Source organism: Burkholderia sp. 10_S31 (assembly GCF_056930375.1).
The window spans coordinates 2825613-2881995 of the sequence record NZ_JBXOWK010000003.1; the positions used below are offsets into that span (position 1 = coordinate 2825613).

Consider the following 56383-nt stretch of genomic DNA (forward strand, 5'->3'; position numbering starts at 1 on the left):
GGCGACCCGGCCCCGCATGGGCGGCAGCGCCGCTCCGCCCGGCAGCCCCTTCTCACTCCAGTTCGCTCAGGCCGCCTTCGCGCGCTGCGCGCGGGCCCGCCGGTTCGATGCGGCCACCGAATCGCGCTTCGGCATCGCCGCGCCGCCGAGTCCCGCGATCCAGGCATCGGTCGACATCACGGCCGCGAAATTCGACTGGAACACCACCGTGTACGCGCGGTGAATCTCTTCGGCACTCGCCGCACCCGCTTCGTTCTCGTACGGCAACGCGCCCGTCGCGTCCGCCAGGTACTCGACGGCGAGCCCCGCATGCGCCGCGTGATAGACCGTCGACGCATTGCAGTTGTGCGTCATGTAGCCGGCGACCGCGAGCGTGTCGATGCCGTGCGCATCGAGCCACGCGGCGAGATCGGTGCCGGCGAACGCGCTGGCCTGCGCCTTCACGATCAGGTGCGCATGGGGCCGGTCGGCGACGACCGGATGCAGCGCGACGCCGTCCGTGCCGGGCGCGAAGATCGGTGCACCAGCCGGCGCGACGTGCTGGACGACGATCACGGGCACGCCGGCCGCATGCGCGGCATCGATCGCGCGGCCGATGTTCGCGAGCGACGCGTCGACGCTCGGATACTCGATCGGCAGGTTGCCCGTCACGTATTCGTTCTGGACATCGATCACGATCAGGGCACGGCGGGCAGCGGCAGGCGATGCGGGGTTGGACATGGCAGGCTCCGGGTTCGGGTGCCGCCCCGCTCCGGAACGGGGCGGTCAGCAGCACGATGCGATGCATTGTCGGATCGCATCGCACCGGTGGACAGTGGCCCGATTGCCATTCTTCGATAGAATCGGGCCATCACCATTCCGGAGCCCGCCATGCGTGCCGCTGCGTCGTCCGTTGCCGTTGCCCCGACCGTCGTCGCCGTGATCGCGTACGACGGCATCAGCCCGTTCCACCTGTCGGTGCCGTCCGCCGTGTTCGGCAAGGAGCGCGATGCGGCCGCGACGCCCGCGTTCGATTTCCGCGTCTGTTCGGCCGAGCGCGGCCCGCTGTCGACCACCGGTGGCTTCGCGATCACCGCGCCGTACGGGCTCGACGCGCTCGACGACGCGGACATCGTCATCGTGCCGGCGTGGCGCGATCCCGACGAAACACCACCGGACGCGCTGGTCGACGCGGTACGCACGGCCGCCGCGCGCGGCGCGCAGGTCGTCGGCCTGTGCCTCGGCGCGTACGTGCTCGCCACGGCCGGGCTGCTCGACGGGCGTCCGGCCACGACGCACTGGGCGTGGGCCGACGACTTCGCGCGGCGTTTTCCGCGCGTGAAGCTCGACCCCGACGTGCTGTACGTCGACGACGGCAACCTGATGACGTCGGCCGGCACGGCCGCTGGGCTCGACTGCTGCCTGCACGTCGTGCGGCGCCGCTTCGGCTCGGAGGCCGCGAACCGGATCGCGCGCCGTCTCGTAATCCCGCCGCACCGCCAGGGCGGACAGGCGCAATACGTGCCGCAGCCGGTCGCCGCGCATCCGCGCGACGCACGGCTCGCGGGCCTGCTCGACTGGGTGCGCACGCATCTCGACGTCGCGCACAGTGTGGACTCTCTCGCCGAGCGCGTGCTGATGAGCCGGCGCACGTTCACGCGTCATTTCCGCCAGGCGACGGGCACGACCGTGACCGCGTGGCTGCAGGCCGAGCGGCTCACGCGCGCGCAGCATCTGCTGGAAACCACCGGACAATCGATCGACGCGATCGCGCAGGCGGCGGGCTACGGCTCGAGCGTGTCGCTGCGCCAGCATTTCGCGGGCGCGCTCGGCACGTCGCCGTCGGCGTATCGAAGGGAATTTCGCGGCGCCGGGCCCGACCCGCGGCGCCAGTGACCACCACGCCGCCGCAGGCGGTCGGCCGGGCAACGCGTTGGCGGACGCAGGCGCTCAGGCGCCGTTGATCCAGCGCGCCGCATACAGCAGCAGCGCGACGAACACGATGATCGCCGCCCACGCCCAGACGGGCAGCGGGCCGGATTCGCGATGATGGACGGCGCTCGCGGCGCGGCCGCTCAGCGCGCCGCCCAGGTGCGGCGGCAGCGGACGCTTCGCGGCAGCCATCAGCGACGCGGGCCGCAGGAACACATGCTGGCGACGCTGCGGATTCGAGCGCGCGCGGTTCGGCACGAGACCGTGCTTCGCCTGCACGACCGCGCAGAATTCGCGGAAGAAATCGTCGGTCCACTCGCGCAGCGCATTCTCGATCTGCCGCGCCGGCAGTTCGGCGAGCGGCCCGCTTGCCGTCGCCCACACCAGGTATTCGATGCGCGTCGCGGCTGCGTCGTCATCGTCCGGCAGCAGCACGAGGTCGACCTGCCCGCGCAGCGCGCCGAGGCCGTCGGCCCGCGCCTTGAAGCTGAGCACGCGGCGCGGCTGCCCTTCCGCGTCGCCCTGCTCGCTCGCCGAGTGCGCACGCACGTCGTAGCGCGCACGCAGCGGGCCGAGCGGGACCGTGATCGTCAGCGCGAACTCGCCGTGCGCGAGCTTCACGAACGATTCGCAGTGCTCGAAGCTCGCCCGCAGCAACGCGAGATCCTCGAATGCCTCCCGCACGACAGCCGGCGCGAGCGGTACGCGCAACGTGTCGTTCAGTTCCATGATGCCTCCCCGATGAACACGCGCCGCATCAGGACGTCTCGACGAGACTGTCGACCCGTGCGACATCGAAGGCGACGTAGTGCGCAAGCGCGGACGCGGTCTCCCCCGGTTCTTCGTAACTCCACGCGGCGTTCTCGATCACGCCGTCTTCGGTCTGCAAATCGAAATACACGGCCTGGCCCCGCAGCGGGCAGACCGTCGTGACGCTCGACTTCACGAGCCGGTGCATGTTGACGTCGCCGCGCGGCAGGTAATGGATGTCCGGCTGGCCCGTTTCGCGCACGGTCAGTGCGCCGTGCGAATCGGCATACGTGATGCCGCGATGGATCACGCGCACGCGATGGCGGTTCGGCACGATCTCGAGGCGAAGGTCGGCGGGATCGGACATCGTTTCTCCTCCGGGCGGCGGCCCCGGCAGGCAAGCCGGGCGCAGGAAACGAAAAAGCCACGGCACAGGTGCCGTGGCTTTCATTATGGGCGAAACTTCATCCGATTGCGCGCCCCGGGCAGGGCCCGCGCGATGCGCTACTGCGCACTCCACTGGAACGCGGCCTTCGTGCCGCCCTTCGCCCCGACCGTGACCGCGCGCGATTCATCACTGCCCTGGTACGACGCGTGGACAGTGTAGCGCCCCGGCGGCAGCTTCACGAGCATGTACGGCCCGCGTGCGTCCGTCTTCAGCAGCTCGGTGCCCTTGCCGTCAACGATCCGCACATGGACGTCGGCCAGGTATTCGCCGCCCTTGCCGGTGAAGCGCAGCGCCAGCGGCCACGCCGCTTCGTTTTGCTCGAATGCCGTCGATTGATCCTTGCCGATGCCGCCTGACACGTAGCTGACATCGCCCTGCTGGCTCGCCGCGGGCAAGCCGTCCGATTGCGCGTACGCGCCGGGCACGGCGGCCGCAAAGCCGGCGGCCAGCGCCGCGGCGACGGCAAATCGGGACACGTTGCGTAGATATTGCATGGCTCTCTCCTTTCGGGTCGGAACACAACACCACGAGGCCGAACGCCGGCGGCGCCCGCCAGGGCCGGCAAGGCCGGCCCGCAACGGCCGCCGGTCAGCTCAGGTCGACCGGCACGAAGATCTGTGCATTATCGCGCTGGATCAGTAGAGCAAGACTGTTGCCCGCTCCCTTGACCGCATCGCGCAACTGCTCGGGGCTCGTGACCGGGCGGCCGTTGACCGCGAGGATCACGTCGCCCGGCTGGATGCCCGCGCTCGCTGCCGGGCCGCCGGCCTGCTGCACGATCAGCCCGTGCGACAGGCTGGTCGCGCTGCGCTCCTGCGGCGTGAGCGGACGCACCGCGACGCCGAGGCGCCCCTGCTCGACGGGGCTGCCGTCGTTCGACGCCAGCTTCGCGTCGGCCATCGCGCCGAGCGTCACGCTGATCGACTTCTTCGACTTGTCGCGCCACACCTGCAGGTCAGCCTTCGAGCCCGGCTTCAGGTTCGCGATCTGCGCGGGCAGCGACGTGGAGTCGGCCACCGGCGAGCCGTTGACCGCCAGGATCACGTCGCCCGGCTGCAGGCCCGCCTTCGCGGCCGGGCCGTTCGGGTCGACCGAGCTGACGAGCGCGCCGTCCGGTTTCTGCAGACCGAACGAGCTCGCGAGCGTCTGGTTCAGCCCCTGCACGGCGACGCCGAGGCGGCCGCGGCTCACGTGGCCCGTCTTCACGAGCTCGTCCTTGACCTTGATCGCCTCGTTGATCGGGATCGCGAACGACAGGCCCTGGAAGCCGCCCGTCTGCGAGTAGATCATCGAGTTGATGCCGATCACCTCGCCCTGCAGGTTGAACAGCGGGCCGCCCGAGTTGCCGGGGTTCACCGGCACGTCGGTCTGGATGAACGGCGTGTAGTTCTCGTCGGGCAGCGCGCGCGATTTCGCGCTGATGATGCCGGACGTGACCGTGTTGTCGAAGCCGTACGGCGAGCCGATCGCGACGACCCACTGGCCGACCTTGCTCTGGCCCGGGTCGCCGATCTTCACGGTCGGCAGGCCGCTCGCGTCGATCTTCAGCACCGCGACGTCGGACTGCTTGTCGGAGCCGACGACCTTCGCCTTGTACTCGCGCTTGTCGGTCAGTTTGACCGTGACGACGTTCGCGCCGTCGATCACGTGTGCATTGGTGAGGATGTACCCGTCGGCGCTGACGATGAATCCCGAACCGAGGCTCGCGCTCGGCTGGTCGTCCGGCTGCGCGTCGCCGCCCATGCCCGGCACCTGGCCGTAGAAGTGCTTGAAGAACTGGTAGAACGGGTCGCTCGGATCCATCGGCAGCTGCGGCTGCTGCACCCGCCGCGACACCTGCTTCACGACGTGCTTCGCGCTGATGTTCACGACCGCCGGGCCGTAGGTTTCGACCAGCCCGGAGAAATCGGGAATGCCGGTCTTTGCCGCGGCCTCGGCCGGCATCAGCGCGGCGGCCTGCGCGGGCGTGATGATCTGCGGATCGGCGCGGCGGGTGCCCGCGACATAGCCGGCGGACAGGGCAGCTGCCACGGCGACCGCGACGGCGCCGCGCGCAAGGAATCGGGTGTTCATCGTAGGACCTCCTCTTTGTTAGGACGCAGCGTAACGACCCTGACTTAAAGGAGGCTTAATCGACCTTAAGCGGGGCTTAGGCCGCCGCCACGCCCGCTCGGGCGCCGTTCGTCATACGGATTCGGAGGCCTGCGGCGCCGGCGCCGGCATCTCGGCGTCGCGGAACACGACGCTCACGAGCAGGCCGCCCGCGGCCGCGTCGCCGAGCGTCACCGTCGCGCCCTGCTGCGCCGCCACGCGCTTGACGATCGCGAGGCCGAGCCCGCTGCCCGACACGTCGGCGCGCGAGCGCGCAGAGCTGTCGCGGTAGAAGCGGTCGAACACGCGCTCGCGCTCGTCGGCCGGGATGCCGGGCCCGCTGTCGCCGATCTGCACGCATGTGCGGCCAGCCGCGTCGCGCATCAGCGACACGTCGATGCGGCCGCCGTCGGGCGTGTACTTCACCGCGTTGTCGAGCAGGTTGCCGAACATCACGCGCAGCGCGCCGACGTCCGCGACGACGCTCGCCGCGCGCGTCTCCTCGAAGCCGAGATCGATGTGGTGCCGTTGCGCGAGCGGCGCATGCGCGGCCACGCATTCGACAAGCAGCGCCTGCAGGTCGACCGGCTCGCGCATCGTCGCGCCATCCGGTTCGGCGCGTGCAAGCGCGAGCAGTTGCTCCGTGAGACGCGTCGCACGCGACACGCCATCCTGGAGATCCGCGACCGCCTCGCGGCGCGATGCGTCGTCCTTCGCGCGGGCGACGAGCTGCGCCTGGATCTGCACGGCCGCGAGCGGCGTGCGCAGTTCGTGCGCGGCGTCGGCCACGAACGCCTTCTGCGTGTCGAGCGCGGCCGACAGCCGCGCGAGCAGCCCGTTCAGCGCGCGCACGAGCGGCTGCACCTCGAGCGGCAGGCGCGCATCGGGCAGCGGATCGAGCGCTTCCGGCCGGCGCGCCTCGACCGCGCGCGTCACGCGGCCGAGCGGTGCGAGCCCACGCCCGACGATCACCCACACGGCCGCGCCGAGGAACGGCAACAGCACGATCAGCGGCCACAGCGTGCGCAGCGCGACGTTCGCCGCGAGCCGGTTGCGCACCGACAGCGGCTGCGCGAGCTGCACGACGTTGTCGCCGACGATCGCGCCGTACACGCGCCATTCGCCGCGATCGGTGCGCTCGGTCGAGAAGCCGAGTTCCGCGCGCGGCGCGATCGGCGCACGCGGATGCGAGAAGTACATCAGCACGCCGTTGCGATTCCAGATCTGGATCACGATGCCTTCGTCGCCATTGGTGCGCGAGCCGAACACCTGCGAGAACGGCTCGGACGGCAACGCCGCCGCGATTTCCTGCAGTTGGTAGTCGAACAGCTCGTTCGCTTCGGCGAGCGCCTGCCGGTAGATGAGCCAGCCCGCGATGCCCACGCCCGCGACGACGATCGCAAGCAGCCAGATCAGCAATTGATGACGAATCGACCTCACGCGTCAGCTTTCCTTGACGACCATGTAGCCGAGACCGCGCACGTTGCGAATCAGGTCGGAGCCGAGCTTCTTGCGCAACGCGTGGATGTAGACCTCGACCGTGTTGCTGCCGATCTCCTCGCCCCAGCCGTACATCTTCTCCTCGAGCTGGCTCTTCGACAGCACCGCGCCGGGCCGCGCGAGCAGCGCCTCGAGCAGCGCGAACTCGCGCGCGGACAGCGCGACGGGCGCGCCGTCGAGCGTCACCTGGTGTGCCGCGGGATCGAGCGTGAGCGCGCCGTGGCGGATCAGCGACTCGCTGCGCCCCGCCTGGCGGCGGATCAGCGCGCGCATCCGCGCGCCCAGTTCGTCGAGGTCGAACGGCTTGACGAGGTAGTCGTCGGCGCCCGCGTCGAGGCCCTTCACGCGGTCGGCGACCGCATCGCGTGCGGTGACGATCAGCACCGGCAGCGACAGCCCGCGCGCGCGCAGCGTGCGCAGCACGTCGATGCCGTCGCGCTTCGGCAGGCCGAGATCGAGCAGCAGCAGGTCGTACGCCTCGCCGCCGAGCGCCGTGAGCGCCGCGTCGCCGTCCTGCACCCAGTCGACCGCGAAGCCGTCGGCGCGCAACGCCTTGCGCACGCCCTCGGCAATCATTCGATCGTCTTCAACAAGCAGAATCCGCATCGGAACTGGAACCCATGGGCGAGTAAAACATGGCGACCATTGTAGCGCCGCGAATCGCATGTGCCCCCTGCAATGCAACAGAAAGGCGGATTGCAAGGGGCGTGTCCGCACTTGTCTCTACAATGTGCGCTCCGGCGCCGCTAGCGCCCTGCCCGAACCCGTGCTTTTCCCGTATTCGCCCATGCCGATTTCCGCTCTTTCCGCCCGGTTCGCGCCGCGCGCCCGTCTCTGCCTGCGCGCGGCCGCCGTCGTCGCCACCTGCACGGCCCTTGCGTTCGCACCGTCCGCGCAGGCCCGCAAGAAGCCTCACAAGGAAGCGCGCAAGACCGCCGTCGTGTCGCCGGCCGCGCGCGCGGCCGGCCTGCCGGCGTCCGTGCTCGTCGCGCTGCAGCGCGCGAAGGTACCGGCATCGGCGATGAGCGTCGTCGTCGAACGCGTCGGCGATCCCGAACCGCTGATCGCATGGAACGCGAGCCGGCCGATGTTGCCGGCGTCGACGATGAAGCTCGTCACGACCTTCTCGGGCCTGTCGATCCTCGGCCCCGACTTCCGCTGGCGCACCACCGCGTATTCGGACGGCTCGATCGATCCGGACGGCACGCTGCAGGGCAACCTGTACATCAAGGGCACCGGCGATCCGAAGCTCGTGCCCGAGGAACTGATCGACCTCGTCGACAAGCTCCGCAAGGCGGGCGTCAAGCGCGTGGCCGGCGGCCTCGTGCTCGACAAAAGCTATTTTGCCGCGTCGACGCGCGACCTGCCGTCGTTTGACGACGACGTGAGCGCACCGTACAACGTCGGCCCCGATCCGCTGCTGTACGCGTTCAAGGCCGTGTCGTTCACGGTCACGCCGGGTAACGACGGCAAGGTCGCCGTCGACGTGCTGCCGCCGCTCGCGAACCTGTCGATCGACAATCAGCTGTACGAAGGTAGCGGATCGTGCGGCGCGGCCGCCACGGCCGCGCGTCCGACGCTGTCGGCCGGCGGCGGCGGCATCATGACCGCGTCGTTCGCCGGCGACTATCCGCTGCGCTGCGGCGCGCACACGACCAACCTCGCGATCCTCGATCACACGGCGTTCTTCGCGCGCGGCTTCCTCGCGCTGTGGCAGCAGGACGGCGGCACGATCGCGGGACCGGTCAGCGAAGGCAAAGTGCCGACCACCGCGCGCCCGCTGGCCGTCCATCACAGCCCCGTGCTCGGCAGCATCGTCTACGACATCAACAAGTTCAGCAACAACGTGATGGCGCGCAACCTGTTCCTGACGATCGGCGCGGTCGCCGGCAAGCCGCCCGCCACCCCCGAGCAGTCGAGCCGCGCGATTCACGCGTTCCTGCAGAAGAGCGGGATCGCGATGCCCGACCTCGAGCTCGAGAACGGCTCGGGGCTGTCGCGCGACGAGCACGTGAGCGCGCTGTCGCTCGCCGCGCTGCTGCAGGCCGCGAACGCGAGCCCCGTCGCACAGGCGTTCGTCGATTCGCTGCCGATCGCCGGCATCGACGGCACGATGAAGAACCGCCTGACCAACGCCGGCGTGCTCGGCAACGCGCACATCAAGACCGGCACGCTGCGCGACGTGCGCGCGATCGCGGGCTACGTCGCGGGTGCCGACGGGCAGAGCTACATCGTCGTCAGCTTCATCAACGACGATCACGCGGAAGCCGCGCGCGCCGCGCACGACACGCTGCTCGAATGGGTCTACGCGGGCGCGCGCTGACGACGCACGCACCGCGACGCGGCGCACCCGTGCCCCGCGACCGGCTTGCGTCGAGCGCGGGGCGATACCGGCTTTCGAAGCCCGCGGCCCCCGGGACTTCGCCCGTCGCGGTTTGAAACGGCCTCGGCCGGCGGCACGCCGCGCACCGCCGGCCCATCCTGCCCACAAAAAAGGGGCCACACCGCACGGCCCCGTTGCGCATGGTTTCCGTAGAAACCCTGTCCTCAGAGGGAACCCTCTACGCTGCCCCCTCGCCTAGCGCGTTGCGATTGCGTAGGCTGTTGGCCTGACCGATATCTACAACGGGCCATGCGCCCGGCCTCACGGCTTGCAGGGGAAAGGAGGAGACACGTCCATGCGATTCGACGTCGAATTGCTTCTGCTCGCGCTGGCGCCCGTCTTCCTGCTGTGCATCGCGTGGGAGGCCTGGCACCTCGCCCGCACGCGTGCGCAGGACCCTGTCTATGCGTGGCGCGACACGCTGTGCAATGCGGTGCTCGCGCTGATGCACCAGGGCGCCGACAAGCTCGCGTGGCTGTTCGTGATCCCCGTTTATGCGTACTGCTACGCACATTTTCGGTTGTTCACGTGGCACGACGGCTGGCTGTCGTTCGTCGTGCTGTTCGTCGGCCAGGATTTCCTCTACTACGTGTTCCATCGCGCGAGCCATCGCGTGCGCTGGCTGTGGGCCGCGCACGTCGTGCACCACTCGTCCGAGCGGATGAATTTCTCGACCGCGTTCCGGCAGAGCCTGATGTATCCGGTCGCGGGCATGTGGGCGTTCTGGCTGCCGCTCGCGTTCCTCGGCTTTCCGCCGCAGCAGATCGTCGGCGTCGTGCTGATCAATCTCGCGTTCCAGTTCTTCGTGCACACGCAGGCGATCGGCAAGCTCGGCTGGCTCGAATACGTGCTCAACACGCCGTCGATCCATCGCGCGCATCATGCACGCAACCCGCGCTACATCGACCGCAATTACGCAGGTGTACTGGTGATCTGGGACCGCCTGTTCGGCAGCTACGTCGAGGAGTCGCCCGACGATCCGCCGCAATACGGAATCGTCGAGCCGCTCGGCTCGAACAACCCGCTCGTCGCGACGTTTCACGAGTGGGCGTCGATGGCGGCCGACGCGCTGCGCGTCGACGGATGGCGCAACAAGCTGCGCGCGATTTTCGGCCCGCCCGAATGGGCGAGCGCTTATCATGCGCAGATCGCCGAGGCCGCAAACCACGATCCGCGCACCACGCCGCTCGCGGCCGTGCGCGACCAATAACCGCTTCAGCCAACGGCCGCCGTGCAGCCTGAACCTGAGCGGGCACACGGCAGATGCACAACACATCGGGCCATATCTACGAGGAGATCCATCGATGCAGTCACGACAATCCACTCCGTCGCGCAACCGTCAACGCCTGCTGCGCACCGCGCAGGTCGCAATCGCGGGCGCCGCGCTCGCCCTGCTCGCCGCGTGCGGCGGCGGTGACGACAACAACAACAGCGCGTCGAACACGCCGCCGTCCGGCGTGAAAATGCAGATCGTGTCGTTCGGCGACAGCCTGTCAGACGTCGGTACCTACTCGCAGATCAAGCTCGGCTTCGGCGGCGGCCGCTTCACGACCAACCCCGGTCAGGTGTGGACGCAGGACGTCGCGCAGTACTACGGCGACACGCTGCAGCCCGCGAACCAGGGCGGCTTCGGCGTCCCGCTGCAGGCCACGGGCGGCCTCGGCTACGCACAGGGCGGCTCGCGCGTGACGCTGCAGCCGGGCATCGGCCACGCGGCGTCGAGCGTGCCAAACCCCGACTACGCGCAGGCAACCACGACGCCGATCGCCGACCAGGTCAAGCAGTACCTGTCGCAGCACGGCAGCTTCAACGCCGGCCAGATCGTGCTGATCAACGGCGGCGCGAACGACATCTTCTATCAGGCACAGGTCGCGCAGGCGCAAGGCAACACGCCGGCCGCGCAGCTCGCGGCCGCGCAGGCGATCGGCCTCGCCGCTCAGCAGCTCGGCGGCATCGTCCAGCAGATCGTCGCGGCCGGTGCGTCGCACGTGTTCGTCGCGAACGTGCCGGACATCGGCAGCACGCCGCTCGCGCTGCAGGGCGGCACGCAGGCCGCGTTCACGCAGCTGTCGGGGCTCTTCAACCAGGCGCTGGTCGGCACGCTCGTTGCACTGAAGGTCGACACGACGAAGTACGCGATGCTCGATTCGTTCAAGTGGCAGGACGGCATCGCGGCGAACTACCAGGCGAACGGCTTCAGCGTGTCGAACACCGACACCGCGTGCAACCTGAAGGCGATGGTCGCGGCCGCGACCCAGTACGGCGTCGCGGATGCAACCGCCTTCGGCTCGTCGCTGTTCTGTTCGCCGCAGACCTACACGACCGCCAACGCGGACCAGACCTACATGTTCGCCGACACGGTCCACCCGACGACGCGCCTGCACGCGCTGTTCGCGCAATACGCCGAGCAGCAGATCGCGGCATCGGGCGTCGGCAAGTAAGCGGCCCGCCACGCGCGCAAACGAAAACGCCCGACCGGTTCGCCGGTCGGGCGTTTTTTGTTCCGGACGATGCGAAACGCTGCGTCAGTCGCGCGCTTCGAACGCCGCGGCCGCACGACCGAGACGATCGTTGACCGCGATCCACTCGACGGTCTCGGGCAGCTTCTCCACGAGGATGCGTGCGACCTGCGCGCGGTCGAGCGCGCGCAGCATGCCGTACAGGTCGCGCGCATACGCCTGTGGATCTTCGGGCGCCGCGACGAAATGCACGCCGTCGGCCTGTGCCCAGCGTCCCGCGCGCGACGCGCGTGCGACGAGCGCAACGCGTTCGCCATCGGTCTGCGCGGCCGCGAGCAGCGGCTCGAGCGCCTCGAACGGCAGCAGCGCGAGCGGCGTGCGCGGCGCGTAATGCGCCTTCAGCGTGCCGGACGCGCGCGGCGCGGTCGCGTCGCTGCCGTCGGGCAGGCACGGCGCGCGGCCGAGCACGTCGGCGATCTGCTGCGGCGTCACGTGGCCCGGGCGCAGCAGCGCCGGGAAGCCGCGCGACAGGTCGAGGATCGTCGATTCGATGCCGACTTCGGACGGACCGCCGTCGAGCACGTGAACCGTGTCGCCGAATTCGTCGCGCACGTGCTGTGCGGTGGTCGGGCTCACGTGGCCGAAGCGGTTCGCGGACGGCGCGGCGACACCGCCGTGACCGCCGCGCCGCGCGCTGAACGCGGCCAGCAGCGCCTGCGCGACCGGATGCGACGGGCAGCGCAGGCCGACCGAATCCTGGCCGCCGCTCACGGCGTCCGGGATGCGCGCATGGCGTTTCAGGATCAGCGTGAGCGGGCCCGGCCAGAACGCATCGATCAACGCCTTCGCATCGGCCGGCAGGTCGTCGACCCAGTAGCCCGGATCACCGCCGGGCGGCAGATGCACGATTACCGGATGGTTCGCCGGGCGCCCTTTCGCCGCGTAGATGCGCGCGACGGCTTCGGGATTCGCCGCGTCGCCGCCGAGCCCGTAGACGGTTTCGGTCGGGAATGCGACGAGCTGCCCCGCGTCGAGCAGCGCGGCAGCCGCGTCGATCTGCGCGGGCGTCACGGCGTGCGGGAGATCGATGGACATCGGCCGGCGCCTCAGTCGATCGCCACGCGCAGCAGCTGCGCGCACGCGGTGGCGGCGGCGACGGCCTCGTCGCGCGTCTCGGCCGTGAAGTTCACGTGGCCCATCTTGCGGCCGACGCGCGCTTCTTCCTTGCCGTACAGATGCAGGTGCGCGGCCGGCATCGCGGCGACCGTGTCCCACGGCGGCGTGACGGCTTCGGCCGCGCCGCCGTTCGGGAACCACACGTCGCCGAGGATGTTCAGCATCGCGGCCGGCGAATGCTGGCGCGGGTTGCCGAGCGGCATGCGCGTCATCGCGCGCACCTGCTGCTCGAACTGGCTCGTTGCGCACGCATCGACCGTGTAGTGGCCGGAGTTGTGCGGGCGCGGCGCCATTTCGTTCGCAACGAACGAGCCGTCTTCCAGCACGAAGAATTCGACGCACAGCACGCCGACGTAGCCGAGCGTATCGGCGATCCGGACGGCCGCCTGCTGCGCCTCTTCGACACGCGCGGCATCGGCGGCCGGCGCCGGCACGACGGTCAGCGCGAGGATGCCGTTGTGATGCACGTTCTGCGCGAGCGGGAATGCGGCCGAGCGGCCGTCCGCGCCGCGCGCGATCAGCGCGGACACTTCGTATTTGAGCGGCAGGCGCTTTTCGAGCACGCACGGCACGCCGCCGAGCGCCGCATGCGCGTCGCGCGCTTCCTGCACGGTGCCCACGCGCACCTGGCCCTTGCCGTCGTAGCCGAGGCGCGCCGTCTTCAGGATGCCCGGCAGCACCGCGCCGAGCGCGGCATCGTCGAGCGCGGCGAGTGCCGCCGCCGATTCGATCACGACGTGCGGCGCGACCGGCACGCCGGAGGCCTCGATGAAACGCTTCTCCGCGATCCGGTCCTGCGCGACCGCGACGCAGCGGCCGGCCGGCGCGACGAACGTCGTGCGCGCGAGGAAATCGAGGCTCGCGGCCGGCACGTTCTCGAACTCCGTCGACACGGCATCGCACAGGTCGGCCAGTTCGGCGAGCGCGGCTTCGTCGTCGTAGGCCGCGCGCAGGTGGCGGTCGGCGACCGCGCCGGCGGGGCTCGTCGGGTCGGGATCAAGCACGGCGACGCGATAGCCCATCGACTGGGCGGCAAAGCAGAACATGCGGCCGAGCTGGCCACCGCCGACCATGCCCAGCCACGCGCCGGGCAGGATCGGGGAAACGGAATCAGGAGTTGCGGTCATGTCAGTGATCGGTCGCGGCGGGCGCTGCCCGCCGCAGTGGGGAGGTCGGGTGGCCGCTGGAATGGCAGTGCGGCCGCCGGTGCGCCGTCAAGCCAGCGGCGGCAGCACCATCGCGTGCGCGGCTTCGTTCTGACGCACGCGGAACGCGGCGAGCCGGTTCGCATAGTCGACCGACGTGCCGGACAGGATCGACACCGCGAACAGCGCGGCATTCGCGGCGCCGGCCTCGCCGATCGCGAACGTCGCGACCGGCACGCCCTTCGGCATCTGCACGATCGAGTGCAGCGAATCGACGCCCTTCAGGTACTTGCTCGCGACCGGCACGCCGAGCACCGGCACCGTGGTTTTCGCGGCCAGCATGCCGGGCAGGTGCGCGGCACCGCCGGCGCCCGCGATGATCGCGCGCAGCCCGCGCTCGCGCGCCTTCTCCGCATAGTCGAACATCTCGTCGGGCATCCGGTGCGCGGACACGACCTTCGCTTCGTACGGCACGCCGAATTCCTGCAGGATCGCGACCGCGTTCTTCATCACGTCCCAGTCGGAACTCGAACCCATCAGCACGCCGACGAGCGGCGCGCTGTGCGTGTGGGCAGTCTGGACTTCACTCATTTCGTGCGTTCTCTCTCAGGCAAGCGGCTGGCCGGTGATGCGCTCGAGCGCTTCCTGGTACTTCGCGGCCGTCTTCTCGACGACGTCGGCCGGCAGCGCCGGTGCCGGCGCGGTCTTGCCCCACGGCTGCGCCTCGAGCCAGTCGCGCACGAACTGCTTGTCGAACGACGGCGGGTTGGTGCCGACTTCGTACTGGTCTGCCGGCCAGAAGCGCGACGAATCGGCCGTCAGCACTTCGTCCATCAGGTACAACTTGCCGTGGTTGTCGAGGCCGAATTCGAACTTCGTGTCGGCGATGATGATGCCGCGCGTCGCCGCGTAGTCGGCCGCTTCCTTGTACAGCTTGATCGAGATGTCGCGAATCGTCGCGGCCAGCTCGGTGCCGATGCGGCGCTCGGTTTCCTCGAACGTGATGTTCTCGTCGTGCTCGCCGAGCTCGGCCTTCGCGGCCGGCGTGAAGATCGGCTCGGGCAGCTTCTGCGCGTTCTGCAGGCCTTCCGGCAGCTGCACGCCGCACACGGCGCCCGATGCCTGGTATTCCTTCCAGCCGCTGCCGGCCAGGTAGCCGCGCACGACCGCTTCGATCATGATCGGCTCGAGGCGCTTGACGACCGCGGCGCGGCCCTTGACCTGCTCGACCTCGTCGGCCGCGACGACCGCTTCAGGCGCGTCGCCCGTCAGGTGGTTCGGCACGATGTGCGCGAGCTTGTCGAACCAGAAGTTCGCCATCTGGTTCAGCACGCGGCCCTTGTTCGGAATCGGCTCGCCCATGATCACGTCGAATGCCGACAGGCGATCGGTCGTGACGATCAGGAGCTTGTCGTTGCCGACCGCGTAGTTGTCGCGGACCTTGCCGCGACCGAGGAGCGGCAGCGAGCGGAGCGTGGATTCGTAAAGGGTAGACATCGTCTTTTCGCAGATAAGGAGCCAAACAAAAAGGGAAACGCCGTTCCCCGCGGCAGGCGGGAACGGCGGTCTTGCAATGCGTCGGCGAACCGCTGGGAGATCACGCCCGTCGGTTGCCGGCCGGCCCTCGTTCGGCCGGACGGAACGGCTGCCGAAGCCGGATCCGATCCGGCCCCAAGGCAGTCAGCCCCGGCCCGGCGCGAAACCGGGCGGGGCAATCGTACTACAGTCTCAGCGCACGACCTGTGCGAGCGCGCCGGACTTGTACTGTTCGGCGATCTTGTCGAGCGACACCGGCTTGATTTTCGCGGCCTGGCCTTCGCAGCCGAACGCGAGGAAGCGGTCGACGCAGACCTTCTTCGCCGCTTCGCGCGCGGGCTTCAGGTAGTCGCGCGGATCGAACTTGCCCGGGTTCTCGAACAGGTAGCGGCGGATCGCGCCGGTGATCGCGAGACGCAGGTCGGTATCGATGTTGATCTTGCGCACGCCGTGCTTGATGCCTTCCTGGATTTCCTCGACCGGCACGCCGTAGGTTTCCTTCATGTCGCCGCCGAATTCGCGGATCTCGGCCAGCAGTTCCTGCGGCACCGACGACGAACCGTGCATCACCAGGTGCGTGTTCGGGATGCGTGCGTGGATTTCCTTGATGCGCTGGATCGACAGGATGTCGCCCGTCGGCTTCTTCGAGAACTTGTACGCGCCGTGCGACGTGCCGATCGCGATCGCGAGCGCGTCACACTGCGTGAGTTTCACGAAGTCGGCGGCCTGCTCCGGATCGGTCAACAGCTGCTCGCGGGTCATCGTGCCTTCCGCGCCGTGGCCGTCTTCCTTGTCGCCCTTCATCGTCTCGAGCGAGCCGAGCACGCCGAGTTCGGCTTCGACCGTCACGCCGATCGAGTGCGCCATCTCGACGACCTTGCGCGACACGTCGACGTTGTATTCGTACGAGGCGACCGTCTTGCCGTCGGCTTCGAGCGAACCGTCCATCATCACGCTGGTGAAGCCGCTGCGGATCGCGCCCATGCAGACCGCCGGCGACTGGCCGTGGTCCTGGTGCATCACGACCGGGATGTGCGGATACGACTCGACCGCCGCTTCGATCAGGTGGCGCAGGAACGGCTCGCCTGCGTACTTACGCGCGCCGGCCGATGCCTGCATGATCACGGGCGCGCCGACCTGATCCGCCGCCGCCATGATCGCCTGGACCTGCTCCAGGTTGTTCACGTTGAAGGCCGGCAGGCCGTAACCGTGCTCTGCCGCGTGGTCCAGCAATTGACGCATTGATACGAGAGGCATTGTGGAACTCCTTGGAATGAAAACCGGTGCGCCCTGACGCCGGCGCGGCGCTCACCCCCCGTCGAAGCCGGGGCGGCACGGACACGGCGCGGCTGGGCGTCGAATAGCCGCATTTTATCGCGAAGCGCCTCCGATTCCGACCGCCCGGTGGCGCGTACTCGCAATTTGTTACCTTCGCACGGCACAATCCGGGCAAAAAACAGAAAAAAAGCCGCGCGGGGCATCAGACCCCACGCGGCTTTCATCTGAAAAACGGCGCCCGATCAGCTCGGGCGGCCGGTCGACGGACCGGCCCGGCGCACGCCGGCGCTCAGTAATGCTCGCCGACCCGCACGATCTTCAGCGTATTGGTGCCGCCCGCCTGCCCCATCGGCTCGCCGACGGTCAGCACGACCATGTCGCCGTGCTGCACGTAGCCCTGCTTGACGACGATCTCGAGCGCCGCCTGCAGCGCCGAGTCGCGGTCGCTGTTGAAGTCGACGTGCAGCGGCGTCACGTTGCGGTACAGCGCCATCGTGCGCTCGCTGCCGACGCGCGGCGTCAGCGCGAAGATCGGCACGTGCGTGTAGTGACGCGACATCCACAGCGCGGTCGCACCCGATTCGGTCAGCGCGATGATCGCCTTCGCGCCGAGGTGGTATGCGGTGAACAGCGCGCCCATCGCGATCGACTGGTCGATCCGCGTGAACGTGCGGTCGAGGAAATCCTTGTCCAGCTCGACGTGCTCGGACTTTTCCGCCTCGACGCACACGGCCGCCATCGTCTCGATCGTGACGACCGGGTACTTGCCGGCGGCCGTCTCGGCCGACAGCATCACCGCGTCGGTGCCGTCGAGCACCGCGTTCGCGACGTCCGACACTTCCGCGCGGGTCGGCACGGGCGCGTGGATCATCGATTCCATCATCTGCGTCGCGGTGATCACGAGCTTGTTCGACTCGCGCGCCATCCGGATCATGCGCTTCTGCAGCGCCGGCACGGCCGCGTTGCCGACTTCCACCGCGAGGTCGCCGCGCGCGACCATGATCCCGTCGGACGCATCGAGAATACTCTGCAGCGCCGGAATCGCCTCCGCGCGCTCGATCTTCGCAATCATCTTCGGCTTGATGCCGTACGGCGCGCCCGCGATGTTCGCGAGCTGGCGCGCCATTTCCATGTCGGTCGCGTTCTTCGGGAACGACACCGCGACGAGATCCGCGCCGAGCGACATTGCCGTGCGGATGTCCTCCATGTCCTTCGCGGTCAGCGCGGGTGCCGACAGGCCGCCGCCCTGGCGGTTGATCCCCTTGTTGTTCGACAGCTCGCCGCCCACCTTGACGATCGTGTGGATCTCGTCGCCGAGCACGCGCTCGACGGTCAGCACGATCAGGCCGTCGTTCAGCAGCAGCAGGTCGCCCGGCTTCAGGTCACGCGGCAGTTCCTTGTAGTCGAGGCCGACCCGCTCGTCGTTGCCGAGCTCGCAGCCCGCGTCGAGGATGAAGGCCTGGCCCGGCGTCAGCGTCGTCTTGCCGTTCTCGAACTTGCCGACGCGGATCTTCGGGCCCTGGAGGTCGGCCATGATCGCGATCTCGCGGCCGACCCTGCGGGCGGCCTCGCGCACCATCTCGGCGCGCTGGCGGTGATCGTCGGCCGTGCCGTGCGAAAAATTGAGCCGCACGACGTCGAGGCCCGCCTGCATCATCTGCAGCAGAATCTCCGGCGAACTGGAAGCCGGGCCGATCGTGGCGACTATCTTGGTGGCGCGCTGCATGAAACTCCTCATCTGGATCAAGGTGGATGCGCTGGGTGAAACGCTGCGAGAGCCGGAATCGGCGAGCCCAGCGGCGGCCGTTCCGGGGAGCGTGCCGGTGCTTGCGCCCGGCATCGCTTTGTTCTGAATCTCGTGGTGCTGTACGGCCGCGTCGCCGGCAGCCGCCGGTGCGCGCGGGGCCGAGTTCGCCCGCGCGGGCGCGCGTTTGCGCTTGCCCGTGCCGGCCGGCTGCTCCGCTTTCGCGGAGCGCGCGGCCCTCGTCACCCCTGCGCGCGCCGCCACGCTCAGGCCGCCCGCGTTTCGAGCACTTCCACCGCCGGCAGCTTCTTCCCCTCGAGGAACTCGAGGAAGGCGCCGCCGCCCGTCGAGATGTAGCTGACCTGGTCGTGGATGCCGTACTTCGCGATGGCCGCGAGCGTATCGCCGCCGCCCGCGATCGAAAACGCGGACGATTTGGCGATCGCTTCGGCGAGCGTCTTGGTGCCGTTGCCGAACTGGTCGAACTCGAACACGCCGACCGGGCCGTTCCACACGATCGTACCGGCCTTCTCGAGCTGGCTCGCGAGCGCCTTGGCCGTATCGGGGCCGATGTCGAGGATCATGTCGTCCGCTTCGATGTCGGCGACCTGCTTCACCGTGGCCGCGGCCGTCGGCGAGAATTCCTTGGCCGTCACGACGTCGGTCGGGATCGGCACCGACGCGCCGCGCTCGCGCGCTTCGTCGATGATCGCCTTCGCCTCGGCAACGAGATCGGCTTCCGCGAGCGACTTGCCGATCGACAGGCCAGCCGCGAGCATGAACGTGTTCGCAATGCCGCCGCCGACGATCAGCTGGTCGACCTTCCCGGCCAGCGACTTGAGGATCGTCAGCTTGGTCGACACCTTCGAGCCCGCGACGATCGCAACCAGCGGACGCGCCGGGTTGCCGAGCGCCTTGCCGAGCGCGTCGAGTTCGGCGGCCAGCAGCGGGCCCGCGCACGCGACCGGCGCGTACTTCGCGATCCCGTGAGTGGTCGCCTCGGCGCGGTGCGCGGTGCCGAACGCGTCGTTCACGTACACGTCGCAGAGCTTCGCCATTTTCTGGGCGAGCTCGTCCGAATTCTTCTTCTCGCCCTTGTTCACGCGGCAGTTCTCGAGCAGCACGACCTGGCCCGGCGCGACGTTCACGCCGTTCTCGACCCAGTTCAAGACGAGCGGTACATCACGGCCAAGCAGCTCGGCGAGGCGCTTCGCGACCGGCGCGAGCGAGTCTTCCGGCTTGAATTCGCCTTCGGTCGGACGGCCGAGGTGCGACGTGACCATCACGGCCGCGCCGGCGTCGAGCGCGGCCTGGATGGCCGGCACGGACGCGCGCACGCGCGTGTCTTCGGTGATGTTGCCGTGATCGTCCTGCGGGACGTTCAGGTCGGCGCGGATGAACACCCGCTTGCCGGCGAGCTGGCCGGCGGCGATCAGGTCGGTAAGACGCTTGACTTGGCTCATGTTGAACAGATTGAAGTAGTGGATGGGGAAAAGGGGGTCACGCTGGACGTGCGCGGGCTGCCGCGAAAGGGCGCCGCATGCGGCCGTGGCTGGCGGTTCGCATGACGCGCACGGGTAAAAAATCTCGAACGGGCATTCTAGCCGATCCATCCGGCAGACTGGCCGGTGCGGCGGCGAATTCCGCCTATTTGAGATCGGACGCGGTCGCCGACATATTGCCGCAACGCAACAATACACCAGCGTTGACGGCCGTTGCCGGGCCAACCGGCGTGGCAGTAGCGTGGCAGTTCGTCAGAAGATCAGTCGCAGCACCGTGAAAACGAGCATTCCGACGATGATCGTACCGAGCATGCTGCGCCGCCACAAAAACCAGCCGAGCCCGGCGAGCGCCGCATAGAACGGATGGTTGGACAGCGCGAACGACAGCCCGGCCGGCGTCTCGAGCACGTCGGGCAGGACGACCGCGACGAGCGCGGCGGCCGGCGCGTAGCGCAGCGCGCGCTGCGCGCGCTCGGGCAGCACGGTGCGTTCGCCGCCGAGCAGGAACAGCGCGCGCGTGACGGCCGTGACGATCGTCATCCCGACGATCACGATCCAGATTTCAGTCGCGCTCAATCGATTTCCTTTTCGTGCACGGTTTCGGTGCGGATGCGGCGCCAGTCGGCGCGTTCGACGAAGAAGTCGGCCGTGCAGCCGGCCGCGAGCGCGGCCAGCACCGCGATCGGCAGCGCGAGCCGGTACGGCAGGTCGAACGCGATCAGCGACACGATGCCCGCGACCGCGACGGCCGCGAGCGTCGAGCGGTTCGCGACCGCCGCCACCATGATCGGGATCAGCGCGAGCGTGCCGGCCAGCTCCAGCCCCCAGCTCGCGGGAAAGAAGCTCGCGAGCAGGATGCCGGCGAGCGACGACACCTGCCACGACGCCCAGCTCGCGAGCGCCATCCCCCAGAAATACGCTTCCTTGCCCGGCACGTGGCCGTACGCAAAGCCCTGTTTCTGGAACAGCAGGTAGATCACGTCGCCGTTGAAATAGCCGATCGCGAGGCGCCGCCACAGTGGCAGGTAGGAAAAATGGGGAGCAAGCCCGGCGCTGAAGATCACGAAGCGCATGTTGACCATCGCGGCGGTGAGCAGGATCGTCCAGATCGGCAGCTTCGCGACGAGAAGCGGCAGCACCGCGAGCTGCGACGAGCCCGCATAGACGAAGATCGACATCGCGCTCGCCTGCCCGAGCGTCATCACCGACTTGCTCATCGCGACACCGGTGACGAGCCCCCAGGACAGGATCGCCATCAGTGTCGGGGAATAGTCGCGCGCGCCCTGGATCAGCGCGAAGCGGTCGGTGGCGGACAATCGAGCGAGCATGGGAGAGCGGGCCGCGGCGGGCAGTTCGTCCGGGCTCCGGCGTCTCCTGCCGGCACGGCCCGTCGTTATTGGAATCGGTGCCGGACGATTATAGCCCCGGCCCTGAGCCGACCGACCGGATCGACGCCAAATGACGCTAAAATAAGCGTCTTTCCGGCTCAACGCTGCACACAACCCGCTGTACCACTGCTTCCCAGGAGAATCCTATGTCAATGGCCGACCGCGACGGCAAGATCTGGATGGACGGCAAGCTGATCGACTGGCGCGACGCCAAGATCCACGTCCTGACCCATACGCTGCACTACGGCATGGGCGTCTTCGAGGGCGTGCGCGCGTACAAGACGGCCGACGGCAGCACCGCGATCTTCCGCCTGCACGAGCACACCAAGCGCCTGCTGAACTCGGCGAAGATCTTCCAGATGGACGTGCCGTTCGACCGGGAAACCCTCGAAGCCGCGCAACTCGAAGTCGTGCGCGAGAACAAGCTCGAGTCGTGCTACCTGCGCCCGATCATCTGGGTCGGCTCGGAAAAGCTCGGCGTGTCCGCGAAGGGCAACACGATCCACGTCGCGATCGCCGCGTGGCCGTGGGGCGCATACCTCGGCGAGGACGGCCTCGCGAAGGGCATCCGCGTGAAGACGTCGTCGTTCACGCGCCACCACGTGAACGTGTCGATGGTCCGCGCGAAGGCGTCGGGCTGGTACGTGAACTCGATCCTCGCGAACCAGGAAGCCACCGCCGACGGTTACGACGAAGCGCTGCTGCTCGACGTCGACGGCTACGTGTCGGAAGGCTCCGGCGAGAACTTCTTCCTGGTGAACAACGGCAAGCTGTACACGCCCGACTTGGCGTCGTGCCTCGACGGCATCACGCGCGACACGGTCATCACGCTCGCGAAGGACGCCGGCATCGAGGTGATCGAGAAGCGCATCACGCGTGACGAGGTCTACACGGCCGATGAAGCGTTCTTCACCGGCACGGCCGCCGAAGTCACGCCGATCCGCGAGCTCGACAACCGCACGATCGGCAGCGGCGCGCGCGGCCCGGTCACGGAAAAGCTCCAGTCGGCGTTTTTCGATATCGTGTCGGGCAAGAACGCGAAGTACGCGCACTGGCTGACCAAGGTCTGAGAGCGCCGCGCCACCGACCGCCCCACAAAAGAGTGATAAGAGAAAGTCTCATGAGTGAAATCAAGGAAATGCCGCTGGTCGAGCTGACGGCCAAGGATCTTCCCGCTTACTGCCCGAACCCGGCCATGGCGCGCTGGAGCGCGCACCCGCGCGTCTTCATCGACGTGTCGCACGGCGAGGCGCGCTGCCCGTACTGCGGCACGCGCTACAAGCTGCGCGACGGCGAGGTGGTCAAGGGCCACTGAGCCCGGCCCGGGCCTGCGGGCCCGTCGCACGCGAGGCGGCGCAGCCGGCGTTCCGGCGCGCCGCCCTTTTCCTGTTCTGACAACCCGAACGCGGTGCATGCGCGCCGTGCTTCATTACGACATCGGAAGTCGACCTGATGCGTCGAGCGCTGGTTATCGCACCGAACTGGATCGGTGACGCATTGATGGCGCAGCCGCTTTTTGCGCTGCTGAAGAAGCTCCATCCCCGCATCGCGATCGATGCAGTCGCGCCCACCTGGGTCGCGCCCGTGCTCGAGCGGATGCCCGAGATCCACGATGTCTACGCGACCGACCTCGCGCACGGCAAGCTGCAGCTGCTGCGTCGCTGGCAGCTCGCGAGCGACCTGCGCGACGTCGGCTACGACGCGGCGTACGTGCTGCCGAATTCGCTGAAGTCCGCGGTGATCCCGTGGCTCGCGAACATCCCGCTGCGGATCGGCTACACGGGCGAGCACCGCTACGGCCTGCTGAACGTGCGGCACGCGAACCCCGACAAGTCGGCCGAGCGAGCGCCGATGACGACGCACTACGCGGCGCTCGCGTATGCGCCGGGCGCGAAGCTGCCCGAGTCGATGAAGACGCTGCCCGCGCCGCGTCTCGACGCCGATCTCAACGAGACGGCGCGCGTATCCGCGCGTTTCAACCTCGATACGCGCAAGCCGCTCGTCGTGTTCTGCCCGGGCGCCGAGTACGGCCCGGCCAAGCGCTGGCCGCCCGAGCACTTCGCGACGCTCGCGACGATCGTTCACCAGTCGTTCCCGTACACGCAGATCGTCGCGCTCGGTTCACAGAAGGACGCCGCCGCCGCCCAGGCGATCGCCGACCACGCGCCGAACGTGCGCAACCTGTGCGGGCAGACATCGCTGTCCGAGGCGTGCGCGCTGATCGCGCGCGCGAACGCGGTCGTGACCAACGATTCGGGGCTGATGCACGTCGCCGCCGCGCTGCGCCGGCCGCTCGTCGCGCTGTACGGATCGACCGATCCGCGCCACACCCCTCCGCTGTCCGAGCTGGCGAAGGTACAATGGTTGCATCTCGAATGCAGTCCCTGCTTCGAACGCGAGTGCCCGCTCGGCCATCTGAACTGTCTGCGCGAACTCGGTCCGGAGCAGGTATTCGGCGATTTGCGCGGCATGCTCGTCGGGCAGCGCTGACCCTGACCGGCAGCGTCGCACGACGCGCCGGGCAATCCGATTCACCGGTGCACGGCGGCTCCATCCGGGCCGCCGTGCTGAATACGGCGCGCGACGCGCGCGAGAGACAACCCCGATGCCACGTTTTGCCCGCCTTTTCGAAGCCGCTGCCGATACGCTGAACGCCTACTACCAGGCCGTCGCCGATGCCAATCTCGACGCGCTGCTGGGGTTGTGGATCGACGAGGACTTCGCCAGCTGCGTCTGGGCCGACGGCGAGCATCTGCATGGCCTCGACCAGATCCGCAGCGGGCTCGCCAACCGGCTCGCGACGCGCCCGGTGACGATCGAACCGCTCGACATCCGCGTGTACGACAGCCTCGGCACCGTCGTCTATACGATCGCCGAAGCACATCAGCAGGCCGACCTGACGGCCGAACCCGACATGGTTTTCGCGACGTACGTGATGATTCACGAACGTGGCGAGTGGCGCATCGCGCATATTCACGCGAGCCCGATTCCTGAACAAGCGGCCGGACAATTCGCCGCGAAGATCCGTCACGGGCAGGGTCCGCTGCACTGACGAAGAACGAAGCAACGCATTAGCGGGGCGATCATGAGTACGGCTTCTCCGCCCACCTCGCCGCTGACCGGGGCCCCGGCCCCCGACGACGATTCACTGCGCTATCGCGCACCACGCTGGCTGCCGAACAGCCATGCGCAAACCATCGTGCCCGCGCTGTTCGCACGACGACCGGCGGTTGCGTACCGGCGAGAGCGATGGGAAACCCCCGACCACGACTTCATCGATCTCGACTGGGTCGCGCATCTCGACAGTGCCGCGCCGCCGCCCGACGCGCCGCTGTTCGTGCTGTTCCACGGCCTCGAAGGCAGTTCCGGCTCGCACTACGCACTCGCAATGATGGCCACGGCGCGCGCGAAGGGCTGGCACGCGGTCGTCCCCCACTTTCGCAGCTGCAGCGGCGAGTTGAACCGGCAGCCGCGCTTCTACCATCTCGCCGACAGCGCCGAGGTCGACTGGATCCTGCGCCGGCTTGCCGCGCAGCATCGCGGGCCGGTCGTCGCGGCCGGCGTGTCGCTCGGCGGCAATGTGCTGCTGCGCTGGCTCGGTGAGCACCGCAGCGACACGTCGATCGTGCACGCGGCCGCCGCGATTTCGACGCCGATCGATGTGCATGCGGGCGGCCGCGCGCTGTCGCAGGGCTTCGCGATGGTCTATACGCGCAGCTTCCTGAAGACGCTGAAGCGCAAGGCGCTTGCGAAGCTCGACCAGTATCCGGGGCTGTTCGACCGCGACGCGATGCTGCGGGCCGTGACGATGCGCGACTTCGACGAGGTCGTGACCGCGCCGCTGCACGGCTTCGCCGACGCCGACGACTACTGGACGCAGGCCACGACGCGCCCGCTGCTGCCCGCGATCGACGTGCCCACGCTGATCCTCAACGCCCGCAACGATCCGTTCCTGCCCGAATCCGCGCTGCCGAGCGCCGCCGACGTATCGCCGGCCGTCGAGCTCGACCAGCCCGCGCACGGCGGCCACGCGGGATTCATGACCGGGCCGTTCCCCGGCCGCCTCGACTGGCTGTCGGCGCGGGTGTTCGGCTATTGCTCGAAATTCGTCGACCATGGATGACATCGTCAGGCAGGCCCTCGCCAAATGGCCGAACGTTCCGTACTGCACCGGCTGGCTGCTGCTCGACCGGCGCGGCGAGTGGCGGCTGCGCGACGACGCCGCGCAGGCCGCCGGCGAGCTCGGCTCGCCGATCCGGCATGCGGCGCTCAACGCGTTCATCGGGCGCAACTACGAATGCGATGCGCACGGCCAGTGGTTCTTCCAGAACGGGCCGCAGCGCGTGTACGTCGAGCTCGCCTATACGCCGTGGGTCGTGCGCCTGGCCGAGCGCGACGGAGCACTGACGCTGGCCGACCAGACCGGTGCGCCGTTCGAGCCGGACGCCGCGTGGCTCGACGATGCGGGCGGCGTGCTGTTTCGCGCGGTGGGCACGCCGCCGCGCATCGCCGCGCTGCACGACCACGACCTCGGCCTGTTCGCCGATCATGCGGACTTCGACGCGATACCGCCCGTGCTGCGCTGGCGCGACGGGCGCACGCTGCCGCTCGGCAACGTCGCGTGCGTCGACGTGCCGGCGACGTTCGGTTTCGTCGCGAGCCCCGCGCAGCGGGCGCACCGCGCCGCGCCGGACGGCGGCGCCGAAAACTGACGCGCAACCGCCCTGCCCGCCCGACGGCCGTTATCCGCGGCCGTTCTTCTCGTCCTCGCGCTCTTCCTTGTAGCGCGCCTCGAATTCCAGCAGCCGCGCGCCGATGATCGACTGGTCGTAGAACGACACGTCCTTCGCGTCGCGCGCCTCCTTCAGCTGGCGAATCGCCGACGGCCACGCGCCGTCGAGTGCCAGCTTCTCCGCGAGCGCCCGGCGCCGCGCGAGTATGTCGCCCTTGCCATCGCTCGCCTTCGCGAGATAGTCCCACCAGTCCGGCTGCTCGGGGTCCGCTTGCGCCTGCGTTCGCGCGAGCGTCTGCGCTTCGGTGAAGCGGCGCGCGGCGATCAGCGCCTGCAGGTGCGCGACGATCGCCGCGTGCGATGCCGGCCAGCGCCGCTGCGCGAGCGCCGCGAGCCGCACCGCGTCGTCGGTTCGGCCCGCGCGGCGGGCAATGTCGGCGGCGAGCACGTCGAGACTCGGCGAACTCGTCGCCGGATCGTCCGCGCGCCGCTCGCGTGCATCGAATGCAGTGCGGGCCGACGCGAGCGCCTTGTCCGCCGCGTCGTACTGGCCGAGCAGCGCGTTCGCGAGCGCGATCCCGTACTCGTTCGCCGCGACGTTCGGTGCCGTGCGATCGTCGATCTCGAGCTGCATCCGGCGCGCCTCCGCCGCGATGTCGTTCGGTGCGCGGTTCTGCAGAATGCGTAGCCGCGCGCGCACGAAGCCGTATTCGGCCGACTGGCGCGGCTGCCGGTACGGCGCGCGGCGCGCGCGATCCTCCATGTCGGCGATCCGCTCGCCCGTCAGCGGGTGCGTGCGCGCATAGGCCGGCACACCCGCGTCGCCCATCGACGCGCGCTCGAGCCGTTCGAAGAAACCCGGCATCCCGTACGGATCGTAGCCGGCGCCCGCGAGCAGCTGGAAACCGACGCGATCGGCCTCGCGCTCGGCCGACCGCGAGAAGCGCAGCTGGTTGTCCACCGCGTACGCCTGCCCGCCCATCGCGATCGCGCTGCCGAGATCGCCGCTTCGCGCGAGCACGCCCGCCAGCACGCCGAGCAGCATCGTCGCGAGCGCGGTGTAGCCGGTCTTCTCGTTCGCGCCGATCATCCGCGCGATGTGTCGCTGCAGCACGTGGCCCATCTCGTGGCCGACCACCGATGCGAGTTCAGACTCCGTCTGCGTCGTGACGACCAGCCCGCTGTTGATTCCGATGAAACCGCCTGGCATCGAAAACGCGTTGATCTGCGGATCGCGCACCGGGAACAGCTCGAAGTCCGGCGTGTAGCCGCCGATGTAGCGCGCCGCCGCCGCGGCCGCGAGCCGCTTCGCAACCGCATTCAGGTAGTCGCGCACGAGCCAGTCGTCGAGATAGTCCGGGTCGCGCCGCACCTCGCGCATCACGCGCTCGCCGAGACGGCGTTCGGCTTGCGGCGTGAGCGCGCCACCGGAGCCGTCGCCGAGGTCGGGCAGTTCCAGCGCGCGCAGCGGTGCGCGCAGGCTCGCGACGGGCGCGGATGCGCCGTCGGCGCCGGAAAACCGGCTTTCCGCGCCGCCGTAGGTGCCGAATACGCCGGTCGCGATGCCGGACGGCACCGTGGAAATCGTCGGCGCGGCGCCGGCCGCCGGCTCGAGCGGCAGCGCGGACGTGCGCTGCGCGTAGCCGCTCGGCGGCACCACGAGCGCCGCCGACAGCAACACGGCAAGCAACTGTTTGACACGCATGGCAGGATAAAGGCGATACCGTCCCGCGCGCCGGGCGCGCATCGCGACGTTTGGTCTGAATATTCGGGTCATTGTACCGATGCGATCCCGACTGTCCGCTGCGGCGGATGCGCCGTCTGCGCGCTTGGCGCCGCGGATGCCGCTGCTATGATAGGCGCCCGTTGAAAGATTGCATCGGATCGGGGCGCGCTTACCGGATTCAACGCCCCGGCCGATCGTGAAGCAGGATCGAGGAACGTGCTCGCGCTTCCTCCGTTCCACTGGAGCATGACATGTCAGGACTTACCCATTTCGACGCCGCCGGCCACGCACACATGGTCGACGTTGGCGGCAAGCAGGAAACGCAACGCATCGCGATCGCGCGCGGCACGATCCGGATGCTGCCGGCGACGTTCGCGCTGATTCGCGACGGCAAGGCGAAGAAAGGCGACGTGCTCGGCGTCGCGCGTATTGCCGCGATCCAGGGCGCGAAGCGCACGGCGGATCTGATTCCGCTGTGTCACCCGCTCGCGTTGACGCGCGTGGCCGTCGAGTTCGAACTCGACGACGCGCTGCCGGGCGTGCACTGCGTCGTGCAGGTCGAGACGTTCGGGCGAACCGGGGTCGAGATGGAGGCGCTGACTGCGGTGCAGGTCGGGTTGTTGACCGTCTACGACATGTGCAAGGCGGTCGATCGGGGGATGGTGATTACCGAGGTGAGCGTGAGGGAGAAGCGTGGCGGGAAGTCGGGGGACTGGAAGGCGGAGGGTTAAGGCTTTGTTTCGTAAGTCCTTTCCTCGATTCCATACCGCCCCCCGGTATCACCTTCGTCTGACGAAATCGCCTCGAACCTGACTGCTGGCATACGAAGAATCGATCTTGTCCCACTCCTGTCCCACAGGAGACTGGAATGGCTTCAATTCGCCAACGAGATGGGAAATGGCAAGTACGTGTTCGGCGTCGAGGATTCGCCGACGAAGCAAAAACGTTCAACACTCGCACCGATGCGGAGCGATGGGCGCGATCCGTCGAAACGGAGATGGATCGCGGAAGCTTCGTCAGTCGCAGTGAGGCCGAAGCGAACACGCTCGAAGACATCATCAACCTCTACATCACCGACGTATGTCCGACGCAACGTAGTGGCCCTGACGCAATCATTCGGCTTCGTGCCACTTGCCGCAAGACACTGGCAAAACTCAGCATGGCGGCGTTGACGCCGAAGGCTGTCGCAGCCTACCGGGACGAACGACTGAAACAGGTGAAACCCGCGACCGTGATTCGTGAACTGGCGTTCCTGTCGGCCATCATCAACCACGCTCGTCGGGAGTGGGACATCAACATCCCCAATCCCATCGCATTGATCCGCAAACCAACCGCCCCGCAAGGCAGGGACCGGGTACTGTCCATAGAAGAAGAGGCACGGCTTCTTGCTGAACTGGTTCCGGTTGGCCGCATTAATGTCTGGCTGCTTCCAGCAACGATCCTGAGCTTAGAAACCGGCATGCGACGCGGCGAACTGGTCGCACTTCGATGGTCGGACGTCAATCTTGAAGCCCAGACGGCACATTTACCGATGACCAAGAACGGGACCGCACGGACAGTTCCACTATCCAAGAAGGCCGTCGCTACGTTAGCGGCACTGCCACGATCCATCGACGGCCGGGTCATTCCGGTCAAGGGACTCACGTTGCATGCAGCGTTACGGAAAGCGTGCGCGCGGGCAGGAATAGCGGACTTCCACTGGCACGACCTACGGCATACCGCCATCACGCGGATGGCCCAGAAGCTGCCGAATGTCATCGAACTCGCCGCTGTCTCGGGCCATCGTAGTTTGACGATGTTGAAGCGGTACTACCACCCGTCCGCAACCGACTTGGCCCGAAAGCTGGGTTGACCAGTCAACGCCGCGATTAGCCGCTGCGTTGCCTTATATCACCTTCCAACAAGTCCGGCCCCCAAGGTAGGTGCGCACCGAGACATCACGCGTCAATCGACATGACCTGCTGAGACGGGATGAGCTTCGGCGGCGGCACACACTTGCAGATACAAAGGTCATCACTGAGTGCCACACGCCGACCGTCTGGTCCTGTCATCGGCAACCGTGGGCCGTCGCACTGAATCTTGCCAATCGTTTTACACACCGGGCAAAACACATCGTCCTCTTCATGTGCGATGTGCTTGCCATCAAGTTCAAACGGCGTTGCCCTTGCCCGGACCGTTCCGGCCACGGTCGTGTGATCGCCGTCGAGGATCATATATCGGGTCATTTGTTGTTGCCCAAGTCACATCCCGAAACGAACGAGTACAAAGGCGTGATCTTTGCCAAGCAATCATCCATGCGGGGCCAAGCCTCCGATTAAAAAAGCGAGTCGCGCCATTCCAACGCCCACACACCAGCCCACCAGAAGAGGACCGATTTCGCCCGTGTACTCACTGTCGTACTTCCAAGCGGCAACAAATAGCAACGGCACCGGCACGGCGATCATTCCCGCCATCTTGGGCCAGTCGGCATACGGTGCGAATATCTGAAGCGCGCTGCTCGCAAGTGCCCAGCAAGGCAGTCCAAGGACGAACAACAACCAACCAAACCCTATCAACGTCACTGGGTGCGCACGCCTCTTCGCTTCATTAGGTTGGTTCACGTCGAGCGATCTTCCTGTCGGTTACAAAAGGGGCCATCCGCCTGTAGTCTTCCCGGTATGGAACCAGATCAAGCCTGATCAAGGTATGCGACAAGTTCCCATGCAACGGGTGCCATGTGTTGCCGCGTACCCATCATGCTGTCGAGAACCGCAAGCCGTCGTGGTTCATGCACGACGACGGACGGCAACGAGTCGCCCTTTAGAAACCTGCGTTTCGCATCGCCGACCTGACCGGCATCCAGTTTCGCGCACCACACCCCATCTTCCGGGCACTGCTGACCGGTATGTGCGACGGTCCCCAAAGGAAGGCGTGCTGCGACGTTCACAGGCTGGTCATCTTGAGAAGTCTTCTCTACTGGATTTGCCAGAGGTAACCCCGTTGCCGGGTCGAGGTGCTTCGCCTTCGCCATCTGGTCGATGACTTCATCCGACGGCTTCTGTGGCGGAACCGAAGCGTCCTGCTCTTTCTGCCATTGGAACGTACCGTCCCAAGGCGGAAGCTTCGCGGGCGGAAGCGGCACGATCTTGTCGATGTCCGGAACCTTGGGATTGCGGCCGTCATTACTATCGATGAACTTGCCGATCAAGTTGTATCGACGACTACGCTCTATGTCGGGATGTACACCAAGACCATATATCGGATCTTTCCCTCCACGCGCATCAAAGGCATTCTGAAGTAAAAATGCCGCTTGCGTGTTCCCGGCCTTGGCGCTGTTCTGAAATGCACTTAGTGCTTCATCATACTTCCCATTATCTTGAAAACCAACGCCGAGATAATCTGAGGCTTCAGCGTGCCCCTGATTCGCAGCACACATGAACATCTGGTGTGCGATCTCAGGAGCAGCATCGGCTGGATCAAGGAGTTTCGCAACATAATATTGTGCATCTGCGCTCCCCAAATCTGCCGCTTTTCGGATGTATCGTCTTGCTGCATCCCCATCCTGCTTGAGACCATAGCCGTTCAGAAGATAGTGCCCAAAATCGTAATAACCACTTGGCACCCCCTCCTTGATAAGCTGTTCGGCAAGATCAACGCTTTCTCTTTCCGGGTCGGGCGATGACGCCATTCCAGACGAGATTAGAATTTGAAGATTGTGGTTTGCTTTGTAGTGCCCAAATGCTGAAGCTATGCGATAGTATCGGGCAACATCATTGAAATCCTTCGGCCCCTCTCTCTTTTCGAGATATCTAGCGTACTGAAAAAGCTTGTCAGCCTCAGCATCGAGTGGCGGCAAATGATCGACTTCACGCGTACACGTGAAGGCAAGATTCAAGCGCACGGCGCTAACGTCGGATAACGGATTCATGGCACTTTCGTTCTTCGAACAAGCGGTCAAAAAACATACAACAGAGAAGATGGCAAGTATGCGCATAGTCAATCAAGTCTGCTTCGTGTTGTTGTATCACTGGCAAATTCAACAAGCGACGCATATGGCGACTCTTTTTTTGAATTTCGACGTATAGCATTTCTAGAAATCAAGCGCCCCCAAGCCTTAAACGCGTCCCCGATGTTGTCACCTGATGCTTGTGCACTATTAACATCGACATCCGAATCAACCCTCCGCCCATCTAAAGAGGCCGGCTTCGTATGAATCGTCCACAGTCGCTTCCGAAGCGCCTTGGTCACATCGCCATGTTCGTGGCAAATATTCAACTCACTATCGACCTCCATACTTCGGGTGTTGATGTTGGCTGAACCATGCGTCAAGAACACGTCATCAATGATCATGATCTTGCTGTGTACATACACATCCATCCACTGACCAGCTGGTGAATCTGGCGCGACCAACGTACAGATGAGCGTTTTCAACCCCGGAATGTCACTGGGAAGAATTCTGCCGTTCTGATGATCTGACTTGATCTTGCTATCCACCGCTTCCCGCTGCTTCAGCAACTCCTTCCGTCGCACCTCATTTTTGGCGAAGAATTGCGCATACTGTTCTCGCGACCCAGAACCATACTCCACCGCTTGCTGCTCACTGTAGTCGATATCATTGAGTTGCGAAGTCAATTCTCGCTGCTGATCCAGTCGCTCCGCCCGAGCCACATTCGGTATCGTGCCCGCATGTCCGAGCGATTCCATCATTCGATAGGTCGACACCTGCCCGTGATCCAATGCCTCAGCATTGGAGTTCGTAACCACGAAGAAGTACAGAGGGCCATGCTTGCCACTATCGCGCCCCCACGCAGTCTGCTTGTTGATCGCATTCTTGATATGTTCAACGAGTGGCGGCCACCGGAAATACTGATTCTCGATGTAAATATATTGAGTCGCATTGTCGGTCGTCTGCTTGTACATCGACCGAATGTCACGACGCCCCTCCTGCGACTGCGTGCGCAGCAGTTGCGCCATTACTACCGTTCCTCGACTCCGGTCAACCTTGAGCTTCGACGCCAACGGTTTCCGAGGTGTCGTCAAATCGACACCCGTTGCCCGTTCCCATGCACGAGTGAAATTCACGTTCAGATGTTCAAGGATAGGTCCCGTGACCACTGCGGACATATCCTGCCTCGGTGTCGCACCATTGCGACCGAAACGCGGATACATGCGTGCATACGAATGCTTATCGTCGTCCCAGTATGCATCGAGCGTGTTGTGCCCCATCACAAAACCAACAGCATTGTCTGGGTCTTCGTAATCGACCATCACCGATTTCTGATGATGTGAAGGCTCTGCGGCCAAGCCATTCACAATCGTCTCAGTGGGAAGTTCCTTGTCCTCCCGAAACAACATCTCTCTGTGAATGATTTCGTGACGATCCGTCAGTGAAAAGTCGCGAGTCATCATCTCGATACATGGTATCCCTTGTAAGGCAACCGACTTTCTCGGTTCGGGAGGCGGCAAACCTGCTGCATGTCGCACTCGAAACTCGTCAGCCTGCTTTTGTACGTTTTTCTCTCGAAACGGGGAAGGAGGGACGGCTCTCGCAGCCTTGAACCATGCGCGGTCATAGTCTCTCTCGCCGCCATGTTCATTTTGTGTAAACAAATGCCTTAGCCAAGTCATACCCGGCGTCGAGTTTTCGGAATATTGTGATACTGGCACAGTATCTGCCCAGCATAATATCCGAACGCGAACTCCCTCTAGCGCCTTCTTGATCAGTAGATCGCCGATATTGAGTGATGTCTCGTTGTTCCCACGCTTGAAATACATCGACGGCTGAAAACCCCAGCAGATGATTTCCACGCTAAAGCGAGCGGCGGCAATCGCATCGTAAACCGCGCCGAATGCTTCTTTACCATTGACCAGAGGTTTGTAGGAACATGGAACAGGATGAAATTCAACGCGCTTACCCTCGTCGTTCAGGTCCACAAACCATGGCAAGGTTGTCGATGCACTCGACGTTTTGTTGAGCGCCATCGGTGTGGTGATCGTCTTGGCTGTCATACCTCATCCCCCGAGTCTGGATCAAACAGATTGCTGTAACGCGTTCGATGTGACGCCCGGTCACCCGACGGCGCAACGTCCGGTGCATCGCTATTTTCGTGGAACAGGAACCCCTGATTCGCAAGTTCACCATTCACGGTATCGTGATACTCGCCAGGGACTGGAATATCGTGCTTCACGCCGTTCGCGAATTCCAACGTGTACTTCTGCGTCGATACGTGATGATCGATAGGCAGCTGCCCAGTCTTGTCGAACACACCTTGCTTGACCAGCGCACCATCGGCATACAGTTTATAGGGCATGCCAGCCGGGGCAGCATTCTTCGCCGAGGGCGATGCGAACGTGTTCAGCGACAGTTTCTGGACCGGCGAATCCTTGAACGCCGGGTTCGTGATATCGACCCGCGCAGGTCCAGCGAACGAATAGCTGGCGGCCTTGAAGTCGATCTTGCCCGGTGAGTGGATATTGATGCTGCCGTCCTGACTGATCTGGACGATTGCGCCGCCGCACAGAATCCGGACTTCCTTGCCAGAGGCGACTTCGATGACATCCGTCACGGACCGGATGTGCAACGCCAATTGAGCCGCCAGATCGATCACGCCCGCGTGCGCCTGAATATCGATGTCACCCTTGCCAGCGATGGCCTTCATGCCGCCGTTCTGCGCAAAGAGGCTGATCAGGTTAAGCGCCGCGACGATCAACGACTGCCCCGACGCAACAGTCGTGGTCTGGCCGCTGACAAGATTGAGGAGTTGGTCTGCCGAGAGATGCACAGATTGCTGCGTTGATGCCGCAATTCCCGCTGGGCTGTCCAGCAGCATCACGGGTTCCTTGAAAGCGTTCGCGGTGCCTGTGCCACCACCCGCCGTACGCCCCCCCTTGGCCTCGGGCGTCTGCGGCAATTCCAAAGCGTCCGCGAAGTGCTTCAACGCATCGTGGCCTGACTTGAGGTCCGCTGCCTGATGCCCCTTGCTGGCTTCCGATAACGAATCGACCAAATTCCCCGCACGCGACAATTGCTGGCTTGCCTCTCGCACATCCAATTGTTCGGCGTCCGGCGACTTGTGCTGTGTGCTGATCGCCATCCCCTGATTCGCGCGCATCGCACCGAACGCATCAGTATGAAGCTTGTAGCCAATCCCGCGATATCCGCCGCGCGTGTTGCCCGTCTGGTCAATCAGGTAGCCCTGATGAAACAGGTGATAGGTGCCCCCGGTATAACTTGTCAGCCGCTGACCGCCCTGATGCGTGGAATCATCGTGAATCAGGGCGTTGTATGCCCCCGTATTGCCGAAACCGCGCGACTGCTGGCCCGACTTCAGCACATCCGAATGCCACGGCTGCTGGGTGGTGCCACCCGGCAACCGCCCCATGACGAAGGGGCGATCACAATCACCTTGCCAGTATCCGATGGCAACCCACTCGCCACTACGCGGGACATGGACTGCGCCGTACCCATCACCGGTATCACCTTGCATCACTCGCAGCCACGGCGACGTGTTGTACTCGCCCGACGGGCTTTGATGGTCCCATGCGAACCGACCGCGAATCTCATTGTTCTCGTTCGTCCACGCTTCCTCGCCACTCGGCGCGCCGACAAGCAGATGTTCAAGCTGCATCACCGGCTTCTTATGTTCGAACGGGCTTCGATACACGACATCGGTGCGCTGGGCTTCGGTCTTCATCAAGAAGAAACCGACCGAATCGTCATCGGCATGAGGACGAGACACGGACGCCTGTTCATATTCCGCCTGAACGCGGTCAAACTCCGGTTGCAGACTGAATGGAAACGCTACCGATTGACGGGCAAACGGGACGTTGTTCAGGATGAACCAGTGCATCTCGACCGCCAGAAACTCGCGGTCCTTTGGATCACGGCCATCGTGGCGCGGATGGTCGTTCAGCACGAATCTCGACCCTGCATCGAGCCAACGCACGCCGCCGACGCCGATAAAGCGACGGGCCATCGCGTCCCATGCCTGCGTCCTAATCCGCGCACGGCGGGCACCGCTGTCGGAATCCGGGTAGCCCAGGGTCGTCGGTTCGTACACGGTCGCCGGGATGCCCGGAACACTGAGGGTTTCCTTGTCCCGGTAATGCTGGACCGTGTATGTCGTCGCCTCCATCAGACTACTCGCCGCGAAGCTGGTACCCGGTCGATCCTGATCGAACGAGGTGGACTTGAACTCCATTGGCTGTGCAGTCTGCTGCATCACCCACTGCGTCAAGCCATCGATTTCATCGCCCGTATTGCTTCGGGAATACGTGACATCGTGCGCTTGCGGCAACGCCGAGATGCTGTCCACGATCACCAATGTGGTCTTCGGCGGGTTGTTGTCCTTGACGGTCGCATGTTCCCAATAGAAGTACCACCCTTCGTCTTCCAGCAGACGTTGAACGAAATTCAAATCCGATTCGCTCTGTCGCGTGTATGTGCGCGTACTTGGCTGGCTGCTGAGATTGAATCGGTAGTGCCCGTGCAACTGAGGGTATTTGTCGAAGACGGTGCTGATGCTCTGGACGGCGTTCGAATCCAGCCAGTAATGATCGTCACGACCTTCGCCCAAGAAGAACAGGGCGGACGCGAACTCGATCTGGTAAAGCGAAAGCGCACCATCAGCCCCCAACTGCCTGATCTGACGCACGAAGCCGTGAATCGGACGATACTCCGCGTCGGCATAGCGTGTTGTCGATTGCTGAATCAACAACGACACCTGCTGATGCATCAGAGCGAGCAATTCGATGTCGTCGCGCGTGGATACCGCATCAACAGTCCAGCGATAATCACGGCCGATCTTCGACCAGCCTTTCGCGCGAACGGGCGTGAGTACGTTATCGCCCAGCGGGGTGCGCAATGTCAGCAAACGGCCATGCTGCATGAGGCCCCGGTTGATCGCGTCGAAGATGTCGCTATATCTCAAACTCCCCGAATCTGTCGGTCCGAGTGCCATCTGTTCTTGTCCTTGTCTCTCAGGTTCGACCGTCAAGATTGCGAGATAACAGACGGTCCATCGTAGCGACAATCATCGCTCAGACGATTTTATCCGGAACAAGACGAATTCATGACAGTTGTACGTTTGCGCAGCGGGAATTTGACGATCATTGACGCGAATCTTCGTCGGGCGACGCACCCTCATCGGTGAAGATGCACCATTTCTTTCATTTTAATTTATTCTAGCCTTCTAATTTATTTCATCTCCCCCACGTAGGCATCCGACTAATGTCGCATCGCCAACCCACCGCTCGGCGTACCGAAATCAATCAGTCCGTCGTCGTTGTACGTCTGAACGATGAATTCCAGCAGTGCCGCGAACCGGTTCACGACGGCAACAAAGTTGCCCGCGATCAGCCCATTCATGTACGGAAGAGCGTAGGCCACAGTCAGGTCTTCGTCCGGGTCGATGGTAAAGACCGGGAGGAACACGTCTTCGTTAAGACGCTTCGCCAGTGCATGCTTCAGCTCGATGGGAGCCTGCCGGTTCAACGGAAGATATGTGCCGAACCGGATGAACTTCCGGTCGGTGATGAGGGCGATGCGATACCCGATGCCCTGATCCGTGCGCAATCGGATGCAGTCGGGCTGCACGCTGTAGGGAACTACGCCACTATCGCGAAGGTGGGCGTCGAGGGCTTCGATGGAAACTGTGGATTCTTCGGAAACTGTGGATTCTTCGAAAATTTTCGTCAATAGGCGCTCCGTTCGTGGATTCTGCCGGTCTTGCTTGAATGGCGGGCCGGGACGACATCCGGCGTACTGTCGTCCCGCGATGACCCTACCATTAGTTCAATCGTTGGCCGGTCCCATGAATTTCTTGCCGAACGCGGTCAGCCGAACATCCTTGCCAAGGGTGTACTTTCGCGTCTGCGCAGGACTGGTACCGTCCGATTCGTCAACTTCGATGATGCCGTCGATGTCCGTGTAGTTCCAGCTTGCATTCATGCCCTTCGTGGTCGTACTGGCCTCAAATTCGCAGCCGTCGCATGACCGCTTGTCCGACAGCGTGATGCGTTCGCCGCCGTCGTTGATGGTGCCAACAACGTGCGCGTTCGCTGCCGTCACACCAACCGCCAGCAGCAGGCCAATAATCAGTCGTTTCATTGCATTCCCCTCATGTAGTCATCGCAGACAGGGCTTGGATTCGGGCGTCTGTCACGCGTACCAAGCAGGTCGCATCGTCACAGGCGTTGCGTTCCTTCAGCCAGTCTCGCTGCTGCTGCTTCAGTCCCGCTGGATCACTCGATTTCGCCGCAGCCACACGATATGCAGCGGCAAGGCGACGGTCTGCATCTGCCGTGGCAGGCGTCGAACAAATCAGCTTCTCGATCTTGGACGTGGCCTTGCCACAGTCGAAGCTGGCTTCGACCACTGCTGACTTGGGCGCTTCCTGTTGAACCTGCGATGAAGCATCCGACGTTTGTTGCGTGGCAACGTCCGAGGCCGAAATAGCCGCTGCCTGTTCGGCAGGCGCGGAGACTGCCGATGCTGATGCGGGAATCGGGCATTGCTTGGACAAACTCTGCGAGAGCGCAACGAAGTTGCCTATTGCGTTACTGGGCGCAGTTCATCGTAACGGGTACATCACCGACATCGAGACTCGCGTAATGCCGGTGCAGCATGTCTCCACGCTTCGACGCATGTCCAAGGATGCATCGAATCGCGTAAACGCACGCTTGGCGAATGGGCAGGTATTGTTGTCCAAGTCTTGTCCAAACGCTGTCCAAGTTCATTAACCGATTTGGGCAAGATCGAACGCTTCGGCGACAGTAAGTCTTTGATTTACAAGACCATCAACCCAAGGCTTTGCACCGGAACCAGAATGTGCAAGGCGGTCGATCGGGGGATGGTGATTACCGACGTGAGCGTGAGGGAGAAGCGTGGCGGGAAGTCGGGGGACTAGAAGGCGGAGGACGTAGCGGGCTGAAGCACGCCTGTCCGGGGCAGTTCGGGATGAATCGTCGGCCGTAACGATTCCTCATTTCGAACAATAGAAAATCAGAAGAACACGTTCAACGGCCGCGATTTCGTCGACGAATGGCTTGACGTGGACGATGCGCTCGCGCGCGAATGGAGCGAACCTGCGGCCGCAGCGGCGGCGCTGAAAACCCGGCAGGCGTTCAATGCGGAAAGCAAGGCGCCCGATATCGGGTTCGCGTGTGGACCCGTACGCGGCTGCTCGGACAGCAAGGATCGCTTCCAGGTGGAACTGGATCTGACGGGCAAGGATGGAAACACCGTGGCGCGGCGCTATGCGCTGATCCACCAGGAACGCAACGGCTTCACGATGCTGGGACTGCGCAATGCGGCCGAGCCGGCATGCCGCCGTGCGAACCTGATGCCGTAGCACTGAACCTCGGCGGCGCGATGAGACGGCGCTCCGGCATAGCGGCGTCGGACAGGAAACGACAGCAAACACGGCGCGACGCGGTATAACCCGCCGCACCGGCCGCGCATCATTCGGCGCGTCGCGGCTCGAACACGAACGGTTGCGTAAGCAGAAACGGGTTCGCGGTGGCACCGGTCTGCGCGCAGGTCGCATGCGTCATCGCATCGACGGCCGCGCGGTCTGCCGCCGCGTTGCGGCTGCTCGTCGTCACGGTAACGTTCTGCGCTTCGCCCGAGGTCGTCATCAGCGCGCGCACGAGCACGGTGACCGGACGTGTGAGCGGCTTCGCGCCATCCGGATAGACGGCGCGCGGAATGTGGCAGGTCAGCTTGCTTTCCTGCGACGACGACAGCATCGCGCAGCCGGAAAACAGCAAGGCGACGGCAGGCAGGATCAGGATGGTCGAGCGAAGGGCCATGGTCGAATATCGTTCTTCAGTATTGTTCCGGACGAACGCCGCGCCGGCGGACATCGCCCGGCCGCGTCGCGTGCATCGCCCTGCGCCGCGGCCATCGGACCGGCGCCCCGTTACGGCCGCACGACCGATGACTACCGGTCGCGATCCTGCTTGGCGGGTTCCCGGAGACCGGGGCCAGCGTTCGCGTCGGCGGCCCGCACCGGGCAGCCATGCACGCGAACGCTTTCGCGCATTGTGCATGCGCCGCCCCGCGCATGGCAGCGATTTGACAATGGTTGACGCGAATCGCGCCGGATTCGGCTGGCATCCATTCCCCGCGGGAAGCAATCGCCGCACCGTCCGGGTACGCCACCGCTCCCCCGCCTCACTGCAATCCGGCCAACGCCGGGATTCCCCGCCCGGCGCTGCGCGACATCACTCGGAATCGTCGTCCGACTCGTCATCGTCCGCTTCGGGCGGCACGTCCCCATACTTCGCAACGACGGCCGCCTTGAACGCCTTCAACGCCGGCTGCTGGTCGCACAGCTTGTACAGCGACGCCAGTTGCTGCGGCCAGTCCTTCAATTCCTTCGCGAACACATGCAGGCGCGCGACCGTATCGAGCGCGTCGGCTTCGCGACCGGCCAGCGCCTGCAGCGCCGCATAGCGGCGCAGCACCGTCTCGCCGGGCAGCAGCGCAATGGCGCGCTCGTGCGCGACGAGCTTGAGCGGCAGGTTGTCCGGCGAAATCGTCAGCAGCGTGGCCGCTCCGTAATCGCCCCACGCACCGAATAGCAGCGACGGCGCATCGCGGTACTGCGCAGCCGGGTCGTTGCCGTAATACAGCACTTCAGCGCGCTGGTAGTCGCGCAGCACGGGCACCGCCGCCAGCACGCCGCCGACCGACAGCACCGCGAACAGCCCGAACGCCAAGCGGCCCGGCAGGATGCGCAGCGGCTTCACGTCGAGCAGGCCGATCACGAACATCGCCGGCAGCAGGAAGAACATGTACTGCTGCGGATATTCGACGAGCGCATGCATCAGCAGGATGCCGATCAGCGCGAGGCCGAACACGCGCGTGCTCGACTGCGGCGCGCGCACCGCGCGCACGAACCACGTCACGAGCGCGACGACGAGCACGCCGAGACCGGCGAGGCCGGATTTCGCGAGCAGGTCGATGAAGATGTCGTGCGAGTTGTTCGCGATCTCGACACCGCCGAGCGTGCGCACGAGCGCGAACTGGTGCGACGGGAATTCGCCCCAGCCGACGCCGAGCAACGGATGCTCGCGGAACATCGCGAGCCCGTACTTCCACAGCGCGAGGCGCGGCGCGATCTGCCCCGCGTCGCGCATCCGGTCGGCCGCCGACTCGGCGAGCCCCAGGTGGAAGTGCACGTTGGCCCAGCGCACCGCGACGTTCACCGCAACGAAGGCCACCGCGAGCGCGACCGGAATCAGCCATGCGCGGCGGTTGCCCGGCGTGCGGCGCGACTCGAGCCATGCCATCCAGAATCCCGCGACGACCATCACCGCGACCTGCAGCCACGGGCCGCGCGACACCGTCAGCGCGAGACCGACCGACAGCATGATCGACAGCGCGAACCATGCCCATGCCGCGAGCCGGCGCGTCTGCACCAGATACAGCGCGCCCGCGAGCGCGAACGCGATGTAGGTCGCCAGGTGGTTCGCCTGCGCCATGTTGCCGTACGGACGGCGATCGACCGCGATGTTGTACATCACGACGAACGGCGACACGGCGGATTCGAGATGGAACAACTGCACGACCTGGCTCGCGACGGCGAGCACGCCGCCGATGAGCAGCGCGCCGGCCATCATTCGCGCGGTGGCTTCGGCAAGCCCCTCGCGCGCGAGCGTGTAGCCGGCCTGCATCGCGACCAGCGCAGCGGCCAGATAGCCGACCGCGAGCCAGTTCATTGACGGCACCTTCAGCGGCATCAGCGCGACCTGCGCGATCAGTACCGCCGCGAACCCGAGCGGTGCGACGAACGCGGCCGGCGCGGCGAACGGCTCGGCCGGGCGGCCCGTGCGCGCAAGCAGGACGACGGAGAGCCCCACCAGCAGATACAGCACCAGTGCGGCAAATTCGGAATAAAAGGTCGGGATCGGATACGTGTGATTCGTGATCGAGTACGGCACGATCAGGGCGACAGCCAGCGCAACGAGCGGCAGCGAACGGGAAAAAGTAGAAGGCATGAGCAAACCGGATGTCAGCAACCGGCGCACTATACAAAACTTTCCTCCCTCTGTGCGGGCCCGTCGCGCCGTCATCCGATACGGCAGCGCCAGCACGGCGGGCCGGCACGGCAGACGCCGCGCCGTGCACACCGTCACGCACCGGCCCGTACGCCGTCGACATTACGCGCGGCATTCCGCCGGCGCATATTTCGCGGGCAACGTCGCCGCCTCCGCTGGCAACGGACCCGCTCCCGGCGCCGGAAGCGACGACGCAGCCTTGCCGGCGGCAAAGCATTCCCAGGCAATCGCGCCGGCCTGCATCGCGCCCTTTTTCAGCGGCACCCGTGCGGTCGGCGTCTCGGCCTTGTCCGGCGCGGACGGCACCAGGACGAGCGTATTCGCACCGGCCGCGGCGACGCGGGCGGTAAACGCCACCGTGATCTGGCCCGTATCGGCGTCGATACGAACGGATTCGACGTTGCGCGTGGCGGCGGGCGGACTGTAGCCGCCGTCGAGGCCCGCGCCGCTCGCGGCGTTGTCGGCGACCGCCAGCCGCGCGGACGACGCGAGCGCGAGCCCCTCGCCGACGCGCGACCGCGCGAGGTAATCCTGGTACGCGGGAATCGCATAGGCCGCGATCACGCCGACGATCGCGAGCACGATCATCAACTCGATCAGCGTGAAGCCGGCGGGCCGCCAGCGCGGCACCGGGCGGCGCGCGCGCCGCAGATCGGCGGCGATGCGACGGAACAGGGAAACGGAAAAGGCTTCGAACATGACTGGCTCCGGAAACGAAAAACGCCTGCCGAATCAGGCAGGCGTTTCGATCGTAGCCAGCGGGCCGCGGCCCCGGCAGTCGGCCGGACGGCCAACGTCAATGCGCGTGCGGAACGCTGCGGCGGCGCCGGAGCGCGTATCCGGCGGCAACGACGAGCAGCGCGCCGGCGATGCTCGCGCCATAGATCGCGGCCGACGTATCGAGCACCGGCCAGCGATCGCCGACCGGGTCGTGCACCATCAGTCCGCCGGCGATCCAGCCGAGCAGCCCGGCGCCCAACGCGACGACGATCGGGAATCGGTCGAGCAGCTTCAGCACCAGCGTGCTGCCCCACACGATGATCGGCACGCTGACGACGAGCCCGAAGATCACGAGCGCCAGCCGGTGCGACGGATCGGCCTGCTCGGCCGCGCCGGCAATCGCGATCACGTTGTCGAGGCTCATCACGGCGTCGGCGATCACGATCGTCTTCACCGCGTCCCACAGCCGGTCGGCAGGCTTCACGTTGTCGTGCGCGTCGGCATCCGGCGCCATCAGCTTGATGCCGATCCACAGCAGCAGCAGGCCGCCGCCGAATTTCAGGAACGGCACGTCGAGCAGCACGACCGCGAACGCGATCAGCGCAACCCGCAGCAGGATCGCGCCGGCCGTGCCCCACACGACGCCGCGCAGCCGCTGGTTGGCCGGCAGGTTGCGGCACGCGAGCGCGATCACGACGGCGTTGTCGCCGCCGAGCAGGATGTCGATGATGACGATCTGGAACACGGCGCCCCAGTGCAGCGACGTCAGGAATTCAAGCATGAGGAATATAGGTAGGTGCGGGGCAACGACTGTCTGACAGGCGACCCGGTTCATCGCCGGCGCATGCATCGCGCATGCCCGGGGCTTACAAATTCATTGCGCGAGCATAACAAAAAACGCCGGCAGAGCCGGCGTTTTTTGCAGGACGAACCACGCGGAAATTACAGCGCCTTCTTCAGGAGGCGACCCATTTCCGACGGGTTGCGCGTGACGGTGATGCCGCACGCTTCCATGATTTCCAGCTTCGCTTCGGCCGTATCCGCACCGCCCGAGATCAGCGCGCCGGCGTGGCCCATGCGCTTGCCCGGGGGCGCCGTGACGCCCGCGATGAAGCCGACGACCGGCTTCTTCATGTTGTCCTTGATCCACTGAGCGGCGTTGGCTTCATCCGGACCGCCGATTTCGCCGATCATCACGACCGCGTCCGTATCCGGATCGTCGTTGAACATCTTCATCACGTCGATGTGCTTCAGACCGTTGATCGGGTCGCCGCCGATACCGACTGCCGACGACTGGCCGAGGCCCAGTGCCGTCAGCTGCGCAACGGCTTCATACGTCAGCGTGCCCGAACGCGACACGACGCCGATGCGGCCCTTGCGGTGGATGTGACCCGGCATGATGCCGATCTTCAGTTCGTCCGGCGTGATCGTGCCCGGGCAGTTCGGCCCGAGCAGCAGCGTCTTGCGGCCTTCGCGACGCATACGGTCCTTCACTTCGATCATGTCGCGGACAGGGATGCCTTCCGTGATGCAGATCGCGAGATCCAGGTCGGCTTCGACCGCTTCCCAGATCGCAGCGGCTGCGCCTGCCGGCGGAACGTAGATGACCGACACGGTCGCGCCGGTTTCTTCCTTCGCTTCCTTGACGCTCGCGTAGATCGGAATGCCTTCGAAATCTTCGCCGGCCTTCTTCGGGTTCACGCCCGCGACGAATGCTTCGCGGCCGTTTGCGTATTCACGGCAGGCGCGCGTATGGAACTGACCGGTTTTGCCGGTAATGCCCTGCGTGATGACCTTCGTGTCCTTGTTGATCAGAATCGACATGTATTTTGACCTCTGTTCGATTGGCGTCGCGAGCTAACCGCGCCGCCATGCGTGTTCGTTGAGCGCGCCAAGAAAACGCCGGGCCGCCCCAAGTTTTCTTGACTCCCCCGAGGGGCCTGGCGCGTAGCGCCAGGTCTGGGGGCGCTTCTTTACTTGCCTTCGGCAGCCGCGACGACCTTCTGCGCAGCTTCTTCCATGCTGTCCGCCGAGATGATCGGCAGGCCCGAATCGGCCAGCATCTTCTTGCCGAGGTCCTCGTTCGTGCCCTTCATGCGCACGACGAGCGGCACGTTCAGGTTCACGGCCTTCGAACCGGCGATCACGCCTTCCGCGATCACGTCGCAGCGCATGATGCCGCCGAAGATGTTCACGAGGATCGCCTTCAGATCCGGGTTCTTCAGCATCAGCTTGAACGCTTCGGTGACCTTCTCGGTCGTCGCGCCGCCGCCGACGTCCAGGAAGTTCGCCGGCTCGCCGCCGAACAGCTTGATCGTGTCCATCGTCGCCATCGCGAGGCCTGCGCCGTTCACGAGACAGCCGATGTTGCCGTCGAGCGAGATGTACGCGAGATCGAACTTCGACGCTTCGATTTCAGCCGGATCTTCTTCGTCCAGATCGCGGTACGCGACGATTTCCGGGTGGCGGAACAGCGCGTTCGAGTCGAAGTTGAACTTCGCGTCGAGTGCGATGACCTTGCCGTCGCCGGAAACGTTCAGCGGGTTGATTTCAGCCAGCGACGCGTCGGTTTCCCAGAATGCCTTGTACAGGCCTTGCAGGATCGCGCGCGCTTGCGGAATCGACGCAGCCGGCACGCCGATCTTCGCGGCGAGGTCGTCGGCCTGGGCGTCGAGCAGGCCCGTCGACGGCTCGACGATGACCTTGTGGATCAGTTCCGGGTGCTTTTCGGCAACTTCTTCGATGTCCATGCCGCCTTCGCTCGAACCCATCAGAACGATCTTTTGCGACACGCGATCGACGACGAGGCTGACATACAGTTCCTGCTTGATGTCGGCGCCTTCTTCGATCATCAGACGGTTGACCTTCTGGCCTTCCGGACCGGTCTGGTGCGTGACGAGCTGCATGCCGAGGATCTGGCTCGCGTATTCGCGAACCTGCTCGATCGACTTCGCCACCTTCACGCCGCCGCCCTTGCCACGGCCACCCGCGTGAATCTGAGCCTTCACGACCCAAACCGGGCCGCCGAGCTCTTCTGCCACCTTGACGGCCTCGTCAACCGAGAACGCCGGCTTGCCGCGCGGTACCGCGACTCCGAATTTCCGCAGGATTTCCTTACCCTGGTACTCGTGAATCTTCATGCGTGATTCCCTTCAGTCTGAGAGTTGGATGAAATGTCGCTTAGGACGCTTCTTCGAATGATTTCCGTTCATTCCTTCGTGCTGCCTTCACCGGGCATATCCGGCCGAATCGGGCCATACCAGCGCGGGTAGTACTGCCGAACCACCTCGCCGTCGAACCGCAGCGCCCGGCAGCGGCCGAGCTGGAAAGGCGGTTCGGCGTGCACGCCGTCGTGATCCGGCCCTTCGCCGCCCTCCTCGCGCACGTTCCACACGTCACCGGCGAACGCCTGGATCGCTGCCGTCGGCAGCACGGCGCATAGTTCGGTGAGATGGGAGCAGCCTGCGACGCCGGCGAGCAGCCGGTTCGCGTTGCGGCGGAAATTGCGGAAGAGGTTGAGCCCGATGAGGGCCCGATAGGCGGGAGTGGCGGATTGACAGTGACCGGGATAAGGAACCCATTCCGACGACGCTTCGGCGTCGACGACATTGAGGTCACGATCGATAGTCACGCGCAGCCAGAGTTCGTGGATCGGCAGGCCCTGGGGCCGGATGCCCGACGCAAGCGCGACGTCGCGCGGCTTGTGATCGGTCAGGCAGGCTTCGATGTCCCACAAGCCGTCGCCGCGCTCGTAGGCTTCCGCTCGGATTGCGCGTCGATGTCGCAACTGACGGGGCACGGGCTCGGATAGCGGCATGCTGGAGGTTGAGGCCGAAGAGGAAAACCCATGGATTTTAGCATATTGGGTATTTGAGGCATTCGGCCGCGAAGGCGGGTATTCCCGCCTGTCCGGAAACGGTTGCATTGCAGCAAAATCGCGCGCAGCGCGCGACCGAACCCGTCAGTCGTCGATCGGGAAATCGTCGCCGACCTTCAGCAATTTCACGATGGTCGCGCTCGAAAAGCCGCGCGCGGCGAGAAAGCGCGCCTGCTTCGCGCGCTCGGCCGGCGTTTGCGGCAGTGCACCGAATTTCTTGCGCCAGACGGCCTGTGCACGTGTCAACTCGGTCTCGCGCAATTGTGCATTCACTTCCTCGACGAGACTGTCGCCGACCGCATGGCGCTTCAGTTCACTGACGATGCGTGCGACGCCGACACGCGACGCGCGGCGATGCACGAGGCTTTCGGCAAAGCGCGCATCGGACAGCCAGCCCTCCTTCTCCAGCGCATCGAGCACCGGTTCGACCGATTCGTCCTCGCCGACGTACGGCGCGAGCTTGCGCGCGAGTTCGGCGCGGCTGTATTCGCGCCGGGACAGGTAGCCGAGCGCGCGGCCCTTCAGCGAACGCGGCGGTTTCGACGATTTGCGCTCGGTGGGTGCCTCGTTGCCGGAAGCCGCGCCGGCAGCGCTGCCGGATGCGCGGCGCGGGCGGCGTGGATGCTGGCTGCTGCGCGTATACACATCTTCCTTGACCGGCGCAGCCGCATCGGCCGCGCGCTCGCCCGGGAAGCTGACACCGGACACGTGACGACTCGACCGGTCATGCGCGTCGAACGATTCGTCGTCGTCGAACGGATCGACCGGCACGGTAATCTCAAACGAAACGAGGGCATCGTCGGATGCCCTCGTCGCGGTGCGGTTCGCGGCATGACTGCCCGCGCCCCGCCGGTCGGCCCCCGAGGATTCGGCTCGCCGGCCGGAGCGACCCGCCGTTTCGGGCGCGTCGCTCGGTTCCGGTTCGCCAGCCTGACCTCGGCGCCCGACCATCACTCTTCTTCGTCCATCGCCTCGGCTTCGTTGCCTGCGCCATCGGGCATCGCAGCGACGCCAAGCGACTCACGAATGCGGTTCTCGATCTCGCGGGCGATTTCCGGATTCTCGCGCAGGAATTCACGCGCGTTGTCCTTGCCCTGACCGATCTTCTCGCCGTTGTAGCTGTACCAGGCGCCTGCCTTGTCGACGATCTTCGCCTGCACGCCGAGATCGATGATCTCGCCCTGACGCGAAATGCCTTCGCCATACAGGATGTCGAAGATCGCTTCGCGGAACGGCGGCGACACCTTGTTCTTGACGACCTTCACGCGGGTTTCGTTGCCGATCACCTCGTCGTTCTTCTTGATCGAGCCGATCCGGCGGATATCCAGACGCACCGACGAGTAGAACTTGAGCGCGTTGCCGCCCGTTGTGGTTTCCGGGTTGCCGAACATCACGCCGATCTTCATCCGGATCTGGTTGATGAAGATCACGAGGCAGTTCGTGCGCTTGATCGTGCCCGTCAGCTTGCGCAGCGCCTGCGACATCAGGCGAGCCTGCAGGCCCGGCAGCGAATCGCCCATCTCGCCTTCGATTTCAGCCTTCGGCACGAGTGCCGCGACCGAGTCGATCACGATCATGTCGATCGAGCCCGAGCGCACCAGCGCATCGGTGATTTCGAGCGCCTGCTCGCCGGTGTCCGGCTGCGAGATCAGCAGCTCCGGCACATTCACGCCGAGCTTCGCTGCATATTGAACGTCGAGTGCGTGCTCGGCGTCGATGAAGGCTGCCGTGCCGCCCAGCTTCTGCAGTTCGGCGATGACCTGCAGCGTGAGCGTGGTTTTACCGGACGATTCCGGACCGTAGATCTCGACCACCCGGCCGCGCGGCAGGCCGCCGACGCCAAGTGCGATATCCAGACCCAGCGAGCCCGTGGAGACAACCTGGATGTCTTCGGTCGCTTCGCCGTCGCCCATCCGCATGATCGATCCTTTGCCGAACTGCTTCTCGATCTGCGCGAGTGCGGCCGCCAGCGCCTTGCTCTTCTCGGCGGTCATCCCGGAGCCCTTCTTGCTATCTTCCATGAATCGTCCTTTGCTATGATGAGCAGCGTCTGTTAGAGGCGCGCCCGCTTTCAAGCGCCGCCCACGAATGCAGACACTGTATAAAAAAACAGTGTTTTATGCAAGCCCGCAATGCAGGCTGCGTTGTACACGGATAACTTCGGAGACAGCCGCGCCGGCGTGAACGCCCCGCCGGCCACCGGTCAGCAACATGCGAATTCTCATCGCCGAAGACGACAGCATACTCGCGGACGGCCTGACCCGATCACTCCGCCAATCGGGCTATGCGGTCGACCACGTGAAGAGCGGCGTCGATGCCGATACCGCGCTGTCGATGCAGACCTTCGACCTGCTGATCCTCGATCTCGGACTGCCCAAGATGTCCGGGCTCGACGTGCTGAAGCGCCTGCGCGCGCGCAATTCCAATCTCCCCGTGCTGATCCTGACCGCCGCCGACAGCGTCGACGAGCGCGTGAAGGGGCTCGACCTCGGCGCGGACGACTACATGGCCAAGCCGTTCGCACTCAACGAACTCGAGGCACGCGTGCGCGCGCTGACCCGGCGCGGCGCGGGCGGCGGCCCGACCGTCGTGCGCCACGGCTCGCTCGCGTTCGACCAGGTCGGCCGCATCGCGTATGCGAACGATCGCGTGCTCGACCTGTCCGCGCGCGAACTCGGTCTGCTCGAAGTGCTGCTGCAGCGCATCGGCCGGCTCGTGTCGAAGGAGCAGCTCGTCGACCATCTGTGCGAATGGGGCGAGGAAGTCAGCAACAACGCGATCGAAGTGTACGTGCACCGGCTGCGCAAGAAGATCGAGCCGAGCGGCGTGCGGATTTCCACCGTGCGCGGCCTCGGCTACTGCCTCGAGAAAGTCGCGCCCGCGGCACCGGCCGACACGGCCGCGCCCCAGCCCGCGGCGGCCGGCACGCCACTGCGCTGAACACGGCCGTCGCCGCGATGGCCACGCCGGCCCGTTCCCGCCATCCGACCGGCGAGCAGCCGTCCGCCGCCGATGCCGCGCGCGACGCGCGCTACGAGAACCCGTTCGCGCCGCCCGACGAAACCGACACGCCCGAGGCCGCGCGCCCGCGCTCGCTGTTCGGCGAAATCCTCGACTGGATGCTCGCGCCGCTCCTGCTGCTGTGGCCGATGAGCATCGCCGTCACCTATCTCGTCGCGAAGACGATCGCGAACGGCCCGTTCGATCGCGCCCTCGAGACCAACGCATACGTGCTCGCGCGGCAGATCCATCCGGTCAATGGCGTCGCCGAGTTGACGCTGCCGCAGCAGACGCGCGACTTCCTGCGCGCGGACAACATCGACAGCGTGTACTTCCAGGTGCTCGGCACGCGCGGCGAGCTGGTCGCGGGCGAGGCCGACATGCCGCTGCCGCGCGACGAGGACCGCCCACCGCCGGGCGTCGTCGTGTTCCGCGACGACCTGCTGCGCGGCAACGACGTGCGCGTCGCGTATACGACTGTCGCGCTGCCGGAGTCGAGCGGCACGCAGCCCGTGCTCGTGCAGGTCGGCGAGACGCTCGACAAGCGCAACGCGCTCGCGAACGACATCATCAAGGGCGTGATCCTGCCGCAGTTCGTGATCCTGCCGCTCGCGATCCTGCTCGTCTGGTTCGGGCTGTCGCGCGGGCTCGCGCCGCTCAACGCGCTGCAGGCGCACATCCGCGCGCGGCGGCCCGACGACCTGTCACCCGTCGAGGCGCAGCGCGCGCCGCCCGAGATCGAGCCGCTCGTCACGTCGTTCAACGACCTGCTCGCGCGTCTCGAACAGAACATGGCACTGCAGAAACGCTTCATCGCCGACGCCGCGCACCAGATGAAGACGCCGCTCGCGGGGCTGCGCACGCAGGCCGAATTCGCGTTGCGCCACCCGGTGCCACCCGACGTGCAGCGCTCGCTCGAGCAGATCGCGACGAGTTCCGAGCAGGCCGCGCGGCTCGTCACGCAACTGCTCGCGCTCGCGCGCGCCGAGAATCGCGCGAGCGGACTGACGTTCGAGCCGGTCGAGATCGCCGCGCTGGCACGGCGCACGGTGCGCGACTGGGTGCAGGCCGCGCTCGCGAAGCGGATGGACCTCGGCTACGAAGGCCCGGAGGATGACGCACCGCTCGACGTCGACGGCAATCCGGTGATGCTGCGCGAGATGCTCGGCAACCTGGTCGACAACGCGATCCGCTACACACCCGAAGGCGGCCGCATCACCGTGCGCGTGCGGGCCGAGCGTGCGGCGCGGCGCGTGCATCTCGAGGTCGAGGACACCGGGCCCGGCATCCCGCCCGCCGAGCGCGACCGCGTGGTCGAGCGCTTCTACCGGATCCTCGGCCGCGAAGGCGACGGCAGCGGCCTCGGGCTCGCGATCGTGCGCGAGATCGCCGCGCAGCACGGCGGCACGCTAACGCTCGACGATCATGTCTACCAGCAGGCGCCGCGCCTCGCCGGCACGCTCGTGCGCATCAGCCTGCCGCTGTCGGAAGCCGTCCCGGATCCCGCCTGACACGCGCGCGCCCATACCGAGTACCGCCCCGCGATCGCATCGAAACCGGCGCTTTACCGCCCGTTTGCGACACGATCGGGGCGCGAAGCGGCCGATTCGGCGCGGGTTAACGCGCAGTCGTTTTGTGCCCGCGAGTCAGTGCGCCGTAAGTTTCCCTGCCAATAATCGTCGACAGGCCCGCCCACCCAAGGCGGCCGCATATCTATATCAAGGGACTTGGAGACGATTCATGGCAACGTTAGGCGGGCAAATTTCGCACGCGCCGATGACGGGCGAAGAGAAGAAGGTGATCTTCGCGTCGTCGCTGGGCACCGTGTTCGAGTGGTACGACTTTTACCTGGCCGGCTCACTCGCGGCCTACATCAGCAAGAGCTTCTTCTCCGGGGTCAATCCGACCGCCGCCTTCATCTTCACGCTGCTCGGCTTCGCGGCCGGCTTCGCCGTGCGGCCATTCGGCGCGATCGTGTTCGGCCGGCTCGGCGACCTCGTCGGCCGCAAGCACACGTTCCTCGTGACGATCGTGATCATGGGCATCTCGACCTTCGTGGTCGGCTTCCTGCCCGGCTACGCGTCGATCGGCATCGCGGCACCCGTGATCTTCATCGCGATGCGACTGCTGCAGGGCCTCGCGCTCGGCGGCGAGTACGGCGGCGCGGCGACCTACGTCGCCGAGCATGCGCCGGCGAACCGTCGCGGCTTCTACACCGCGTGGATCCAGACGACCGCGACGCTCGGCCTGTTCCTGTCGCTGCTCGTGATCCTCGGCGTGCGCACCTTCATCGGCGAGGAAGCGTTCGGCAGCTGGGGCTGGCGCGTGCCGTTCGTCGCGTCGATCCTGCTGCTCGCGGTGTCGGTGTGGATCCGGATGCAGTTGAACGAATCGCCGGTGTTCCTGCGCATCAAGGCAGAAGGCAAGACGTCGAAGGCGCCGCTGACCGAAGCATTCGGCCAGTGGAAGAACCTGAAGATCGTGATCCTCGCGCTCGTCGGCCTGACCGCCGGCCAGGCCGTCGTGTGGTACACGGGCCAGTTCTACGCGCTGTTCTTCCTCACGCAGACGCTGAAGGTCGACGGTGCCAGCGCGAACATCCTGATCGCGATCGCCCTGCTGATCGGCACGCCGTTCTTCCTGTTCTTCGGTTCGCTGTCGGACAAGATCGGCCGCAAGCCGATCATCCTCGCGGGCTGCCTGATCGCGGCACTGACCTACTTCCCGCTGTTCAAGGCGCTCACGCACTACGCGAACCCGCAGCTCGAGATCGCGACGCAGAAGGCACCGATCTCGGTGATCGCCGATCCGGCCACCTGCGCGTTCCAGTTCAACCCGGTCGGCACGTCGAAGTTCACCGACTCGTGCGACATCGCAAAGGGTGCGCTCGCGAAGGCCGGCCTGAACTACGAGAACGTCGCGGCACCGGCCGGCACGACCGCGCAGATCAAGGTCGGCGACACGGTGATTGCAGCCTATGACGGCAAGGCGGCCGACGCGAAGGCGCAGGGCGCGGCATTCGACAAGACGCTCGCGTCGACGCTGAAGGCGGCCGGCTACCCGGCGAAGGCCGACCCGGCACAGCTCAACTGGCCGATGACGATCGTGATCCTGACGATCCTCGTGATCTACGTGACGATGGTCTACGGCCCGATCGCCGCGATGCTGGTCGAGATGTTCCCGACGCGGATCCGCTACACGTCGATGTCGCTGCCCTATCACATCGGCAACGGCTGGTTCGGCGGCTTCCTGCCGGCGACAGCGTTCGCGATCGTCGCGGCGAAGGGCAACATCTACTCGGGGCTCTGGTATCCGATCGTGATCGCACTGGCCACGTTCGTGATCGGCCTGCTGTTCGTCAAGGAGACGAAGGACTCGAACATCTACGCGCAGGATTGAGATCGGGCAGGCGGGTAGCACCCGCCTGCAACCCGGGCTGGCGCGGGCCGCCGGCACTTTTTTCAGGAAAGATGAAAAAAGGTGTTGACAGCCAAGAGGTAGATCTACATAATTCAAGTCTTCGGCGAATTAGCTCAGTCGGTTAGAGCGACGGAATCATAATCCGCAGGTCCGGGGTTCGAATCCCTGATTCGCCACCATATTATTCTGCAGTAGCATCAAGGGCTTAGCTTCGGCTAGGCCCTTTTTGTTTTGCGCGAATCAGGCGGCTTCGTTGCCTTTGGCAAAAAATTGCCATAGTTCCATGGCGACTTCTTTGCTTTAGCCAGCAAGCTGCCAAAGCTCGACACTGGACCCACGGATTTCATCTGGAGGTTCCGTCGTGGCGAGCATCACCAAACGCGGGCGCTTCTGGCGCGCCCAAATCATCCGCAAGGGGTATCCCCCTCAATACCGCACGTTCGACACCCAGGTTGAAGCCGAGGCATGGGCACGTCTATACGAAAGCGAGATGGATCGGGGCGTTTTCCAGTCCCGTACTGAAGCAGAACGCACGACACTCGCAGAGGCATTGGACCGTTACTGGCGGGAAATCGCCTCACTGAAGCGACATCCGCGACAGGAGCGCTATCGAATCGATCATTGGTTGCGCCAGCCAGAACGACACTACTCTCTCGCCAATCTCCGTGGAACTGACTTCGCCCAGTATCGGGACCGGCGCCGCGCCGCCGGCCGCGCGGAGAACACGATTCGACTCGAGCTGGCGATCGTTTCCCATCTCTTCGAGACCGCCCGCAAGGAATGGGGCATGGAAGGTCTCGCCAACCCACTCAAGAACATCAAAAAGCCCTCCGGCTCCCGGGAGCGCGACCGCCGCTTACGCACAGGCGAGTATGAGCGGATCTCGGCGGCCCTCGCCGCTTGTGGTAACCCTTGGGTTTGCTCCGCATTTGACTTGGCCCTGGAAACCGCCCTGCGCCAAGGGGCGCTCTTTATGCTTCGTTGGGAATGGGTCTTCCTCGACCGCCGCATGATCGCCATTCCAGCCGCGTTTCGCGGCACAGGGAATAAAGTCGTCCCCGCCGTCCTGCCTTTATCTCAAAAAGCAATCTTCGTCTTGAACGGACTGCCACGCTCAATTGACGGCCGTGTCTTGGGCACCACACAAAACGCGGTGGTCTGTGCGTGGAAGAAAACCATGAAAAATCTGGGAATACCTGATCTCCGTTGGCATGACCTTCGTCACGAGGCAGCCTCACGTCTTTTTGAAAAAGGATTGAATCCAATGGAGGTTGCCAGCATCACGGGGCATAAAAATCTGAATATGTTGCGCCGATACACCCACCTAGCCGCAGAAAACCTAGCGGAAAAGCTGGGGTAACCGACAAACAATTAAAAATCGATTACACACCTATAAATAAGGAATACAAATTATGAAGTTTCGGCGATGGGAAATTGAAGCGTTCATCAAATACCTCACATCACACCATGATGTGCGTCGCGAAATGTTGGTCTCTTGCGGCCTGAAAATTGACGACATCCTCGAGGACGAGGTTGGGGAAACACCCGCAGCGCTGGCGGAAGCGTCAAGTGAAACCATCTGCGAGTGCCGCCCTGATCTCGTCCTCGCGTGGCTCGCAGATATCAGCGTGAATGCTTGAGCATTTATCCCCCAGGAGGAAATCATGAAGACGGTCGAAGCACTCACGAAGCTATACGAAGCAAAACTCGCTTCACTTAGCGACAAGGAGATCGTTCTACTTGAGGCAGACGAAATCGGGCTTGCCGCGTTCCCCGATTGCGATGAGTTCATGGTCGATGCGAATTTTCGAGGCGACCATCCTGAGTTCGATAGCGCAATTGCTCAGTATTGGAATCGGTTTGGTCGATGGAAAGTCGTGACTGTTTGCGGAAGTGACGGCGAGAGCATGTCCGACCTCGCCGAAGATTTGGTCAACGAATACGCCTCAAAGGCGCGCGCGTCGATGATCTCGAACTCGAGGTGGACGGTGGATGGAATCATCGATTTCTGGAACGAGGCCCACGAAGAAGCATAGCGAGCCGCCGGGCCAGGAGGGTCAAGGAGCCGCACAGCGGCCCCGCAGGGCTTGTCCTTGACGCTCCTGGACGGCGGAGAAAGGCTCGAGCATGGGCATGCAGCCACACGGATGCATGCCCATGCAGACCAGCTAGCCGGAATGCATCCCGGCCTGTAATGCACACTACAAACGCGAGTCGAAAATGAAGAAGTCGTCTACCCGCCTCCTGATAGCGACCATCGTGTTTCCCCTGCTGATCTACGGCTGCGTTCCAAACGGCACCAGCAATGGTATTGCCAAGGCGGTTGTGGGAACCGCCCTGCAGGCAGTTGGCATCGATGCTGTCGGTACGAGCTTCTTGATCGGAACGATGGATAACGTGAACCAATCCGTCTATACAGACGGCGCACTGAATGCCGCTGCCACGGCGCGCGCCAGCACCGCATCTGATGCGATCGTGCCACGGAAGGGCCATGCGACTGAGGCGCAGGTGAAGCAGTTGTTCCCTGATGCATCAATCCCCACGAACTCCAACACCTTCGATCCGGCACCGATGAAGGGGACAGCGGAATGAATATCGATCAGGTAGTTCTTATCCTGTTTTTCACTGCGATGTTTGTGATCGTTTGGCGCTGCACGCGCACCGTGAATAGCGAGCCAGACGAACTCCCCGCAGCCCCGGCTGATATGACCGAGACTACCGAAGCGAATAGCTTCCTTGAAGACATGTGGGAGGACATATCGAGACAAGGTGATCCAGCGGACCCAGGATCGCAAGCTTGGCTGGCGCGGATGGACACTGACCCAGCAAACGTCGGATCAATCGCATGGCTGCTGGCTCAATCGATGTGGGAATCACAAGACCTGCCCGACGATTCGTATGCACATGATGACGTGGCGCACCACCACCCTGAATGGCACCACCACCATAACCATGAATGGACGCCCCACCATGACCACGACTTGTGAGAAGAAAAGCCGAGGCTCATCACAAAGGATTCGATCCGCAACTTTCACGTCTTTGTTAAACCATGACATGGCATACCCCCCGTACTGGGTAAAACACCGCGAGCCACACTCCTTTACGGCGAATAACGTGATAGGCGCGGCACGCCACTTGGGGGCCCGCGAAGCGGGGCGTAGGGCCAGGCGGCCCGGAGCTCTGCCGGCCTCGCCGGCAGACGTGGGGGGAGCCGTCTACCGCTGCCCGCCCCAGCGGGCAGAGGGCGCCCCAGCGCCCGGCAGGTGGATGGGGGGCGAAGCCCCGACCGCCGTGCGAAGCGCGGCTACCTGCGTTTGCAAGCCGCCCAAAGGCGGCGACGGTCGGCGTCCAGCCGAGCCCGAAGGGCCGACTCGGAGCACAACGTGCGTAGAGGAGCCTGCAAAGGCAGGTAGCCGCGCTTCGCGCGGCGGTCCCCCGAGGGGCGGCGCTGCCGCCCCGCTGGAGGTGCGGCCAACGAGCCGCGCCGTGAAGGCAACTGGAGGCGGTCGAGGCGGGCGTCCAGCCCGCCAGGCAAGGGAATCGCCGCGTTCAGC

The 56383-nt window shown here is 65.2% G+C and carries 55 protein-coding genes, 1 tRNA gene and 2 pseudogenes; 24 read left to right on the plus strand and 34 right to left on the minus strand.

What is annotated here, in order from left to right; genetic code table 11:
- Positions 1-66 precede the first annotated feature (66 nt).
- Positions 67-720 carry a cysteine hydrolase family protein gene (locus AC1Z3W_RS33295; protein ID WP_057929298.1) on the minus strand — a complete coding sequence of 218 codons (654 nt, stop codon included), beginning with the start codon at positions 718-720 and terminating at the stop codon, positions 67-69.
- A 150-nt stretch (positions 721-870) separates the two neighbouring features.
- Between AC1Z3W_RS33295 and AC1Z3W_RS33300 the strand changes: the two genes are divergently transcribed.
- Positions 871-1875, plus strand: a complete 1005-nt coding sequence (locus AC1Z3W_RS33300) for a helix-turn-helix domain-containing protein (protein WP_483509334.1) — start codon at positions 871-873, stop codon at positions 1873-1875.
- A gap of 54 nt (positions 1876-1929) precedes the next feature.
- Here the strand turns inward: AC1Z3W_RS33300 and AC1Z3W_RS33305 are convergent, their stop codons facing one another.
- From AC1Z3W_RS33305 to AC1Z3W_RS33330, 6 genes are all read right to left on the minus strand, one after another.
- Positions 1930-2640, minus strand: a complete 711-nt coding sequence (locus AC1Z3W_RS33305; protein ID WP_124833671.1) for an SRPBCC family protein — start codon at positions 2638-2640, stop codon at positions 1930-1932.
- 28 nt (positions 2641-2668) lie between these two features.
- Entirely contained in the window at positions 2669-3028 is a 360-nt protein-coding gene (locus tag AC1Z3W_RS33310) for a DUF427 domain-containing protein (RefSeq protein ID WP_057929301.1), read from the minus strand.
- A gap of 137 nt (positions 3029-3165) precedes the next feature.
- Positions 3166-3603: a carboxypeptidase-like regulatory domain-containing protein gene (locus AC1Z3W_RS33315; RefSeq protein ID WP_057929302.1), complete on the minus strand. Its 438-nt coding sequence runs from the start codon at positions 3601-3603 to the stop codon at positions 3166-3168.
- Between the two features lie 94 nt (positions 3604-3697).
- On the minus strand, positions 3698-5182 hold the full coding sequence (locus tag AC1Z3W_RS33320; protein WP_057929303.1) for a DegQ family serine endoprotease: 1485 nt from the start codon (positions 5180-5182) through the stop codon (positions 3698-3700).
- A 111-nt stretch (positions 5183-5293) separates the two neighbouring features.
- Positions 5294-6640 (minus strand): ATP-binding protein, encoded by a 1347-nt coding sequence (locus tag AC1Z3W_RS33325; protein WP_057929304.1) that lies wholly within the window; start codon positions 6638-6640, stop codon positions 5294-5296.
- Positions 6641-6643: 3 nt separating this feature from the next.
- Positions 6644-7306, minus strand: a complete 663-nt coding sequence (locus AC1Z3W_RS33330; RefSeq protein ID WP_057929305.1) for a response regulator — start codon at positions 7304-7306, stop codon at positions 6644-6646.
- Between the two features lie 181 nt (positions 7307-7487).
- Here AC1Z3W_RS33330 and dacB point away from each other — a divergent pair, with 181 nt between their 5' ends.
- The 3 genes from dacB (at position 7488) to AC1Z3W_RS33345 (ending at position 11524) form a co-directional block, all read left to right on the plus strand.
- Positions 7488-9023, plus strand: a complete 1536-nt coding sequence (dacB, locus tag AC1Z3W_RS33335) for a D-alanyl-D-alanine carboxypeptidase/D-alanyl-D-alanine endopeptidase (RefSeq protein WP_483509335.1) — start codon at positions 7488-7490, stop codon at positions 9021-9023.
- 355 nt (positions 9024-9378) lie between these two features.
- Positions 9379-10293, plus strand: coding sequence for a sterol desaturase family protein (locus tag AC1Z3W_RS33340; RefSeq protein WP_124833670.1), 915 nt, complete (start codon positions 9379-9381; stop codon positions 10291-10293).
- Between the two features lie 94 nt (positions 10294-10387).
- Positions 10388-11524, plus strand: a complete 1137-nt coding sequence (locus tag AC1Z3W_RS33345; protein WP_057929308.1) for an SGNH/GDSL hydrolase family protein — start codon at positions 10388-10390, stop codon at positions 11522-11524.
- Positions 11525-11608: 84 nt separating this feature from the next.
- On the opposite strand, the gene AC1Z3W_RS33350 is transcribed toward AC1Z3W_RS33345, so the two are convergent.
- The 6 genes from AC1Z3W_RS33350 to pyk all read right to left on the minus strand — a co-directional run bounded on the left by AC1Z3W_RS33350 (position 11609) and on the right by pyk (position 18403).
- The gene (locus AC1Z3W_RS33350; RefSeq protein ID WP_483509336.1) at positions 11609-12637 is read right to left on the minus strand and encodes an L-threonylcarbamoyladenylate synthase; all 1029 of its coding nucleotides are present in this window, start codon (positions 12635-12637) and stop codon (positions 11609-11611) included.
- Positions 12638-12648: 11 nt separating this feature from the next.
- Positions 12649-13845, minus strand: a complete 1197-nt coding sequence (locus AC1Z3W_RS33355; protein ID WP_124833667.1) for a 5-(carboxyamino)imidazole ribonucleotide synthase — start codon at positions 13843-13845, stop codon at positions 12649-12651.
- 87 nt (positions 13846-13932) lie between these two features.
- Positions 13933-14454, minus strand: a complete 522-nt coding sequence (purE, locus tag AC1Z3W_RS33360; RefSeq protein ID WP_012364611.1) for a 5-(carboxyamino)imidazole ribonucleotide mutase — start codon at positions 14452-14454, stop codon at positions 13933-13935.
- A 15-nt stretch (positions 14455-14469) separates the two neighbouring features.
- Entirely contained in the window at positions 14470-15360 is an 891-nt protein-coding gene (locus tag AC1Z3W_RS33365; RefSeq protein WP_057929311.1) for a phosphoribosylaminoimidazolesuccinocarboxamide synthase, read from the minus strand.
- 231 nt (positions 15361-15591) lie between these two features.
- On the minus strand, positions 15592-16656 hold the full coding sequence (fba, locus tag AC1Z3W_RS33370) for a class II fructose-bisphosphate aldolase (protein ID WP_057929312.1): 1065 nt from the start codon (positions 16654-16656) through the stop codon (positions 15592-15594).
- Positions 16657-16966: 310 nt separating this feature from the next.
- Positions 16967-18403: a pyruvate kinase gene (gene pyk, locus AC1Z3W_RS33375; RefSeq protein ID WP_057929313.1), complete on the minus strand. Its 1437-nt coding sequence runs from the start codon at positions 18401-18403 to the stop codon at positions 16967-16969.
- Between pyk and AC1Z3W_RS33380 the strand changes: the two genes are divergently transcribed.
- Positions 18402-18530: a hypothetical protein gene (locus AC1Z3W_RS33380; RefSeq protein ID WP_260428264.1), complete on the plus strand. Its 129-nt coding sequence runs from the start codon at positions 18402-18404 to the stop codon at positions 18528-18530. The two genes, pyk and AC1Z3W_RS33380, sit on opposite strands and share 2 nt — an antisense overlap.
- Positions 18531-18687: 157 nt before the next feature.
- Here the strand turns inward: AC1Z3W_RS33380 and AC1Z3W_RS33385 are convergent, their stop codons facing one another.
- The 3 genes from AC1Z3W_RS33385 to AC1Z3W_RS33395 all read right to left on the minus strand — a co-directional run bounded on the left by AC1Z3W_RS33385 (position 18688) and on the right by AC1Z3W_RS33395 (position 21251).
- Complete coding sequence (locus AC1Z3W_RS33385) at positions 18688-19884, minus strand: phosphoglycerate kinase (protein ID WP_483509337.1); 1197 nt, start codon at positions 19882-19884, stop codon at positions 18688-18690.
- A gap of 291 nt (positions 19885-20175) precedes the next feature.
- Positions 20176-20499 (minus strand): AzlD domain-containing protein, encoded by a 324-nt coding sequence (locus AC1Z3W_RS33390; protein WP_124833665.1) that lies wholly within the window; start codon positions 20497-20499, stop codon positions 20176-20178.
- On the minus strand, positions 20496-21251 hold the full coding sequence (locus AC1Z3W_RS33395; protein WP_057929316.1) for an AzlC family ABC transporter permease: 756 nt from the start codon (positions 21249-21251) through the stop codon (positions 20496-20498). Before AC1Z3W_RS33395 ends, AC1Z3W_RS33390 begins: the two co-directional genes overlap by 4 nt.
- Positions 21252-21457: 206 nt before the next feature.
- Here AC1Z3W_RS33395 and AC1Z3W_RS33400 point away from each other — a divergent pair, with 206 nt between their 5' ends.
- The 6 genes from AC1Z3W_RS33400 to AC1Z3W_RS33425 all read left to right on the plus strand — a co-directional run bounded on the left by AC1Z3W_RS33400 (position 21458) and on the right by AC1Z3W_RS33425 (position 26023).
- Entirely contained in the window at positions 21458-22381 is a 924-nt protein-coding gene (locus AC1Z3W_RS33400) for a branched-chain amino acid transaminase (protein WP_082664882.1), read from the plus strand.
- Between the two features lie 50 nt (positions 22382-22431).
- Entirely contained in the window at positions 22432-22626 is a 195-nt protein-coding gene (locus AC1Z3W_RS33405; RefSeq protein WP_006749970.1) for a zinc-finger domain-containing protein, read from the plus strand.
- Between the two features lie 137 nt (positions 22627-22763).
- Positions 22764-23801 carry a lipopolysaccharide heptosyltransferase II gene (gene waaF / locus AC1Z3W_RS33410; RefSeq protein WP_057929318.1) on the plus strand — a complete coding sequence of 346 codons (1038 nt, stop codon included), beginning with the start codon at positions 22764-22766 and terminating at the stop codon, positions 23799-23801.
- 115 nt (positions 23802-23916) lie between these two features.
- Positions 23917-24363 carry a nuclear transport factor 2 family protein gene (locus tag AC1Z3W_RS33415; RefSeq protein WP_006749968.1) on the plus strand — a complete coding sequence of 149 codons (447 nt, stop codon included), beginning with the start codon at positions 23917-23919 and terminating at the stop codon, positions 24361-24363.
- Between the two features lie 33 nt (positions 24364-24396).
- A complete protein-coding gene (locus AC1Z3W_RS33420; RefSeq protein WP_057929319.1) occupies positions 24397-25434 on the plus strand; it encodes a hydrolase in 1038 nt (345 codons plus the stop codon).
- Entirely contained in the window at positions 25427-26023 is a 597-nt protein-coding gene (locus AC1Z3W_RS33425; RefSeq protein ID WP_483509338.1) for a DUF2946 family protein, read from the plus strand. Before AC1Z3W_RS33420 ends, AC1Z3W_RS33425 begins: the two co-directional genes overlap by 8 nt.
- Positions 26024-26053: 30 nt before the next feature.
- Here the strand turns inward: AC1Z3W_RS33425 and AC1Z3W_RS33430 are convergent, their stop codons facing one another.
- A complete protein-coding gene (locus AC1Z3W_RS33430) occupies positions 26054-27748 on the minus strand; it encodes a M48 family metalloprotease (protein ID WP_057929321.1) in 1695 nt (564 codons plus the stop codon).
- Between the two features lie 272 nt (positions 27749-28020).
- Between AC1Z3W_RS33430 and moaC the strand changes: the two genes are divergently transcribed.
- Positions 28021-28500, plus strand: coding sequence for a cyclic pyranopterin monophosphate synthase MoaC (moaC, locus tag AC1Z3W_RS33435; RefSeq protein WP_057929322.1), 480 nt, complete (start codon positions 28021-28023; stop codon positions 28498-28500).
- A 137-nt stretch (positions 28501-28637) separates the two neighbouring features.
- A complete protein-coding gene (locus AC1Z3W_RS33440) occupies positions 28638-29621 on the plus strand; it encodes a tyrosine-type recombinase/integrase (protein ID WP_483509339.1) in 984 nt (327 codons plus the stop codon).
- Positions 29622-29706: 85 nt separating this feature from the next.
- Here the strand turns inward: AC1Z3W_RS33440 and AC1Z3W_RS33445 are convergent, their stop codons facing one another.
- The 8 genes from AC1Z3W_RS33445 to AC1Z3W_RS33480 all read right to left on the minus strand — a co-directional run bounded on the left by AC1Z3W_RS33445 (position 29707) and on the right by AC1Z3W_RS33480 (position 38271).
- Positions 29707-29994 (minus strand): PAAR domain-containing protein, encoded by a 288-nt coding sequence (locus AC1Z3W_RS33445; RefSeq protein ID WP_483509340.1) that lies wholly within the window; start codon positions 29992-29994, stop codon positions 29707-29709.
- Positions 29995-30057: 63 nt separating this feature from the next.
- Positions 30058-30369 carry a hypothetical protein gene (locus AC1Z3W_RS33450; RefSeq protein WP_124833658.1) on the minus strand — a complete coding sequence of 104 codons (312 nt, stop codon included), beginning with the start codon at positions 30367-30369 and terminating at the stop codon, positions 30058-30060.
- A gap of 68 nt (positions 30370-30437) precedes the next feature.
- A complete protein-coding gene (locus tag AC1Z3W_RS33455; RefSeq protein WP_483509637.1) occupies positions 30438-31742 on the minus strand; it encodes an SEL1-like repeat protein in 1305 nt (434 codons plus the stop codon).
- Positions 31743-31744: 2 nt separating this feature from the next.
- Complete coding sequence (locus tag AC1Z3W_RS33460) at positions 31745-33757, minus strand: phospholipase D-like domain-containing protein (protein WP_483509341.1); 2013 nt, start codon at positions 33755-33757, stop codon at positions 31745-31747.
- Entirely contained in the window at positions 33754-36708 is a 2955-nt protein-coding gene (locus tag AC1Z3W_RS33465; protein ID WP_483509342.1) for a type VI secretion system Vgr family protein, read from the minus strand. Before AC1Z3W_RS33465 ends, AC1Z3W_RS33460 begins: the two co-directional genes overlap by 4 nt.
- A gap of 266 nt (positions 36709-36974) precedes the next feature.
- On the minus strand, positions 36975-37445 hold the full coding sequence (locus AC1Z3W_RS33470; RefSeq protein ID WP_057926659.1) for a hypothetical protein: 471 nt from the start codon (positions 37443-37445) through the stop codon (positions 36975-36977).
- 96 nt (positions 37446-37541) lie between these two features.
- Positions 37542-37856, minus strand: a complete 315-nt coding sequence (locus AC1Z3W_RS33475) for a hypothetical protein (RefSeq protein ID WP_057926658.1) — start codon at positions 37854-37856, stop codon at positions 37542-37544.
- A 10-nt stretch (positions 37857-37866) separates the two neighbouring features.
- Positions 37867-38271 (minus strand): lysozyme inhibitor LprI family protein, encoded by a 405-nt coding sequence (locus tag AC1Z3W_RS33480; RefSeq protein WP_160327450.1) that lies wholly within the window; start codon positions 38269-38271, stop codon positions 37867-37869.
- A gap of 285 nt (positions 38272-38556) precedes the next feature.
- Between AC1Z3W_RS33480 and AC1Z3W_RS33485 the strand changes: the two are divergent.
- Both AC1Z3W_RS33485 and AC1Z3W_RS33490 read left to right on the plus strand, forming a co-directional pair.
- Positions 38557-38655, plus strand: a pseudogene (locus AC1Z3W_RS33485) (molybdenum cofactor biosynthesis protein); the annotation flags it as partial.
- 111 nt (positions 38656-38766) lie between these two features.
- Positions 38767-39099 (plus strand): annotated as a pseudogene (locus AC1Z3W_RS33490) (hypothetical protein); the annotation flags it as partial.
- Positions 39100-39208: 109 nt separating this feature from the next.
- On the opposite strand, the gene AC1Z3W_RS33495 reads toward AC1Z3W_RS33490, so the two are convergent.
- The 9 genes from AC1Z3W_RS33495 to recA form a co-directional block, all read right to left on the minus strand.
- Complete coding sequence (locus AC1Z3W_RS33495) at positions 39209-39559, minus strand: TonB family protein (protein WP_057926656.1); 351 nt, start codon at positions 39557-39559, stop codon at positions 39209-39211.
- Positions 39560-39973: 414 nt separating this feature from the next.
- A complete protein-coding gene (locus tag AC1Z3W_RS33500) occupies positions 39974-41752 on the minus strand; it encodes a PglL family O-oligosaccharyltransferase (protein WP_057926655.1) in 1779 nt (592 codons plus the stop codon).
- 162 nt (positions 41753-41914) lie between these two features.
- A complete protein-coding gene (locus tag AC1Z3W_RS33505; protein ID WP_057926654.1) occupies positions 41915-42511 on the minus strand; it encodes a pilin in 597 nt (198 codons plus the stop codon).
- Positions 42512-42608: 97 nt separating this feature from the next.
- On the minus strand, positions 42609-43313 hold the full coding sequence (locus AC1Z3W_RS33510) for a TerC family protein (protein ID WP_057926653.1): 705 nt from the start codon (positions 43311-43313) through the stop codon (positions 42609-42611).
- 161 nt (positions 43314-43474) lie between these two features.
- On the minus strand, positions 43475-44356 hold the full coding sequence (gene sucD / locus AC1Z3W_RS33515; protein ID WP_042586225.1) for a succinate--CoA ligase subunit alpha: 882 nt from the start codon (positions 44354-44356) through the stop codon (positions 43475-43477).
- A gap of 149 nt (positions 44357-44505) precedes the next feature.
- Positions 44506-45672, minus strand: a complete 1167-nt coding sequence (gene sucC / locus AC1Z3W_RS33520; protein ID WP_057926652.1) for an ADP-forming succinate--CoA ligase subunit beta — start codon at positions 45670-45672, stop codon at positions 44506-44508.
- A gap of 68 nt (positions 45673-45740) precedes the next feature.
- Complete coding sequence (locus tag AC1Z3W_RS33525; RefSeq protein WP_057926651.1) at positions 45741-46349, minus strand: DUF2889 domain-containing protein; 609 nt, start codon at positions 46347-46349, stop codon at positions 45741-45743.
- A 144-nt stretch (positions 46350-46493) separates the two neighbouring features.
- Complete coding sequence (recX, locus tag AC1Z3W_RS33530) at positions 46494-47360, minus strand: recombination regulator RecX (protein WP_483509343.1); 867 nt, start codon at positions 47358-47360, stop codon at positions 46494-46496.
- Entirely contained in the window at positions 47360-48430 is a 1071-nt protein-coding gene (recA, locus tag AC1Z3W_RS33535; RefSeq protein WP_057926649.1) for a recombinase RecA, read from the minus strand. The genes recX and recA overlap by 1 nt, the downstream gene beginning before the upstream one ends.
- A 190-nt stretch (positions 48431-48620) precedes the next feature.
- On the opposite strand from recA, the gene AC1Z3W_RS33540 reads away from it, so the two are divergent.
- From AC1Z3W_RS33540 to AC1Z3W_RS33580, 9 genes are all read left to right on the plus strand, one after another.
- Positions 48621-49349: a response regulator transcription factor gene (locus AC1Z3W_RS33540; RefSeq protein ID WP_057926648.1), complete on the plus strand. Its 729-nt coding sequence runs from the start codon at positions 48621-48623 to the stop codon at positions 49347-49349.
- Between the two features lie 17 nt (positions 49350-49366).
- On the plus strand, positions 49367-50920 hold the full coding sequence (locus tag AC1Z3W_RS33545) for a sensor histidine kinase (RefSeq protein ID WP_057926647.1): 1554 nt from the start codon (positions 49367-49369) through the stop codon (positions 50918-50920).
- Positions 50921-51149: 229 nt separating this feature from the next.
- Positions 51150-52808: an MFS transporter gene (locus tag AC1Z3W_RS33550; RefSeq protein WP_057926646.1), complete on the plus strand. Its 1659-nt coding sequence runs from the start codon at positions 51150-51152 to the stop codon at positions 52806-52808.
- Between the two features lie 123 nt (positions 52809-52931).
- Positions 52932-53008: transfer RNA gene (locus AC1Z3W_RS33555), tRNA-Met, on the plus strand.
- A 182-nt stretch (positions 53009-53190) separates the two neighbouring features.
- Positions 53191-54189, plus strand: coding sequence for a site-specific integrase (locus tag AC1Z3W_RS33560; protein ID WP_483509344.1), 999 nt, complete (start codon positions 53191-53193; stop codon positions 54187-54189).
- Positions 54190-54241: 52 nt separating this feature from the next.
- Complete coding sequence (locus AC1Z3W_RS33565) at positions 54242-54469, plus strand: hypothetical protein (protein ID WP_483509345.1); 228 nt, start codon at positions 54242-54244, stop codon at positions 54467-54469.
- 24 nt (positions 54470-54493) lie between these two features.
- Complete coding sequence (locus AC1Z3W_RS33570; RefSeq protein WP_483509346.1) at positions 54494-54865, plus strand: hypothetical protein; 372 nt, start codon at positions 54494-54496, stop codon at positions 54863-54865.
- 184 nt (positions 54866-55049) lie between these two features.
- Positions 55050-55421 carry a hypothetical protein gene (locus tag AC1Z3W_RS33575; RefSeq protein ID WP_483509347.1) on the plus strand — a complete coding sequence of 124 codons (372 nt, stop codon included), beginning with the start codon at positions 55050-55052 and terminating at the stop codon, positions 55419-55421.
- Positions 55418-55816 carry a hypothetical protein gene (locus tag AC1Z3W_RS33580; protein WP_483509348.1) on the plus strand — a complete coding sequence of 133 codons (399 nt, stop codon included), beginning with the start codon at positions 55418-55420 and terminating at the stop codon, positions 55814-55816. Before AC1Z3W_RS33575 ends, AC1Z3W_RS33580 begins: the two co-directional genes overlap by 4 nt.
- Positions 55817-56383 lie beyond the last annotated feature (567 nt).

Coding starts and splice junctions, on each gene's coding strand:
- AC1Z3W_RS33415 (WP_006749968.1), top strand. CDS start 23,917: ATGCCACGTTTTGCCCGCCTTTTCGAAGCCGCTGCCGATACGCTGAAC.
- AC1Z3W_RS33355 (WP_124833667.1), bottom strand. CDS start 13,845: ATGACCGCAACTCCTGATTCCGTTTCCCCGATCCTGCCCGGCGCGTGG.
- AC1Z3W_RS33455 (WP_483509637.1), bottom strand. CDS start 31,742: ATGCGCATACTTGCCATCTTCTCTGTTGTATGTTTTTTGACCGCTTGT.
- AC1Z3W_RS33510 (WP_057926653.1), bottom strand. CDS start 43,313: ATGCTTGAATTCCTGACGTCGCTGCACTGGGGCGCCGTGTTCCAGATC.
- waaF (WP_057929318.1), top strand. CDS start 22,764: ATGCGTCGAGCGCTGGTTATCGCACCGAACTGGATCGGTGACGCATTG.
- AC1Z3W_RS33460 (WP_483509341.1), bottom strand. CDS start 33,757: ATGACAGCCAAGACGATCACCACACCGATGGCGCTCAACAAAACGTCG.
- AC1Z3W_RS33575 (WP_483509347.1), top strand. CDS start 55,050: ATGAAGAAGTCGTCTACCCGCCTCCTGATAGCGACCATCGTGTTTCCC.
- AC1Z3W_RS33430 (WP_057929321.1), bottom strand. CDS start 27,748: ATGCGTGTCAAACAGTTGCTTGCCGTGTTGCTGTCGGCGGCGCTCGTG.
- AC1Z3W_RS33340 (WP_124833670.1), top strand. CDS start 9,379: ATGCGATTCGACGTCGAATTGCTTCTGCTCGCGCTGGCGCCCGTCTTC.
- AC1Z3W_RS33425 (WP_483509338.1), top strand. CDS start 25,427: ATGGATGACATCGTCAGGCAGGCCCTCGCCAAATGGCCGAACGTTCCG.
- AC1Z3W_RS33420 (WP_057929319.1), top strand. CDS start 24,397: ATGAGTACGGCTTCTCCGCCCACCTCGCCGCTGACCGGGGCCCCGGCC.
- dacB (WP_483509335.1), top strand. CDS start 7,488: ATGCCGATTTCCGCTCTTTCCGCCCGGTTCGCGCCGCGCGCCCGTCTC.
- AC1Z3W_RS33295 (WP_057929298.1), bottom strand. CDS start 720: ATGTCCAACCCCGCATCGCCTGCCGCTGCCCGCCGTGCCCTGATCGTG.
- AC1Z3W_RS33565 (WP_483509345.1), top strand. CDS start 54,242: ATGAAGTTTCGGCGATGGGAAATTGAAGCGTTCATCAAATACCTCACA.
- AC1Z3W_RS33550 (WP_057926646.1), top strand. CDS start 51,150: ATGGCAACGTTAGGCGGGCAAATTTCGCACGCGCCGATGACGGGCGAA.
- AC1Z3W_RS33570 (WP_483509346.1), top strand. CDS start 54,494: ATGAAGACGGTCGAAGCACTCACGAAGCTATACGAAGCAAAACTCGCT.
- AC1Z3W_RS33385 (WP_483509337.1), bottom strand. CDS start 19,884: ATGAGCCAAGTCAAGCGTCTTACCGACCTGATCGCCGCCGGCCAGCTC.
- AC1Z3W_RS33345 (WP_057929308.1), top strand. CDS start 10,388: ATGCAGTCACGACAATCCACTCCGTCGCGCAACCGTCAACGCCTGCTG.
- AC1Z3W_RS33525 (WP_057926651.1), bottom strand. CDS start 46,349: ATGCCGCTATCCGAGCCCGTGCCCCGTCAGTTGCGACATCGACGCGCA.
- AC1Z3W_RS33350 (WP_483509336.1), bottom strand. CDS start 12,637: ATGTCCATCGATCTCCCGCACGCCGTGACGCCCGCGCAGATCGACGCG.
- moaC (WP_057929322.1), top strand. CDS start 28,021: ATGTCAGGACTTACCCATTTCGACGCCGCCGGCCACGCACACATGGTC.
- pyk (WP_057929313.1), bottom strand. CDS start 18,403: ATGCAGCGCGCCACCAAGATAGTCGCCACGATCGGCCCGGCTTCCAGT.
- AC1Z3W_RS33505 (WP_057926654.1), bottom strand. CDS start 42,511: ATGTTCGAAGCCTTTTCCGTTTCCCTGTTCCGTCGCATCGCCGCCGAT.
- AC1Z3W_RS33405 (WP_006749970.1), top strand. CDS start 22,432: ATGAGTGAAATCAAGGAAATGCCGCTGGTCGAGCTGACGGCCAAGGAT.
- AC1Z3W_RS33380 (WP_260428264.1), top strand. CDS start 18,402: ATGAAACTCCTCATCTGGATCAAGGTGGATGCGCTGGGTGAAACGCTG.
- AC1Z3W_RS33320 (WP_057929303.1), bottom strand. CDS start 5,182: ATGAACACCCGATTCCTTGCGCGCGGCGCCGTCGCGGTCGCCGTGGCA.
- AC1Z3W_RS33580 (WP_483509348.1), top strand. CDS start 55,418: ATGAATATCGATCAGGTAGTTCTTATCCTGTTTTTCACTGCGATGTTT.
- AC1Z3W_RS33400 (WP_082664882.1), top strand. CDS start 21,458: ATGTCAATGGCCGACCGCGACGGCAAGATCTGGATGGACGGCAAGCTG.
- AC1Z3W_RS33300 (WP_483509334.1), top strand. CDS start 871: ATGCGTGCCGCTGCGTCGTCCGTTGCCGTTGCCCCGACCGTCGTCGCC.
- AC1Z3W_RS33465 (WP_483509342.1), bottom strand. CDS start 36,708: ATGGCACTCGGACCGACAGATTCGGGGAGTTTGAGATATAGCGACATC.
- AC1Z3W_RS33305 (WP_124833671.1), bottom strand. CDS start 2,640: ATGGAACTGAACGACACGTTGCGCGTACCGCTCGCGCCGGCTGTCGTG.
- fba (WP_057929312.1), bottom strand. CDS start 16,656: ATGCCTCTCGTATCAATGCGTCAATTGCTGGACCACGCGGCAGAGCAC.
- purE (WP_012364611.1), bottom strand. CDS start 14,454: ATGAGTGAAGTCCAGACTGCCCACACGCACAGCGCGCCGCTCGTCGGC.
- AC1Z3W_RS33445 (WP_483509340.1), bottom strand. CDS start 29,994: ATGACCCGATATATGATCCTCGACGGCGATCACACGACCGTGGCCGGA.
- AC1Z3W_RS33475 (WP_057926658.1), bottom strand. CDS start 37,856: ATGAAACGACTGATTATTGGCCTGCTGCTGGCGGTTGGTGTGACGGCA.
- AC1Z3W_RS33440 (WP_483509339.1), top strand. CDS start 28,638: ATGGCTTCAATTCGCCAACGAGATGGGAAATGGCAAGTACGTGTTCGG.
- AC1Z3W_RS33540 (WP_057926648.1), top strand. CDS start 48,621: ATGCGAATTCTCATCGCCGAAGACGACAGCATACTCGCGGACGGCCTG.
- AC1Z3W_RS33495 (WP_057926656.1), bottom strand. CDS start 39,559: ATGGCCCTTCGCTCGACCATCCTGATCCTGCCTGCCGTCGCCTTGCTG.
- sucC (WP_057926652.1), bottom strand. CDS start 45,672: ATGAAGATTCACGAGTACCAGGGTAAGGAAATCCTGCGGAAATTCGGA.
- recX (WP_483509343.1), bottom strand. CDS start 47,360: ATGGTCGGGCGCCGAGGTCAGGCTGGCGAACCGGAACCGAGCGACGCG.
- AC1Z3W_RS33310 (WP_057929301.1), bottom strand. CDS start 3,028: ATGTCCGATCCCGCCGACCTTCGCCTCGAGATCGTGCCGAACCGCCAT.
- AC1Z3W_RS33315 (WP_057929302.1), bottom strand. CDS start 3,603: ATGCAATATCTACGCAACGTGTCCCGATTTGCCGTCGCCGCGGCGCTG.
- AC1Z3W_RS33330 (WP_057929305.1), bottom strand. CDS start 7,306: ATGCGGATTCTGCTTGTTGAAGACGATCGAATGATTGCCGAGGGCGTG.
- AC1Z3W_RS33365 (WP_057929311.1), bottom strand. CDS start 15,360: ATGTCTACCCTTTACGAATCCACGCTCCGCTCGCTGCCGCTCCTCGGT.
- AC1Z3W_RS33395 (WP_057929316.1), bottom strand. CDS start 21,251: ATGCTCGCTCGATTGTCCGCCACCGACCGCTTCGCGCTGATCCAGGGC.
- sucD (WP_042586225.1), bottom strand. CDS start 44,356: ATGTCGATTCTGATCAACAAGGACACGAAGGTCATCACGCAGGGCATT.
- recA (WP_057926649.1), bottom strand. CDS start 48,430: ATGGAAGATAGCAAGAAGGGCTCCGGGATGACCGCCGAGAAGAGCAAG.
- AC1Z3W_RS33500 (WP_057926655.1), bottom strand. CDS start 41,752: ATGCCTTCTACTTTTTCCCGTTCGCTGCCGCTCGTTGCGCTGGCTGTC.
- AC1Z3W_RS33545 (WP_057926647.1), top strand. CDS start 49,367: ATGGCCACGCCGGCCCGTTCCCGCCATCCGACCGGCGAGCAGCCGTCC.